This is a genomic window from Streptomyces sp. NPDC088194 (genome assembly GCF_040702025.1).
Lineage (GTDB): Bacteria > Actinomycetota > Actinomycetes > Streptomycetales > Streptomycetaceae > Actinacidiphila.
The window spans coordinates 1-57,260 of the sequence record NZ_JBFBIV010000051.1; the positions used below are offsets into that span (position 1 = coordinate 1).

At 73.1% G+C, this 57,260-nt stretch carries 47 protein-coding genes, 1 tRNA gene, 1 other RNA gene and 1 pseudogene; 33 read left to right on the forward strand and 17 right to left on the reverse strand.

The features are described 5' to 3' along the window. The 3 genes and pseudogenes from AB0399_RS25610 to AB0399_RS25620 form a co-directional block, all read left to right on the forward strand. Positions 1–1,209, forward strand: a pseudogene (locus AB0399_RS25610) (serine/threonine protein kinase); the annotation flags it as partial. A 54-nt stretch (positions 1,210–1,263) separates the two neighbouring features. After that, a complete protein-coding gene (gene prfB / locus AB0399_RS25615) occupies positions 1,264–2,382 on the forward strand; it encodes a peptide chain release factor 2 (protein ID WP_329369039.1) in 1,119 nt (372 codons plus the stop codon). A gap of 253 nt (positions 2,383–2,635) precedes the next feature. Then, positions 2,636–3,547: a hypothetical protein gene (locus AB0399_RS25620; RefSeq protein ID WP_366412938.1), complete on the forward strand. Its 912-nt coding sequence runs from the start codon at positions 2,636–2,638 to the stop codon at positions 3,545–3,547. A gap of 100 nt (positions 3,548–3,647) precedes the next feature. Here AB0399_RS25620 and AB0399_RS25625 read toward each other — a convergent pair whose 3' ends face one another. Then, positions 3,648–3,839 carry a hypothetical protein gene (locus AB0399_RS25625; protein ID WP_328464624.1) on the reverse strand — a complete coding sequence of 64 codons (192 nt, stop codon included), beginning with the start codon at positions 3,837–3,839 and terminating at the stop codon, positions 3,648–3,650. 389 nt (positions 3,840–4,228) lie between these two features. On the opposite strand from AB0399_RS25625, the gene ftsE reads away from it, so the two are divergent. The 10 genes from ftsE to AB0399_RS25675 all read left to right on the forward strand — a co-directional run bounded on the left by ftsE (position 4,229) and on the right by AB0399_RS25675 (position 15,603). Then, positions 4,229–4,918 carry a cell division ATP-binding protein FtsE gene (gene ftsE / locus AB0399_RS25630; RefSeq protein ID WP_037907191.1) on the forward strand — a complete coding sequence of 230 codons (690 nt, stop codon included), beginning with the start codon at positions 4,229–4,231 and terminating at the stop codon, positions 4,916–4,918. Positions 4,919–4,966: 48 nt separating this feature from the next. Then, positions 4,967–5,887 (forward strand): permease-like cell division protein FtsX, encoded by a 921-nt coding sequence (gene ftsX / locus AB0399_RS25635; RefSeq protein ID WP_328464620.1) that lies wholly within the window; start codon positions 4,967–4,969, stop codon positions 5,885–5,887. Positions 5,888–6,078: 191 nt separating this feature from the next. Further along, positions 6,079–7,389: a S41 family peptidase gene (locus AB0399_RS25640; protein WP_366412939.1), complete on the forward strand. Its 1,311-nt coding sequence runs from the start codon at positions 6,079–6,081 to the stop codon at positions 7,387–7,389. A gap of 18 nt (positions 7,390–7,407) precedes the next feature. Continuing rightward, positions 7,408–7,887 carry an SsrA-binding protein SmpB gene (gene smpB / locus AB0399_RS25645; protein WP_329369049.1) on the forward strand — a complete coding sequence of 160 codons (480 nt, stop codon included), beginning with the start codon at positions 7,408–7,410 and terminating at the stop codon, positions 7,885–7,887. A gap of 123 nt (positions 7,888–8,010) precedes the next feature. After that, positions 8,011–8,397, forward strand: a transfer-messenger RNA (tmRNA) gene (gene ssrA / locus AB0399_RS25650). 331 nt (positions 8,398–8,728) lie between these two features. Next, entirely contained in the window at positions 8,729–9,871 is a 1,143-nt protein-coding gene (locus tag AB0399_RS25655; RefSeq protein ID WP_366412940.1) for a uroporphyrinogen-III synthase, read from the forward strand. A gap of 250 nt (positions 9,872–10,121) precedes the next feature. Further along, entirely contained in the window at positions 10,122–10,787 is a 666-nt protein-coding gene (locus tag AB0399_RS25660) for a CGNR zinc finger domain-containing protein (RefSeq protein WP_366412941.1), read from the forward strand. Positions 10,788–10,940: 153 nt separating this feature from the next. Then, complete coding sequence (locus AB0399_RS25665; RefSeq protein WP_366412942.1) at positions 10,941–13,226, forward strand: UvrD-helicase domain-containing protein; 2,286 nt, start codon at positions 10,941–10,943, stop codon at positions 13,224–13,226. A gap of 461 nt (positions 13,227–13,687) precedes the next feature. Beyond that, a complete protein-coding gene (locus AB0399_RS25670) occupies positions 13,688–15,130 on the forward strand; it encodes an NAD-dependent malic enzyme (protein ID WP_328464608.1) in 1,443 nt (480 codons plus the stop codon). Between the two features lie 191 nt (positions 15,131–15,321). Next, a complete protein-coding gene (locus AB0399_RS25675; protein ID WP_103888102.1) occupies positions 15,322–15,603 on the forward strand; it encodes an HU family DNA-binding protein in 282 nt (93 codons plus the stop codon). Positions 15,604–15,848: 245 nt separating this feature from the next. Here the strand turns inward: AB0399_RS25675 and murA are convergent, their stop codons facing one another. Then, positions 15,849–17,207, reverse strand: coding sequence for a UDP-N-acetylglucosamine 1-carboxyvinyltransferase (gene murA / locus AB0399_RS25680; protein WP_328464601.1), 1,359 nt, complete (start codon positions 17,205–17,207; stop codon positions 15,849–15,851). Positions 17,208–17,361: 154 nt separating this feature from the next. On the opposite strand from murA, the gene AB0399_RS25685 reads away from it, so the two are divergent. The 7 genes from AB0399_RS25685 to AB0399_RS25715 all read left to right on the forward strand — a co-directional run bounded on the left by AB0399_RS25685 (position 17,362) and on the right by AB0399_RS25715 (position 26,800). After that, the gene (locus AB0399_RS25685; RefSeq protein ID WP_329369058.1) at positions 17,362–17,949 is read left to right on the forward strand and encodes a YqgE/AlgH family protein; all 588 of its coding nucleotides are present in this window, start codon (positions 17,362–17,364) and stop codon (positions 17,947–17,949) included. An 11-nt stretch (positions 17,950–17,960) separates the two neighbouring features. Continuing rightward, entirely contained in the window at positions 17,961–18,269 is a 309-nt protein-coding gene (locus tag AB0399_RS25690) for a DUF3039 domain-containing protein (protein WP_329369059.1), read from the forward strand. A 58-nt stretch (positions 18,270–18,327) separates the two neighbouring features. After that, positions 18,328–19,515 carry a tetratricopeptide repeat protein gene (locus tag AB0399_RS25695; protein ID WP_366412943.1) on the forward strand — a complete coding sequence of 396 codons (1,188 nt, stop codon included), beginning with the start codon at positions 18,328–18,330 and terminating at the stop codon, positions 19,513–19,515. Positions 19,516–19,602: 87 nt separating this feature from the next. Beyond that, positions 19,603–21,231: a beta-N-acetylhexosaminidase gene (locus AB0399_RS25700; protein WP_329369063.1), complete on the forward strand. Its 1,629-nt coding sequence runs from the start codon at positions 19,603–19,605 to the stop codon at positions 21,229–21,231. A 264-nt stretch (positions 21,232–21,495) separates the two neighbouring features. Next, a complete protein-coding gene (locus AB0399_RS25705; RefSeq protein ID WP_328464591.1) occupies positions 21,496–22,368 on the forward strand; it encodes an FAD binding domain-containing protein in 873 nt (290 codons plus the stop codon). Continuing rightward, positions 22,365–24,485, forward strand: a complete 2,121-nt coding sequence (locus tag AB0399_RS25710; protein WP_366412944.1) for a 2Fe-2S iron-sulfur cluster-binding protein — start codon at positions 22,365–22,367, stop codon at positions 24,483–24,485. Before AB0399_RS25705 ends, AB0399_RS25710 begins: the two co-directional genes overlap by 4 nt. A 29-nt stretch (positions 24,486–24,514) precedes the next feature. Next, entirely contained in the window at positions 24,515–26,800 is a 2,286-nt protein-coding gene (locus AB0399_RS25715) for a xanthine dehydrogenase family protein molybdopterin-binding subunit (RefSeq protein WP_329374259.1), read from the forward strand. Between the two features lie 272 nt (positions 26,801–27,072). On the opposite strand, the gene AB0399_RS25720 is transcribed toward AB0399_RS25715, so the two are convergent. Further along, positions 27,073–27,819: an isocitrate lyase/phosphoenolpyruvate mutase family protein gene (locus AB0399_RS25720; RefSeq protein WP_366412945.1), complete on the reverse strand. Its 747-nt coding sequence runs from the start codon at positions 27,817–27,819 to the stop codon at positions 27,073–27,075. Then, positions 27,816–28,262 (reverse strand): carboxymuconolactone decarboxylase family protein, encoded by a 447-nt coding sequence (locus AB0399_RS25725; protein WP_328464585.1) that lies wholly within the window; start codon positions 28,260–28,262, stop codon positions 27,816–27,818. The genes AB0399_RS25720 and AB0399_RS25725 overlap by 4 nt, the downstream gene beginning before the upstream one ends. Positions 28,263–28,509: 247 nt before the next feature. On the opposite strand from AB0399_RS25725, the gene AB0399_RS25730 reads away from it, so the two are divergent. Together AB0399_RS25730 and AB0399_RS25735 are read left to right on the forward strand one after the other, a co-directional pair. After that, positions 28,510–29,664 (forward strand): SPFH domain-containing protein, encoded by a 1,155-nt coding sequence (locus tag AB0399_RS25730; protein ID WP_366412946.1) that lies wholly within the window; start codon positions 28,510–28,512, stop codon positions 29,662–29,664. A gap of 150 nt (positions 29,665–29,814) precedes the next feature. Then, a complete protein-coding gene (locus AB0399_RS25735) occupies positions 29,815–30,993 on the forward strand; it encodes a hypothetical protein (protein ID WP_366412947.1) in 1,179 nt (392 codons plus the stop codon). A gap of 124 nt (positions 30,994–31,117) precedes the next feature. Here AB0399_RS25735 and AB0399_RS25740 read toward each other — a convergent pair. Next, a tRNA-Cys gene (locus AB0399_RS25740) sits at positions 31,118–31,191 on the reverse strand. A gap of 405 nt (positions 31,192–31,596) precedes the next feature. On the opposite strand from AB0399_RS25740, the gene AB0399_RS25745 reads away from it, so the two are divergent. Continuing rightward, positions 31,597–33,021 (forward strand): MFS transporter, encoded by a 1,425-nt coding sequence (locus AB0399_RS25745; protein ID WP_329374261.1) that lies wholly within the window; start codon positions 31,597–31,599, stop codon positions 33,019–33,021. A gap of 143 nt (positions 33,022–33,164) precedes the next feature. Here AB0399_RS25745 and AB0399_RS25750 read toward each other — a convergent pair whose 3' ends face one another. Further along, complete coding sequence (locus AB0399_RS25750; RefSeq protein ID WP_366412948.1) at positions 33,165–34,382, reverse strand: hypothetical protein; 1,218 nt, start codon at positions 34,380–34,382, stop codon at positions 33,165–33,167. Between the two features lie 251 nt (positions 34,383–34,633). Here AB0399_RS25750 and AB0399_RS25755 point away from each other — a divergent pair, with 251 nt between their 5' ends. From AB0399_RS25755 to AB0399_RS25765, 3 genes are all read left to right on the forward strand, one after another. After that, positions 34,634–36,427: a DEAD/DEAH box helicase gene (locus AB0399_RS25755; RefSeq protein ID WP_328464577.1), complete on the forward strand. Its 1,794-nt coding sequence runs from the start codon at positions 34,634–34,636 to the stop codon at positions 36,425–36,427. A 267-nt stretch (positions 36,428–36,694) separates the two neighbouring features. Beyond that, the gene (locus AB0399_RS25760) at positions 36,695–37,465 is read left to right on the forward strand and encodes a helix-turn-helix domain-containing protein (RefSeq protein WP_328464575.1); all 771 of its coding nucleotides are present in this window, start codon (positions 36,695–36,697) and stop codon (positions 37,463–37,465) included. Positions 37,466–37,720: 255 nt separating this feature from the next. After that, complete coding sequence (locus AB0399_RS25765; RefSeq protein ID WP_366412949.1) at positions 37,721–38,509, forward strand: hypothetical protein; 789 nt, start codon at positions 37,721–37,723, stop codon at positions 38,507–38,509. 90 nt (positions 38,510–38,599) lie between these two features. Here the strand turns inward: AB0399_RS25765 and AB0399_RS25770 are convergent, their stop codons facing one another. The 7 genes from AB0399_RS25770 to AB0399_RS25800 all read right to left on the reverse strand — a co-directional run bounded on the left by AB0399_RS25770 (position 38,600) and on the right by AB0399_RS25800 (position 45,338). Beyond that, the gene (locus AB0399_RS25770) at positions 38,600–39,970 is read right to left on the reverse strand and encodes an MFS transporter (RefSeq protein ID WP_366412950.1); all 1,371 of its coding nucleotides are present in this window, start codon (positions 39,968–39,970) and stop codon (positions 38,600–38,602) included. A gap of 104 nt (positions 39,971–40,074) precedes the next feature. Further along, on the reverse strand, positions 40,075–40,659 hold the full coding sequence (locus AB0399_RS25775; RefSeq protein WP_329374263.1) for a helix-turn-helix domain-containing protein: 585 nt from the start codon (positions 40,657–40,659) through the stop codon (positions 40,075–40,077). Positions 40,660–40,822: 163 nt separating this feature from the next. Then, entirely contained in the window at positions 40,823–41,794 is a 972-nt protein-coding gene (locus AB0399_RS25780) for a glycine betaine ABC transporter substrate-binding protein (RefSeq protein ID WP_329374265.1), read from the reverse strand. A gap of 125 nt (positions 41,795–41,919) precedes the next feature. Beyond that, positions 41,920–42,858 carry an ABC transporter permease gene (locus AB0399_RS25785; protein WP_366412951.1) on the reverse strand — a complete coding sequence of 313 codons (939 nt, stop codon included), beginning with the start codon at positions 42,856–42,858 and terminating at the stop codon, positions 41,920–41,922. Next, positions 42,855–44,132: a betaine/proline/choline family ABC transporter ATP-binding protein gene (locus AB0399_RS25790; protein ID WP_329374266.1), complete on the reverse strand. Its 1,278-nt coding sequence runs from the start codon at positions 44,130–44,132 to the stop codon at positions 42,855–42,857. Before AB0399_RS25790 ends, AB0399_RS25785 begins: the two co-directional genes overlap by 4 nt. A 40-nt stretch (positions 44,133–44,172) precedes the next feature. Beyond that, positions 44,173–44,820, reverse strand: coding sequence for an ABC transporter permease (locus AB0399_RS25795; RefSeq protein ID WP_329369081.1), 648 nt, complete (start codon positions 44,818–44,820; stop codon positions 44,173–44,175). A gap of 47 nt (positions 44,821–44,867) precedes the next feature. Then, positions 44,868–45,338 (reverse strand): Lrp/AsnC family transcriptional regulator, encoded by a 471-nt coding sequence (locus AB0399_RS25800; protein WP_328464563.1) that lies wholly within the window; start codon positions 45,336–45,338, stop codon positions 44,868–44,870. Positions 45,339–45,462: 124 nt separating this feature from the next. Between AB0399_RS25800 and hppD the strand changes: the two genes are divergently transcribed. Further along, complete coding sequence (gene hppD, locus AB0399_RS25805) at positions 45,463–46,587, forward strand: 4-hydroxyphenylpyruvate dioxygenase (protein ID WP_366412952.1); 1,125 nt, start codon at positions 45,463–45,465, stop codon at positions 46,585–46,587. Between the two features lie 152 nt (positions 46,588–46,739). Next, positions 46,740–48,110, forward strand: a complete 1,371-nt coding sequence (locus AB0399_RS25810; protein WP_366412953.1) for an FAD-linked oxidase C-terminal domain-containing protein — start codon at positions 46,740–46,742, stop codon at positions 48,108–48,110. Positions 48,111–48,128: 18 nt separating this feature from the next. Here AB0399_RS25810 and AB0399_RS25815 read toward each other — a convergent pair whose 3' ends face one another. Continuing rightward, positions 48,129–48,608 carry an SsgA family sporulation/cell division regulator gene (locus tag AB0399_RS25815; RefSeq protein WP_328464557.1) on the reverse strand — a complete coding sequence of 160 codons (480 nt, stop codon included), beginning with the start codon at positions 48,606–48,608 and terminating at the stop codon, positions 48,129–48,131. Between the two features lie 281 nt (positions 48,609–48,889). On the opposite strand from AB0399_RS25815, the gene AB0399_RS25820 reads away from it, so the two are divergent. The 3 genes from AB0399_RS25820 to AB0399_RS25830 all read left to right on the forward strand — a co-directional run bounded on the left by AB0399_RS25820 (position 48,890) and on the right by AB0399_RS25830 (position 51,610). Further along, positions 48,890–50,224: an RDD family protein gene (locus AB0399_RS25820; RefSeq protein WP_366412954.1), complete on the forward strand. Its 1,335-nt coding sequence runs from the start codon at positions 48,890–48,892 to the stop codon at positions 50,222–50,224. Between the two features lie 103 nt (positions 50,225–50,327). Beyond that, a complete protein-coding gene (locus tag AB0399_RS25825; RefSeq protein ID WP_329369090.1) occupies positions 50,328–51,002 on the forward strand; it encodes an RDD family protein in 675 nt (224 codons plus the stop codon). Between the two features lie 134 nt (positions 51,003–51,136). Continuing rightward, the gene (locus AB0399_RS25830) at positions 51,137–51,610 is read left to right on the forward strand and encodes an RDD family protein (protein ID WP_329369092.1); all 474 of its coding nucleotides are present in this window, start codon (positions 51,137–51,139) and stop codon (positions 51,608–51,610) included. 54 nt (positions 51,611–51,664) lie between these two features. Here AB0399_RS25830 and AB0399_RS25835 read toward each other — a convergent pair whose 3' ends face one another. Beyond that, positions 51,665–51,949, reverse strand: coding sequence for a hypothetical protein (locus AB0399_RS25835; RefSeq protein ID WP_328464549.1), 285 nt, complete (start codon positions 51,947–51,949; stop codon positions 51,665–51,667). 290 nt (positions 51,950–52,239) lie between these two features. Here AB0399_RS25835 and AB0399_RS25840 point away from each other — a divergent pair, with 290 nt between their 5' ends. Continuing rightward, positions 52,240–54,681, forward strand: coding sequence for an immune inhibitor A domain-containing protein (locus AB0399_RS25840; protein WP_329369096.1), 2,442 nt, complete (start codon positions 52,240–52,242; stop codon positions 54,679–54,681). Positions 54,682–54,773: 92 nt separating this feature from the next. Then, positions 54,774–55,088, forward strand: coding sequence for a hypothetical protein (locus tag AB0399_RS25845; RefSeq protein ID WP_328464545.1), 315 nt, complete (start codon positions 54,774–54,776; stop codon positions 55,086–55,088). On the opposite strand, the gene AB0399_RS25850 is transcribed toward AB0399_RS25845, so the two are convergent. Together AB0399_RS25850 and AB0399_RS25855 are read right to left on the reverse strand one after the other, a co-directional pair. Beyond that, positions 55,072–55,668 carry a nicotinamidase gene (locus AB0399_RS25850; protein ID WP_366412955.1) on the reverse strand — a complete coding sequence of 199 codons (597 nt, stop codon included), beginning with the start codon at positions 55,666–55,668 and terminating at the stop codon, positions 55,072–55,074. The genes AB0399_RS25845 and AB0399_RS25850 overlap by 17 nt on opposite strands. 182 nt (positions 55,669–55,850) lie before the next feature. Beyond that, on the reverse strand, positions 55,851–57,182 hold the full coding sequence (locus tag AB0399_RS25855) for a nicotinate phosphoribosyltransferase (protein WP_329369099.1): 1,332 nt from the start codon (positions 57,180–57,182) through the stop codon (positions 55,851–55,853). Positions 57,183–57,260: the final 78 nt, after the last annotated feature.

Below are 57,260 nucleotides of genomic sequence, written 5' to 3' on the forward strand. Positions count from 1 at the left end.
GCCGGCAGCGCGGGAGGCGGCGGCGGGAGCGGCGCGGGACGCGGTCGCGCCTCCGCGGCCGACCGCCCGGCCAGCCCCCGGCACCGCTCGGTCTCCGACGCCGTACGCCAGCGGCGGATCAAGCTCGCGGCAGCCGCCGCGGCCGCGCTCGCCGTCGCCGGGCTCGGCGGCTGGGGCATCGCCTCGGCCGGCTCCCCCGACCACGGCGGCCACCCGGGCCCAGGCGGCACCTCCCGCGACGACAAGGGCCCGTCGACCGACTCAGGCTCCGGCTCCGACACGGCCCACGGCGCCAACGCCGGCCACGGCACCCCGGCCGCCCCCACCGGGGGTGCCGACTCCCCGCAGGGCCGCACCGGCGCCCCGGTCGACCTGCCGAAGTGGTCCGCCTTCCGCGACGCGCCCGCCGCCGGGGTGCGGCTCACCGGCGGCCCGCGCACGCTCGTCGTCGGCGGCGACACGTACGTCTTCGCCCGCGGCACCGACAAGAACGTCTGGTACGTGGTCCGGGACGGCTCGGGCTACGGCGCCTGGCACAGGCTCACCGGTATAAGCGTCGACGCCGACCCGGCCGTGGTGTCCGCCGGGCCCGGGTCGATCGACCTGTTCGCCCTCGGCACCGACGGTCTGCTCTACCGCCGGACCCTGACCGGCGGCTACTGGAAGCCCTGGCTCCAGGTCGACGAGCGCACCCACTTCGACGCGGCGCCCGCGGCCGCCTCCTCCGCGCCCGGCCGGATCGACCTGGTCGGGCGGGTCGGCGGCGACCTCGTCACCGCCTCCCTGGTCGACGGCCGCTGGAACGCCTGGGCGCTGGTCCCGACGGCCGGCCGGATCACGTACGCGCCCGCGCTGGTCTCCTCCGCCCGCGGCACCCTGGACGCGTTCGTCGTACGCAAGGCGGACGGCGCGGTGCTCCGGCTGTCGTTCTCCGACGGCGCGTGGCGGCCCGCCAAGGTGCTCGCCCACCTCACGGGCGACGTGCGCCCGGACGCGCTGGCCACCGGCGGCCACCTCTACGTGTTCGCCGCCGCCGCCATGATCGACGCGGCGAACGCCGCGAGCGCGAGCGGCGCCGAGCCGGCCGGTGATCTGCTGCTGCCGCACGGCGCCTCCGGACCGATCGGCGCGAGCGCCTCCGCCCACACGCTCGACCTCTACGTGGTGACCGCCCAGGGCCGGCTGTCCCGCGCGACGGCCGCCGCATGACCGCCCCGCGACCGAAAACCGCCCATCACCCGACCAGCCGGTAGGCTGGACCCCGTGGCGATCGTCGACGTTTCCGAAGAACTGAAGTCTCTCTCCTCCACCATGGGGTCGATCGAGGCCGTGCTCGACCTCGACCGGATGCGGGGGGACATCGCCGCGCTCGAGGAGCAGGCCGCGGTGCCCTCGCTCTGGGACGACCCGGAGAACGCGCAGAAGGTCACCAGCCGGCTCTCGCACCTCCAGGCGGAGCTGCGCAAGGTCGAGACGTTGCGCGGCCGGATCGACGACCTCGCGGTCCTCTTCGAACTCGCCGAGGCCGAGGACGACGCCGACACCCGCACCGAGGCCGAGTCCGAGATGGAGCAGGTCCGCAAGGCGCTGGACGAGATGGAGGTCCGCACCCTGCTCTCCGGCGAGTACGACGCCCGTGAGGCGCTGGTCAACATCCGCGCCGAGGCCGGCGGTGTCGACGCGGCCGACTTCGCCGAGCAGCTCCAGCGGATGTACCTGCGCTGGGCCGAGCGGCACGGCTACCCCACCGAGGTCTACGAGACGTCGTACGCGGAGGAGGCCGGCATCAAGTCGACCACCTTCACCGTCAAGGTCCCCTACGCCTACGGCACCCTCTCCGTCGAGCAGGGCACCCACCGCATGGTCCGCATCTCGCCCTTCGACAACCAGGGCCGCCGGCAGACCTCCTTCGCCGGCGTCGAGGTGCTGCCCGTCGTCGAGCAGTCCGACCACGTCGAGATCGACGAGTCCGAACTGCGCGTCGACGTCTACCGCGCGTCCGGCCCCGGCGGCCAGGGCGTCAACACCACGGACTCCGCGGTCCGCATCACCCACCTGCCGACCGGCATCGTGGTCTCCTGCCAGAACGAGCGCTCGCAGATCCAGAACAAGGCGAGCGCGATGAACGTCCTCCAGGCCAAGCTGCTCGAACGGCGCCGCCAGGAGGAGCAGGCCCTGATGGACTCGCTCGGCAAGAGCGACGGCGGCAACTCCTGGGGCAACCAGATGCGTTCGTACGTCCTGCACCCGTACCAGATGGTGAAGGACCTGCGCACCGAGCACGAGGTCGGCAACCCGCAGGGCGTTCTCGACGGCGACATCGACGGGTTCATCGAGGCGGGCATCCGCTGGCGCAAGTCCCGCGAGAAGGCCGACGCGTAACGGCTTGCGGGCAACGGCAGTTGCGTCTCCCGTGTCACAGTGCTGTACGGAACTGACGGGCACAGGCGGGCAATTCGCCCAAGGTGTGCGTAACGACCTTGACGGTGCTGGGCAAAGTCGCAAGGGTGTTGCGCGGCATGCGCATGTTTATGAGGTGTGAGCGTTTGGGGGCGGGCGCATCCGGGCCCCAGTGGCACCGCACTCCGCATGGCTGCGCATCCCTAAGCAGACATCTGATGGGGGTACTTGAGACATGACCAAGCGCAACACACGGCTGCGCGTCACTCGCATAGCCGCAGCGGCCGTGATCGCGGCCGGCGCCTCCCTGACGGCCGTGGGCGCGGCCCAGGCGGCCTCCCAGCCCAGCAGCACCCCGAGCGTGAAGCCGGCCAGCTCGCTGGATCTCATCGGTGGCATCACCAGCGGTGTGACCAACGGTGGCATCACCAGTGGGGTGACCAACGGTGGCACCACCGGTGGTGACACGACCACTTCGGGTGGCGACACCACGTCCGGTGGCGACACCACCTCGGGCGGCGACACCACGTCCGGCGGCGACACCACGTCGGGTGGGGACACCACCTCGGGCGGCGACACGACCACGATCGGGGGTGACACCACCTCGGGCGGGGACACCACGTCCGGTGGCGACACCACCTCCGGTGGGGACACCACGTCGGGCGGTGACACGACCACGTCTGGTGGTGACACGACCACTTCGGGTGGCGACACCACGTCCGGTGGCGACACCACGTCGGGTGGGAACAGCACATCCGGCGGCGACACCACCACCTCGGGCGGCAACACCGGTGGCAACACCGGCGGTACCAGCTCGACCGGTGGCGGCAACTCCGGTGGCTCCTCCAGCACCGGGGGCAGCTCCAGCAGCGGCGGTTCGTCCACCTCCGGCGGTGGCTCGTCCACCTCGGGCGGCAACGACAACACCTGCACCCTGACCGGCGACAGCGTCGACTGCGGCAACAACGCCAGCACCGACAACCAGCAGGTCCAGCAGGGCAAGACCACCTCGCAGCTCGCCGAGACCGGCTCCAGCGGCACCACCTTCATGATCATCGGTGCCGCGACCCTGATCGCGGGCGGTGTCGGCTTCCGGCTGACCCCGCGCCTGATCAACCGCGGCGGCGGCGACGGCGCCGCGGCCTGACGGTCGCAGCAGCACGAACAGGCGGGCCCGGGGCGCTCAGCGCCCCGGGCCCGCCGGTGTCTGTCTGTCCGTATCGGTGTGCCCGCCGTGCGGGCGCGTGTCACGCGGTGGCGTGCTCCACGACGATCACCACTGCCAGAAGCGCCACCAGGAGTGCTATCAAGGTGGCGGGGGATATCGTCGACCAGCCGCCCTGCTGTTCCATGCGCGCGCGGTTCGCGCGGCAGACCGGACAGCGGCCCTCGCTCACGGGGCCGGCGCAGTTGGCACACACCAGTCGGTCGAACGTCATCGCGCTCTCCTTTTCCGTCCGGTGAACGCCCCCGGTCATGAAATCGTTCCCTGGGCTCGACGCGTCTACTCCGTGCCCGCCCCGTGGCTTCCATTTGTGCCGCGGTGTCCTGACAACGTGCACACTCTCTACTGTGCCAGGTTCCGCCCGGAAGGGCGCCCCGAGGGCGTCATCGCGGGCCCGGAAACGGCGGCCCGCGGAAGGGTCGCGCGGCGGCGGGATCGCGGTGCGGAAGGGGGCGATGACGGGTTTGTCCGAGTGTGCCCTGTGGTCCGGGCCACCAACCGCTCACCGCGACTGCGCGCGCCTCGCCGGGTCGCGTAGTGTCGCCCCCACATCCCCTATCCGGCCCTACCCCAAACCCCGATCCCGCAACCCCTGGTGCCAACGTGATCCGTTTCGACAGCGTCACCAAGACCTACCCCAAGCAGAACCGTCCCGCACTTCGGGATGTCTCGCTGGAGATCGAGAAAGGGGAGTTCGTCTTCCTGGTGGGCTCGTCGGGCTCAGGGAAGTCGACCTTCCTGCGACTCATCCTCCGCGAAGAGCGCACGGACACCGGCATGGTGCACGTCCTGGGCAAGGACCTCAACCGGCTGTCGAACTGGAAGGTCCCGCAGATGCGGCGCCAACTCGGCACCGTCTTCCAGGACTTCCGGCTGCTGCCGAACAAGACCGTGGCCGAGAACGTGGCGTTCGCGCTCGAAGTGATCGGCAAGCCGCGCGGCACCATCCGCAAGACCGTGCCCGAAGTGCTCGACCTGGTGGGTCTGGCCGGCAAGGACGACCGGATGCCCGGCGAGCTGTCCGGCGGTGAGCAGCAGCGGGTGGCGATCGCCCGCGCCTTCGTCAACCGCCCGATGCTGCTGATCGCCGACGAGCCGACCGGAAACCTCGACCCGCAGACGTCGGTGGGCATCATGCGCCTGCTGGACCGGATCAACCGGACCGGCACCACCGTGGTGATGGCCACCCACGACCAGAACATCGTCGACCAGATGCGCAAGCGCGTCATCGAACTCGAGAAGGGGCGACTGGTCCGCGACCAGTCGCGCGGTGTGTACGGCTACCAGCACTGACTGGGCCGGCCCGCTCGCACCAACCCTCCGGAAGGAACCCCGACCCCCATGCGTGTCCAGTTCGTTCTGTCGGAGATCGGCGTCGGTCTCCGCCGGAACCTCACGATGACCCTTGCCGTCGTCATCTCCGTGGCGCTCTCTCTCGCCCTCACCGGCGGTGCCCTGCTCGTGAACAAGCAGGTCGACGCGATGAAGGGCTACTGGTACGACAAGGTCGAGGTCAGCGTCTACCTCTGCAACAAGAACGACGCGGCCACCACGCCCAACTGCGCCGCCGGTCCGGTGACCGACGACCAGAAGGCCCAGATCCTCGCCGACCTGAAGAAGCTGCCGGTCGTCAAGAAGATCTACTACGAGACGGCCGAGGGCGCGTACAAGCACTACAAGGAGCAGTTCAAGTCCAACAAGCAGCTCGCCGACTCCATCACGCCGGACCAGATGGAACAGAGCTACCAGGTCAAGCTGAAGGACCCGACGAAGTTCGAGGTGGTGGCGAGCGCCTTCAACGGGCGCAAGGGCGTGCAGTCGGTGGAGGACCAGCGCAAGGTGCTGCAGAACCTCTTCGACCTGCTCAACGGCATGACCCGGGTCGCGTACGTGGTGCTGGCGTTCATGCTCACCGTGGCGATGCTGCTGATCATCAACACCGTACGGGTGTCCGCGTTCTCCCGGCGCCGGGAGACCGGGATCATGCGGCTGGTGGGCGCGTCGAGCTTCTACATCCAGATGCCGTTCATCATGGAGGCCGCCTTCGCGGGGCTGGTCGGCGCGGGACTCGCGTGCGTGATGCTGCTCGGCGGACGGTACTTCCTGATCGACGCCGGCCTCAGACTCCAGGACAAGATCCCCTTGGTGTCCTTCCTCGGCTGGGGGCCGGTGGTGCAGGTGCTCCCGCTGGTGCTGCTGATCGGCGTGGTGATGCCGGCGTTCGCGGCGTTCATCGCACTGCGTCGCTATCTGAAGGTCTGAGCAACTGAGGGGCTGACGCTCCGGGCGGCCGACGTCCGGAGGTTCGTACGGCGGGGCGGCGGCGCCCCGGGGCCGGGTCCGTTCGCGGGCCCGCGGTCCCGGGGCGCCGCCGTTCGCGGTTGCGGCGGCCCCCGGTCGGGTGTAGCCGCAACTTGCCGTGTGCGTACGGTTTCTGCCCTAGACTTCCGGCCATGTCCGGCCCGTCGTTGTTCGGGACGCCCCGCCGCTGGCGCCGCGGGGCCACCTTGACATTGGTGTGCGGCGCGATGCTGGCCACCGGCGCGGCGGCGAGCAGCCTCACCGGTGTGGACGCACAGGGCCGCAGGAACGGCCACGAGGTCGCCTCCGCCCCGGCCGGCGCCGCACGGACCGCCGGCGGCGCGCCCTCGGGCGGCGTCACGGGCAAGGGTTTCGGTTCCCCCGGCAGCGGCGTGACGGGCAGCGGAAGCACCGACGACGGGCGCGACGGCGGCGGCGCCCCGGCGGCCACGGCGGGCGCGGGCAAGGACCCGGCGGCGGATACCGGCCGCATCAGTCGGGAACCCGAATCCGGTGCCCCGGGCCCCGACGCCGCGCAGCAGCTCGTCAGCCGCAGCGGCGACCGCTGGTCGTCGTTCTACACCGCCCAGGAGTACGCGGGCTTCCAGCAGGCGCTGAACGGGCAGTACGTCGGGACCGGCGTCTCCGTGCGCCGGATCGACGGCGGCCGCATCCAGGTCGCCAAGGTCCAGGCCGGCAGCCCCGCCGACCGGGCCGGGCTGCGCGGCGGCGACGTGCTGGCCGCCATCGGCGACACCCGATGTACCGGCCTGCCCGTCACCGAGGTCGTCGCGGACCTGCGCGGCGACAACGTGCCGGGCAGCCCCGTCACCCTCGACGTGGAACGCGGCGCGCGCGACTGGACGGTCGCGGTGCACCGCGCGACCCTCGCCACCGAGGCGGTCACCGTCACCCGGCAGCAGGACGGCCCGACCGTGATCAAGGTCGACGCCTTCACCAAGGGGGTCGGCGAGCAGGTCGCGGCGGCGGTCAAGGACTCCGACCACGGCGTCCTGCTCGACCTGCGCGGCAACTCCGGCGGCCTGGTCACCGAGGCGGTCGCCACCGCGTCGGCCTTCCTCGACGGCGGCCTGGTCGCCACGTACGACGTGCACGGACAGCAGCAGGCGCTCTACGCGGCGGCCGGCGGTGACACCGCGGTGCCGCTGGTGGTGCTGGTCGACGGCGGCACCATGAGCGCGGCCGAGATGCTCTCCGGCGCGCTCCAGGACCGGGGCCGGGCGGTCGTGATCGGCTCGCGCACCTTCGGCAAGGGCTCGGTGCAGATGCCCACCACCCTCGCGGACGGCTCGGTCGCCGAGCTGACCGTCGGGCACTACCGGCTGCCGGACGGCCGTACCGTCGACGGCAAGGGCATCACCCCTGACGTGGTCGTCTCCGGCGGCCAGGACCCGGTCGCCGCGAGCCGCGAGGTATTCGCTGGCCTCGGTGCCCCCTCCTAGTGGGAGAATGGCCCGGCTATGGCTAAAGAGACGGGTCGCAAGATCATCGCGCAGAACAAGAAGGCGCGGCACGACTACCTCATCCTCGACACCTACGAGGCGGGGCTGGTCCTCACCGGCACCGAGGTGAAGTCGCTGCGGATGGGCCGCGCGTCACTGGTGGACGGCTTCGCCCAGCTGGAGGGCGGCGAGGCGTACCTCTACAACGTGCACATCCCCGAGTACACGCAGGGGACCTGGACGAACCACTCGGCACGCCGCAAGCGGAAGATGCTGCTGCACCGCGCGGAGATCGACAAGCTCGACCAGAAGTCCCAGGAGAGCGGGCACACCGTGATCCCGCTGGCGCTGTACTTCAAGGACGGCCGGGTGAAGGTCGAGATCGCCCTCGCCAAGGGCAAGAAGGAGTACGACAAGCGGCAGACGCTGCGGGAGAAGCAGGACCGGCGCGAGACGGACCGTGCGGTCTCCGCGGCACGGCGCAGGCAGCGCGCCTGATCCGTGGGAATGCGCTGGCCCCGTGGCGCGTTCTGCCACTACACTGGTGAACGCGGGGCCAGCGGAAGCTGGACCGGCACCGAACCGCCGGGTGACCGGCGGTGCACCTTGAAAACACCACATGGGGATGATCGGTTTCGACTGGGGATGTCGAAGCAGGGGAAGCGAGCCGAGGAAGCGGCAATGATCTCGTTAACCATATGCCGAAACCAATAATCGCCAATTCCAAGCGCGATTCCTCCGCCTTCGCTCTCGCTGCCTAATTAGCAGCTAGCGAAGACTCTGCGGAGTGTCAGCCCGGGGGTGTTCCCGACCCGGACCCTGGCATCATTAAGGGGACTCAACCGCCGAGCCCGGCCACGGGGCACGGCGGGAAATCTCACAGTGGCTGGGCCCGTCGGTAGCTTGTCCGCGTGACTGCCGGGGCCGAGAAAAGCACAGCGGACTGCGCTCGGAGAAGCCCTGGTTCCGCACCACAGGACGCGGGTTCGATTCCCGCCATCTCCACGAAGGCGGCAGGTGAGGTATGTCCGCGGAGTGCGTGGGCCGCCTCGCCTTCGTCGTTTTCCGTGCGGCTTCGCCGCGCCCGCGGGGGCTGTGCCACCCGCACCCCCCCAGTACTGCGCGACGAAGCGACGTCGCCCGCGAAGCGGGCCGCGTCGCTTTTTCGTTTTCGGGCCGCCCGGGTCGTATACCGGTGGCGGCCGGACGTGGTGGGCGGGGGAGCGGGTGCGGGGTGGGCGGCGACGGGCGTAACACCCGGGAAATCCGGGCGAACCGCATGCGTCACCCTGGGTGGGGAGGATGGTCCTCCCGGGGACAGCAGCGAGGTGGGACAGCGATGGACGCGGACTCCGAACTGAACGGGGCGGCCGGCGGGGTGCCGCCGCTCGCCGGGTTCACCGTCGGGGTGACCGCCGCCCGTCGTGCGGACGAGCTGGCCACGCTGCTGGAGCGGCGGGGCGCGGTGGTGCTGCGGGCGCCGAGCCTGCGGATCATGCCGCTCGCCGACGACACGGAACTGCTGGCGACCACCAAGCGACTGCTGGACGACGCGCCGGACGTGGTGGTCGCCACCACCGCGATCGGCTTCCGCGGCTGGCTGGAGGCGGCCGACGGGTGGGGGCTCGGCGAGGCGCTGCTGCGGCGGCTCGCCGAGGCCCGGGTGTTCACCCGCGGGCCGAAGGTGCGCGGCGCGGTCCGCGCGGCCGGGCTCGCCGAGGCGTGGTCCCCGGCATCCGAGTCGATGGCCGAGGTGCTGGAGCAGTTGCTGGCCGAGGGCGTCGAAGGGCGGTGCGTCGCCGTCCAGTTGCACGGCGAACCGACGGCCGGGTTCGACGAGGCGCTGCGCTCGGCCGGGGCGCGGGTGGTGGCGGTGCCGGTCTACCGGTGGATGCCGCCGGAGGACCTGGGGCCGGTCGACCGGCTGCTCGACGCGGTGTTCGCGGGCGGGGTCGACGCGGTGAGCTTCACCTCCGCGCCCGCGGTCGCCTCGCTGCTGAAGCGGGCGGAGCAGCGCGGGCGGCTCGACGATCTGCTGCGGGCGTTCCGGGGGGAGGTACTGGCCGCGTGCGTGGGGCCGGTGACGGCCCTTCCGCTCCACGAGCGGGAGGTTCCGACTCTGCGGCCCGAGCGGTTCCGGCTCCTGCCGCTCGTGCAGGTGCTCGCGCGTGAACTGCCCGCGCGGGTCCACCCGTTGCCGGTGGCCGGGCACCGCGTCGAGATGCGCGGGCACGCGGTCCTCGTCGACGGCCTGCTTCGGCCGGTGCCCCCGGCCGGGATGGCGCTGCTGCGGGCGCTGGCCCGCCGGCCGGGGTGGGTGGTCGGCCGCGCTGAGCTGCTGCGGGTGCTGCCCGGGGCCGGGCGCGACGAACACGCCGTCGAGACGGCGGTGGCGCGGCTCCGTACCGCCCTCGGGGAGCCGCGGTTGGTGCAGACCGTGGTGAAGCGGGGGTATCGGTTGGCGCTGGACCCCCCGGGCTGACCCCTCCCGCCGCTCCCGGGACCACCCCCCGGTGGTGGGTACGGCGTCCCGCCGTCCCGCCCGACCGCAGCCCAGCGCCCCTTGGGGGTGAGCCTCCTTCCGCGGAGCGGGCCGCACAAACCCAGGGGCGCGGGGAACCGCGCGACCGGCCCACCACCCGGGGAAGGCCGGTACGAGACGGAACCGTGGCGGCGGGACGGGTAGCGGCTCCACCCCCGGAGGGGCACCCTGGGGTGGGAGGTGCGGGTGGATGCGGTTTGACGGGGGCCGGGTGTGTCTGGATCTGGCGGCCACGAAGGAGCACGGGCAGGCGGAGACCGCGGACGAACTGCGGGACACCGCGCAGCTGAGCCGGTGGCTGTACGGCGCGGGCCTGGTCCCCGCGGCCACCGCGATACCGGTGGAGAGCGGGTGGCTGCCCCACTTCCACGAGTTGCGCGCGCTGCTGCGGCGGCTGGTGGCGTGCGAGGTGGACGGCGACGCGCCGACCCCGGACGACATCGCCGCGCTCAACCAGTTCGCGCGCCCCGCGCCCCCCGCACCCGCGGCCGTACCGGAGCCGCGTACCGAGCCCCGTACGGCGACGAACACGGCGACGAACGCGGCGACGAACGCGGCGACGCGGAAGCCGCCGCAGCAGGAGACGGAGCCGGCCGTCGCGCTGTCGAGGCGGCTCGCCGCACCTCCCACCTGGGAATCCCTCGCCTCCGTCGTGGCCCGGGACGCCGTGGACCTGCTCACCGACCCGGCCGCACGGGACCGGCTGCGCCGCTGCGAGGGCGAGCGCTGCCACCGCGTCTACCTCGACACCTCGCGCGGTCGGCGCCGCCGATGGTGCAGCAGTGAGGTGTGCGGGAACCGGGAGCGGGTCGCCCGGCACCGCCGCCGCACCACCCTCGCCGGCACCCAGGGCTGACCCCGCCGTCGGGTCCGGCCGGCGGGCCCGGCGCACGTCGGGTCCGCCGCGGGCGCGCGCCCGGGTGGGCACGGGCGCGCAGGTCGCGTACGGTTGCAGGCTGCCCCACGCACGGACGCGCACGGGGCGTCGCACAGCAGAAGGGGGTCCTGCGTGGCCGCGCAGACCGCAGCACCGGGGGTCCGGGACCAGGAGATCGCCGCGGAGCAGGCGCACCTGGACCGGGTGTACAGCCGCTTGGAGGAGAAGATCCACGAGGCGGAGTTCCTGATGAGCGACGCCGCCAAGCGCGGGCAGGTCGGCACGCCCGGCGCGCTGGCCGAACGCGACGCGCAGGTCTTCCGCGCGGGCGTCCACCTCAACCGCCTCAACAGCGAGTTCGAGGACTTCCTCTTCGGCCGGATCGACCTGCTGCGCGGCAAGGACGGCAAGAAGGGCGCGGACGGGGCGTACACCTCGATCGAGCCCGCCGACGACGCGATCCGCGCCGACGGTGCCGCGGACATCGCCGAGACCCTGCACATCGGCCGGATCGGCGTGCTCGACGCGGAGTACGCCCCGCTGGTGATCGACTGGCGGGCGCCGGCCGCCGCGCCCTTCTACCGCTCCACGCCGGTCGCGCCCGGCCGGGTGGTGCGCCGCCGGGTGATCCGCTCCAAGGGCCGCCGGGTGCTCGGCGTCGAGGACGACCTGCTGCGCCCGGAGCTGACCACCGGGCTGCCGGTGGTCGGCGACGGCGCGCTGATGGCGGCGCTCGGCCAGGCGCGTACGCACAGCATGCGGGACATCGTCTCCAGCATCCAGGCCGAGCAGGACCTGGTGATCCGGGCCCCCGCCGCGTCCGTGACCGAGGTGTCCGGCGGCCCCGGCACCGGCAAGACCGCGGTGGCCCTGCACCGGGCCGCGTACCTGCTCTACCAGGACCGCCGCCGCTACTCCGGCGGCATCCTGTGCGTGAGCCCCACCCCGCTGCTGGTCGCGTACACCGAGGGCGTCCTGCCGTCGCTCGGCGAGGAGGGCCAGGTCGCGATCCGCGCGGTCGGCTCGCTGGTCGACGGCGTGACGGCGGAGCTGTACGACGACCCGGCGGTGGCCCGGATCAAGGGTTCGCTGCGGATGCTGAAGGTGCTGCGCAACGCGGCCCGCGGCTGCCTGGAGCTGCCGCCGGACCCCGCTGCGGGCGGTGGCGCGAGCCCGCAGGGCGGGCGGCTGCGGGTGGTCGCCTTCGGCCGCCGGGTGGAGCTGGAGGCGAACGAGCTGAACGCGGTGCGCCAGCAGGTGCTGGGCGGCACCACCCCGGTCAACCTGCTGCGCCCGCGCGCCAGGCGGCTGCTGCTGGACGCGCTGTGGCGCAAGACCGGCCGCCGGTTCGACGACCCGGACCTCGCCGCGCAGGAGCGCGCGGGCTTCGACGAGGACATCAGCACCGAGCCGGACTTCACGGAGTTCCTGGACGCCTGGTGGCCGGTGCTGGAACCGGTCCGGGTGCTGGCCGCGCTCGCCGACGACAAGCGGCTGTCCCGCTGGGCCCGCCGGGTGCTCAGCCCGCCGGAGGTGCGCCGGGTGGCCAGGTCGCTGCGGCGGGCCGGCACCTCGGTGCACGACGTGGCGCTGCTGGACGAGCTGGACACGCTGCTGGGCTCGCCGCCCCGGGAGAAGCGCCGCGAGGTCGATCCGCTCGACCAGCTCACCGGGCTGGAGGAGTTGATGCCGCAGGCGAGCGCCGAGACCCGCAGGGAGCGGGCGGAGCGGCTGGCGCGGGAGCGTACCGAGTACGCGCACGTGATCGTGGACGAGGCGCAGGACCTCACGCCGATGCAGTGGCGGATGGTCGGCCGGCGCGGCCGCACCGCCACCTGGACGATCGTCGGTGACCCGGCGCAGAGTTCGTGGACGGACGTCGACGAGGCGGCCCGGGCGCGTGACGAGGCGCTGGGCACCCGTCCGCGCCGCCGGTTCACCCTCACCGTCAACTACCGCAACCCCGCGGAGATCGCCGAAGTCGCCTCCACCGTGCTGGCGTTGGCGATGCCCGGCAGCCCGTCGCCGCGCGCGGTCCGCTCCACCGGGATCGCGCCGCGCTACGACGTGGCCGGCGAGGATCTGGGCGCCGACGTGCGGGCCGCCGCACAGCGGCTGCTCGGCGAGGTGGACGGCACCATCGGGGTCGTGGTGGCGATGAACCGCCGCGCGCAGGCCCGGCGTTGGCTGGAAGGGCTCGGCGACCGGGTGGTCGCGCTGGGCAGCCTGGAGGCCAAGGGGCTGGAGTACGACGCGACGGTCGTGGTCGGGCCGGCGGAGATCGCGGAGGAGTCCCCGGCGGGGCTGCGCACCTTGTACGTCGCCCTGACGCGGGCCACGCAGCGGCTCACGGTGCTGGCGGTGCCCGCGGACCTGCCCGACGCGGCAGGCGTGCCGGACCTGTTGCGGGCGGACTGAGCCCGGCCGCGGCGCGCCTCGGGCGGACCGGAACCCGGCCGGGCGGCGCGCGGACCGGAACCCGGCCGGGCGGCGCGCGGACCGGGCGGCGCCGGCCCGGACGCACATCGGGCGCCCCCTTCGCCGAAGGGGGCGCCCGAATGACGCTTGCGACACCGACCCGCCATGCTCGCCTCGCGGCAAGTGGGCGCTCGAAGCGCCTAAGGTTGGGCCCGGGGGCTTGGATCGAGCCGGTGCCGTACCCAGGCTAACAAACCCTCCTGCGAACCTCTTCCCGCAGGCCGGAATTGGTCGTCCGTCACCCGCCCGCCACGTGTTCTTCCGCCGCTGTGCACCCCGCACGTGGCCCGCTCCCGTATCGCGGAAGTACGATTCCACTGCTGTGGGCGGGTTTACGCGTACCCGCCGGTAGGTGCGACCATCACGAGAATCCCTCAGGCAGGAACCGGAAGAAGGCAGTCATGGCAACGGCGCCAAGCGTCTCGTACTCGATCACGGTACGGCTGGAGGTCCCCGCCAGCGGGGGCGCGGTCGGCCGGCTCACCACCGCGGTCGAGTCCTCCGGCGGGTCGGTCACCGGCCTGGACGTGACCGCGTCGGGCCACGAGAAGCTGCGCATCGACGTCACCATCGCGGCCAGTTCCACCGACCACGCCGCCGAGATCGTCAGCAAGCTGCGCTCGATCGACGGCGTGACCATCGGCAAGGTCTCCGACCGTACGTTCCTGATGCACCTCGGCGGCAAGATCGAGATGCAGTCCAAGCACCCCATCCGCAACCGTGACGACCTGTCGATGGTCTACACGCCCGGCGTGGCGCGGGTCTGCATGGCCATCGCCGAGAACCCCGAGGACGCCCGCCGGCTGACCATCAAGCGCAACTCGGTCGCCGTGGTCACCGACGGCTCCGCGGTGCTGGGGCTGGGCAACATCGGGCCGAAGGCGGCCTTGCCGGTGATGGAGGGCAAGGCGGCGCTGTTCAAGCGGTTCGCCGGGATCGACGCGTGGCCGCTGTGCCTGGACACCCAGGACACCGACGAGATCGTCGCGATCGTCAAGGCCATCGCGCCGGGCTTCGCGGGCATCAACCTGGAGGACATCTCCGCGCCGCGCTGCTTCGAGATCGAGGCGCGGCTGCGCGAGGCGCTGGACATCCCGGTCTTCCACGACGACCAGCACGGCACCGCGATCGTGGTGCTCGCCGCGCTGACCAACGCGCTGCGCTGCGTCGGCAAGCAGATCGGCGACCTGCGGGTGGTCATGTCGGGCGCGGGCGCGGCCGGCACCGCGATCCTCAAGCTGCTGCTGGCGGCCGGGGTGAAGCACGCGGTGGTCGCCGACATCCACGGCGTGGTGCACGCCGAGCGGGACGACCTGAAGGACGCCGGCCCCGAGACCGCGCTGCGCTGGATCGCCGAGAACACCAACCCCGAGGGCGCCACCGGCACCCTCAAGGACGCCGTGGTGGGCGCCGACGTGTTCATCGGGGTCTCCGCGCCGAACCTGCTGCAAGGCGCGGACATCGCCCGGATGGCCGAGGGCGCCATCGTTTTCGCGCTGGCCAACCCCGACCCCGAGGTGGACCCGGCCGAGGCGCGCGAGACGGCCGCCGTGGTGGCCACCGGCCGCAGCGACTTCCCGAACCAGATCAACAACGTGCTGGTCTTCCCGGGCGTCTTCCGTGGCCTGCTGGACGCGCAGTCCCGCACCGTCAACACCGAGATGATGCTGGCCGCCGCACGTGCGCTGGCCTCGGTCGTCGGCGACGACGAGCTGAACCCGAACTACATCGTGCCCAGCGTCTTCAACGACAAGGTGGCCGGCGCGGTCGCGGACGCGGTCAGGAACGCGGCCAAGGCGGTCACCCCGGAGCGCGGAAACGGATTCCCAGCGTCGACCCTCTGACGACAGCGCGTGATGCTCTCGCCCCAGGGTGCCGCCGCCTGGCCTCTCCCAGCGCTTTTTCCGCGACTCGCGCGGGCAGGCGATTGGCTTTCCCCCCATATATGGGGGCAGGATGCACACCTGGGCGGTGAGGCACACAGCAAAAGCTTCGGCTCGCGCCCCCATGGCAGCAAGAACACGGGAGTACAGATATGAACCGCAGTGAGCTGGTGGCCGCGCTGGCCGACCGCGCCGAGGTGACCCGCAAGGACGCCGACGCCGTGCTGGCCGCGTTCGCCGAGACCGTCGGTGAGATCGTGGCCAAGGGTGACGAGAAGGTCACCATCCCCGGCTTCCTGACCTTCGAGCGCACCCACCGCAGTGCCCGCACCGCCCGCAACCCGCAGACCGGTGAGCCGATCGAGATCCCGGCGGGCTACAGCGTGAAGGTGTCCGCGGGTTCCAAGCTGAAGGAAGCCGCCAAGGGCAAGTGAGCCCGGTGGTGCAGTAGCACCGAAACGCCGAGGGCGGCCGCCTCCCGAGGGAGACGGCCGCCCTCGGCGTCTGCCGGGCCGGCAGGGGCCCGCAGGCGCCGTACCGGCCGGGCCGGGCTCCGTACCGGCGGCATACGGCTCGTACGGCCCGTACGGGGGCGCTGCGGGCCGTACGAAGGCTCGGGTCGGGGCTCCAGCGGCGGGACCGGGGCCCACGGCTCCGGCCACGGCTCGGGTCGTGGCTCTCAGGCCACCTCGGCGGCCCCGCTGTCCGGCAGCGGCGGAAGCTCGATGTCGGCGCCCAGCCCCTGGAGCTTCGCCAGGAAGTTCTCGTAGCCGCGGTTGATCAGGCTGATCCCGTGCACCCGCGAGGTGCCCTGCGCGGCCAGCGCCGCGATCAGGTACGAGAAGCCGCCGCGCAGGTCGGGGATGACCAGGTCGGCGCCCTGGAGCTTGGTCGGCCCCGACACCACCGCGGAGTGCAGGAAGTTGCGCTGCCCGAACCGGCAGGCGCTGCCGCCCAGGCACTCGCGGTAGAGCTGGATGTGCCCGCCCATCTGGTTGAGCGCCTCGGTGAAGCCCAGCCGGGACTCGTAGACCGTCTCGTGCACGATCGACAGCCCCGACGCCTGGGTGAGGGCCACCACCAGCGGCTGCTGCCAGTCGGTCTGGAAGCCCGGGTGCACGTCGGTCTCCAGCGCGATGGCCTTCAGCGGGCCGCCCGGGTGCCAGAAGCGGATGCCCTCGTCGTCGATCTCGAAGGCGCCGCCGACCCGGCGGAAGGTGTTCAGGAAGGTCATCATCGAGCGCTGCTGCGCGCCGCGCACGTAGATGTCGCCCTCGGTGGCCAGCGCCGCGCTCGCCCAGGAGGCGGCCTCCAGCCGGTCCGGGATGGCCCGGTGGACGTAGCCGCCCAGGGAGTCCACGCCGGTGATCCGGATGGTGCGGTCGGTGTCCACCGAGATGATCGCGCCCATCTTCTGCAGCACGCAGATCAGGTCCTCGATCTCCGGCTCCACGGCGGCGTTGGTGAGTTCGGTCACCCCCTCGGCGAGCACCGCGGTCAGCAGCACCTGCTCGGTGGAGCCCACCGACGGGTACGGCAGCCTGATCCGGCAGCCGCGCAGCCGCTGCGGCGCCTCCAGGTACTGGCCGTCGGCGCGCTTCTCGATCGTGGCGCCGAACTTGCGCAGCACGTCGAAGTGGAAGTCGATCGGCCGGCCGCCGATGTCGCAGCCGCCCAGGCCCGGGATGAACGCGTGCCCGAGCCGGTGCAGCAGCGGGCCGCAGAACAGGATCGGGATGCGCGAGGAGCCGGCGTGCGCGTCGATGTCGGCCACGTTGGCGCTCTCCACCCGGCGCGGGTCCAGCACCAGCTCACCGGGCGCGTCGCCGCTCTCCACGGTGACGCCGTGCAGCTGGAGCAGGCCGCGCACCACCCGCACGTCGCGGATCTCGGGCACGCCCAGCAGCCGGCTCGGTTCGCTGCCCAGCAGGGCGGCCACCATGGCCTTCGGCACGAGGTTCTTCGCACCTCTGACCTTGATCTCGCCCTCCAGGGGGGTCCCACCATGGACAAGCAGCACATCGGCGATGTCGGTCATGGATCTCGCGATCTTCTTCAGAAGTCGTACGGGCTTCGGCGTGCACGGCCGCGGGTCTTTCGCCGCCGCGCGGGAACCAGAAGAGATGGTAATGCGCTTGACGGGTCCGCCTACCCCGCCGTTGACCCTCCGAACGGGCATCGGTTGGGGGATCATGTGCACCATGACCGAGGTGTCCTCGCTCACCGGACGACTGCTGGTGGCCACGCCGAAGCTCGCGGACCCCAACTTCGACCGGGCGGTGGTGCTCCTCCTCGACCATGACGCGGAGGGGTCGCTCGGCGTCGTCCTGAACCGGCCGACGCCGGTCGGCGTGGGCGACGTCCTGGAGTCGTGGGCGGCGCTCACCGTCGCCCCGCCGGTGATCTTCCAGGGCGGCCCGGTCTCGCTGGATTCCGCGCTCGGCCTGGCCGTCGTCCCCGGCGAGCCCGGCGCGGACGGCGACGAGGCGATCCTGGGCTGGCGCCGGGTGCACGGCGCGATCGGCCTGATCGACCTGGAGGCGCCGCCCGAGCTGCTCGCCGCGGAGCTGGGCTCGCTGCGGATCTTCGCCGGGTACGCGGGCTGGGGACCGGGCCAGCTGGAGAAGGAACTGGCCGACGGCGCCTGGTACGTCGTCGAGTCCGAGCCGGGTGACGTGTCCGCGCCGGACCCGGAGAGGATGTGGCGGGCGGTACTGCGCCGGCAGCGCGGCAAGCTCGCGATGGTGGCCACGTATCCCGACGATCCCTCTCTCAATTAGGCTTGACGGTTATGAGCACTCTTGAGCCCGAGCGCGGGGCGGGCACCGGCACACTGGTCGAGCCGACTCCGCAGCTCTCCCACGGTGACGGCGACCACGAGCGCTACGCGCACTACGTCCAGAAGGACAAGATCATGGCGAGCGCGCTGGAAGGCACGCCCGTCGTCGCGCTCTGCGGCAAGGTCTGGGTCCCCGGCCGGGACCCGAAGAAGTACCCGGTCTGCCCGATGTGCAAGGAGATCTACGAGGGCATGCCGGCCGGTGGCGGCGGCAACGACAAGTCCGGCTCCGGCAAGTCCGGAAGGGGCGGCAACGGCTGACAGCGGCGCGTTCGGTGCGGCGGACGCGCCGGACGACGACGCGAGCAGCGGTGAGCGCGTGCACTCCCTGGTGGGCCAGGGCCGGTTCGCCGAGGCGCACGCGCTGATCAGTGACGCCTTCGTGGAGCGCAACGGCAGCGCGGGGTACCTGCTGCGCGCCTGGGTGCTCGCGCAGGAGCAGCGGCCCGCGGAGGCCCGCGACGCCGTCGACTGGGCGCTGGCGATCGCCTCGCCCGCCGAGGCCGGCGACGTCTTCGTGCTCGCCGGGGTGGTGCTGCTGTCGCTGGACGAGGCGCACGCCGCGCTCACCGTGGCGCTGCGGGCGACCGGGGCGGACCCCGACGGCTGGGAGCCGTCGGTGCTGCTCTCCGACGTCTACCGGCGGCTCGGCCGTATCCCCGACGCGATCGCGGCCGCCCGCCGCGCGGTCACGCTCGCCCCGCGCGAGGCGGAGGCGCAGATCGCGCTGGCCCGCTCGCTGTCCGCGGGGCGCGGCGTGTTCGGGCGGATACCGCGCCGCAACCGCGCGGAGCACCGTGCGGCGGCCGAGCGGGCACTCACGCTCGGCGCGGCACCCGGGCAGCTCGTGGTGCCGCGCGGAGGCGCCGTGCTCGGCGGCGTGGGGCTGGCGGTCTTCCTCGGGGTGCAGCTCTACCGGATCGAGACCGGCGGGACCTGGGAGCTGGTGGCCGCCGGGATCGTCTTCGGGGTCACCTTCGGGTTGATCGGGGTGCTGGCCGCCATGGGGTCCAGGCGGTCCGGGGTGAGCGCGCGCACCCGGTTGCGCGGGGTCCGCGCCACCACCCGCACCGAGATGGTCGGCGACGAATGGCTGTGGCGGATCGCCGCGGTGCACGTCGCGACGGTCCTGCCGCTGCCCGCGCTGCTCACGACCGGGCTCGTCGCCGACCGGGCGTGGCGCGGCGCGCCCTGGCCGCTGTGGTCCGTGGCCCTGCTCTCCGTGGCCGGGCTCGCCGCGGTCTGCGCGGTCCTGCTGAGCGTGCCCTGGTGGTACGGCGAGATGTTCGCCCGCCGCATCCTTCGCTACGCCGGACTGGTCCGGCTCCAACTCACGGCCACGGGGCTCCTGATCGGAGGCACCCTCGCGCTCGCGGTGCGCGGGCGGACCTCCACGGAGGCGTGGGCGCCGGTCGCCCTCGGGCACCTGTTCTGGACGGTCGGAGGGTGGCTGGCCGCGAGCGTCTTCTCCGCCCGCCTGCACGTGTTGCGGCGCCGCGCGCTCTAGCCGTCCCCGGAGAAGTCGCACGTACGAAGGGCGCGGGGCGGCGTATTGGTCTATGCCAATCGGCGGGGCGTATTGCAGGATGGGCCCATGGATCTCATCCCCATGCCGAGCGACGCCACGACATACTCCGCCGACGACGAAGTCTTCACGCTGCGGCCGGAGACGGTGATCGCGGCCGGGCCGGGTACGGAGGCGGCCGCGCGGTGGCTGCGGGGCACCGTGGGCGCGGCGACGGGGTTGCCGCTTTCCGCGGGGGAGGCGTCGGGCGGGGGAGCCGTGCGGCTGGCGGTGGACGAGACGGTGCCGGGCGGGCCGGAGGGGTACCGCCTGACCGTCGACCCGGTGGGCGGCGTGCGGATCACCGGCGCGGGCCCGGCCGGCGTCTTCTGGGGCGCCCAGACGTTCCGCCAACTCCTCGGCCCCGACGCCTTCCGCCGTGCCCCGCTGGCCGAACGCACCTGGACCGTACCGGCCTGCCACCTCGCCGACGCCCCCCGCTTCGGCTGGCGCGGCTTCATGCTGGACGTGGCCCGCCACTTCATGCCGAAGGACGTGGTCTTCCGCTACCTCGACCTGATGGCCGCGCACAAGCTCAACGTGCTGCACCTGCACCTCACCGACGACCAGGGCTGGCGGGTGGAGATCCGCCGCCACCCCCGCCTCACCGAGGTCGGCGCCTGGCGCGAGCGCACCAAGGTCGGCCTGCGCGAGTCCCCGCTGTGGGAGGAGCGCCCGCACGGCGGCTACTACACGCAGGACGACATCCGCGAGATCGTCGGATACGCCGCCGCCCGGCACATCACCGTCGTCCCCGAGGTGGACATCCCCGGCCACTCCCAGGCCGCCATCTCCGCCTACCCCGAACTCGGCAACACCGACGTGCTCGACACCAGCGCCCTGCCGGTGCTCACCAGTTGGGGCGTGAACCCCAACGTGCTCGCCCCGACCGAGGCCGTCCTGCGCTTCTACGAGGAGGTGTTCACCGAACTGCTGGAGCTGTTCCCCGGCACGTTCTTCCACATCGGCGGCGACGAGTGCCCCAAGGAGCAGTGGACCGCCTCGCTCACCGCGAAGGACCGCATCGTCGAACTCGGCCTGCGCGACGAGGACGAACTCCAGAGCCGGCTGATCAGCCACTTCGACCGCTGGCTCGCCGAGCGCGGCCGGCGGCTGATCGGGTGGGACGAGATCATGGAGGGTGGCCTGCCGGAGGGCGCCACGGTCTCCTCCTGGCGCGGGTACCGCGGCGGAATCACCGCCGCCCGGGCCGGCCACGACGTCGTGATGTGCCCGGAGAGCCATGTCTATCTCGACTGGCGACAGTCCGACTCGCCCGACGAGCCGGTGCCCATCGGGTACGTCCGCACCCTGGAGGACGTCTACCGGTTCGAGCCGGTCCCGCCGGAGTTGACGCCGCAGGAGGCCGCCCACGTCATCGGCACCCAGGCCAACGTCTGGACCGAGGTGCTCGATTCGGTCCGCGCGGTCGACTACATGGTCTTCCCCCGGCTGGCCGCCTTCGCCGAGGTCGCCTGGTCCGCTCTCGGCGCCCCCGCCGACCGGGACTGGCCGGACTTCCAGGCCCGGATGCGCACCCACTACGCCCGGCTCGACGCTCTCGGCGTCGAATACCGCCCGCCCGGCGGCCCGAAGCCCTGGCAGCGCCGCCCCGGCGTCCTCGGCCGCCCGAAGCCCGGTTCGCCCCCGATCGTGTGACCGAACCGGGAACCCGCCGCCGCGCCGCGCGCCGCGGCGGCACCCTGGACCCGTACCGTCCCAACTGCCTTGAAGGGTGGCAATGCAGACACAGCGCCCGATCCGTGTCCAGTCGTACGATCAACCCTGTGAGGGGCGGATCGGTACTTCGTGGACCCTCGCGTCGGGCGCCCCGGAACATGTGCCAGAGTTGCCACGTCCGGGCTGTCAGCACGTACGGTACGGCTACCGCGTGACGTAGGTAGGCCGGGAAGGGGCAGCGTCGTGAGCACGTATGCACGGCAGGAGGCGGCGAACGTCACGCTGCCCTCCTCGCTCGACGAGGCGGTGGCGGCACTGGCCGACATGCCCAGTGCCGTGCCCGTCGCCGGGGGCACCGACCTGATGGCGTCGGTCAACTCCGGCCTGCTGCGCCCGGCCGCGCTCGTCGGCCTCGGCCGGATCAGCGAGATCCGCGGCTGGCAGTACGCCGACGGGGCCGCCCTGCTCGGCGCGGGCCTGACCCACGCCCGCATGGGGCGCCCCGACTTCGCCGCGCTGATCCCCGCGCTGGCCGCCGCCGCCCGCTCCGCGGGCCCCCCGCAGATCCGCAACGCCGGCACCCTCGGCGGCAACATCGCCAGCGCCGCGCCCACCGGCGACGCCCTGCCGGTGCTGGCCGCCCTGGAGGCGAGCGTGATCCTCGCCGGGCCGGACGGCGACCGCGAACTGCCGGTCAGCCACCTGCTCACCGGCATGGACCCGCTGCGCCCCGGCGAGTTGCTCGCCTTCGTCCGTATCCCGCTGCTGCACGCCCCGCAGACGTTCCTCAAGGCCACCGGGCGCACCGGCCCCGGCCGGGCGGTCGCCTCGGTCGCCCTCGTGGTCGACCCCGCCCGGCGCCAGGTGCGCTGCTCGGTCGGCGCCGTCGCGCCCGTGCCGCTGCGGCCGCTGGAGGCCGAGCAGTGGGTGGCGGGCCTGATCGACTGGGACGGCGAGCGCAGCCTCGCCCCGGAGGCGTGCACCGCCTTCGGGGAGTACGTGGCCGCCGCCTGCATCCCCGACCAGCCAGGTGTCGAACTGCCACCCGCCGCCGTCCAGTTGCGCCGTACCGTGGCCGCACTGTCCCGCCGAGCGCTCGGGAGGGCCCTGGCATGACCGACCAGCAGCCGAACGAGCGGGACCAGCGGGACCAGCAGGGCCGGCACGGTCCCGGCACCGCCGGCGCCTGGCAGCCGGTGCCCGGTGGCGGGGACTACGACCCCGACCAGACCATGCACGTCTCCTTCGCCGCCCAACTCCCGCCCGAGCCGCGCCCCGGCGAGGACCCGCTCGGCGCGCACGGCCCGGCCGGCCCCGGCTGGTCCGGCCACCCCGACGAGGAAGCCGGCTACCTGGAGAACGGCGGCTACCAGGTCGGTCAGCCGCTGTACGGGCCCGGCCCGGACGGCGGCTCGGCGTACGACTACCGGCCGCAGGAGCAGCCCGGCCCGCCCGGCGGGCACTCCGGCCGGCTGCCCGGCAACCCCGAGCGGCCCTACGAGCACGGGGGGCACGGGGGATACGGCGGCGGGCAGGACGTCCCGGCCGGTGCTCCCGGTGGTGCTTCCGGTGGTGCTTCCGGCGGCGGGCACGGCGACGGCGGTCCGGCCGACGGCGGTTCGGGCACCGGTGGCTTCGGCGCGGGCGGAACCGGTGGCGCGGGTGGCGTCGGTGGCGCGGGTGGCGACCACGACCCGGTCACCGCCTGGTCGATCCCGGTCATAAGGGAGGAGTCCGAGGCCGAGTCCGGCGAGTACTCCCTCGGTGCCTTCTCACCCTCCTGGGACCAGACGCCCTCACCGGCGCCCACCCAGTCCTTCCCCGCGGGCATGTTCGGCCAGGGTGCCGCTGCCGCCGCCCAGGCGGCGCGGGAGCGGGCCGCGGCCGAGCGGGAGCGCGGCGGCGGCACCGAGGCGCCGTCCGACCCCGGCAGCGGCCACTGGGAGATGCCGTTCACCGGCCCCGAGGGCGGCGACGCGGTGCCGTGGCTGCCCGCGCACGCCCCGGCGGCGGACGCGGCCTGGTCGGGCATCGTGGACGACCCCGAGGGTCCGCCTCCCGCGCCCCACGCGCCTCACGTCCCTTCCACGGCCGACGGCATCGACACCGGGCAGGACCGGCCCGCGGGCCACGACGTCGCCGCGGGCGGCGAGATCCCCTACGCCGTACCGTCCTTCGACCAGCCCGCCGCCGTCGACCAGCCCGCCGCCGTCGACGAGCCGGCCGGGTACGGCGAGGACGTCGGATCGGCCCGGCATGACGGCCCCGACGGCCATGGCGACCTCGCGGACCTCGCCGACCTCGCGGGCCCGGACGACGTGCGGGAGCCCGCGGCAGCACCCGGCGCGGCCGGCCCGGATGACGCCGAGGCCACCGAAGTCGCCGAGGCCGTCTCCGAAGCGTCCGGCACCGACGACGCGTCCCCGCACGACGTCCCCGAACTCGGCCCCGAACTCGGCTCCGACGTCGACCCCGACTTCGGCGCCGGACCCGGCCAGGACGGCCAGGACGGCGCGGACGGCACCCCGCACGGCGGCGCCGCGTCCGACGGCGACATCGGCGCCGCCCCGGACGCCGCCCCGGACTTCGGTACCGCGGACGCCGGTTCGGCCGATCCGGACCCGGCGGAGCCCTTCGAATCCCCCGAGCCGACCCGCAGCGAGCACCCGCTCGCCTCCTACATGCTCCGGGTCAACGGCACCGACCGGCCCGTCACCGACGCCTGGCTCGGCGAGTCCCTGCTGTACGTCCTGCGCGAGCGGCTGGGCCTGGCCGGCGCCAAGGACGGCTGCGAGCAGGGCGAGTGCGGCGCCTGCTCCGTCCAGGTCGACGGGCGGCTGGTGGCGTCCTGCCTGGTGCCCGCGGCGACCGCGGCCGGCAGCGAGGTGCGCACCGTCGAGGGCCTGACCGTCGACGGCCGGCCCTCCGACGTCCAGTGCGCGCTGGCCGACAGCGGCGCGGTGCAGTGCGGCTTCTGCATCCCCGGCATGGCGATGACCGTCCACGACCTGCTCGAAGGCAACCACAAGCCCACCGACCTGGACGTCCGCCAGGCGCTCAGCGGCAACCTCTGCCGCTGCTCGGGCTACCGCGGCGTCCTCGACGCCGTCCGCTCGGTCGTCGCCGCGCGCGACACCGGCCGCGACCCCGACGACCCCGCGGCCGCGGGACCCGACGACCCCGCCCGCGTCCCCCACCAGGGCGGCTCCGCGGGCTCGGGAGGTGCCCAGTGAGCAGCAGCATCGTCGAGGGCCCCGGAGCGGTGGCCGAGACGCTGGCCGGCCAGGGCGGCGAACCGCACGGCATCGGCGCGCCGGTGCCCTCCGCCGAGGCGCTGCCGAAGGCGCAGGGCACCTACCCGTACGCCGCCGACCTGTGGGCCGAGGGGCTGCTGTGGGCGGCGGTGCTGCGCTCGCCGTACCCGCACGCGCGGATCACCCGGATCGACACCTCCGACGCGGTCGCGATGCCCGGCGTACGCGCCGTCGTCACCCACGAGGACGTGCCCGGCGACGCCATGCACGGCCGCAAGGTCGCCGACCGGCCGGTCTTCGCCCACGACGTCGTACGCCACCACGGCGAGCCCATCGCCGCGGTCGCCGCCGACCACCCCGACACCGCCCGACTCGCCGCCGCCGCGATCCTCGTCGAGTACGACGTGCTGGAGCCGGTCACCGACCCGGAGAAGGCGTTCGCGGCGGAACCGCTGCACCCCGACGGCAACCTGATCCGGCACATCCCGCTGCGCTTCGGCGACCCGGAGGCGGTCGGCGAGGTCGTGGTGGAGGGCCTGTACCGGGTCGGCCGCCAGGACCCCGCGCCGATCGGCGCCGAGGCCGGCCTGGCCGTCCCGCGCCCCGACGGCGGCGTGGAGCTCTACGTCGCCTCCACCGACCCGCACGCCGACCGGGACATCGCCGCCGCCTGCTTCGGGCTCGAAGCCGACCGGGTCAAGGTCGTCGTCACCGGGGTGCCCGGCGCGATGGGCGACCGCGAGGACTCCGGCATCCAGCTCCCGCTGGGCCTGCTGGCGCTGCGCACCGGCTGCCCGGTGAAGTTCGTGGCCACCCGCGAGGAGTCCTTCCTCGGCCACGCCCACCGCCACCCGACCCTGCTGCGCTACCGCCACCACGCCGACGCCGAGGGCCGCCTGGTCAAGGTCGAGGCGCAGGTGCTGCTCGACGCGGGCGCCTACGCCGACGCGTCCTCCGACGCGCTCGCCGCCGCGGTCGCCTTCGCGGCCGGCCCCTACGTGGTGCCGCACGTCTTCGTCGAGGGCTGGGTGGTGCGCACCAACAACCCGCCGTCCGGGCACGTACGCGGCGAGGGCGCCCTCCAGGTCTGCGCGGCCTACGAGGGCCAGATGGACAAGCTCGCCGCCAAACTCGGCCTGGACCCGGCCGAGATCCGGATGCGGAACGTCCTGGCCACCGGCGACCTGCTGCCCACCGGCCAGACCGTCACCTGCCCGGCGCCGGTCGGCGAACTCCTCAAGGCCGTGCGCGACGCCGACCTGCCGCCGCTGCCCGACGGCGACGACGAGTCCCAGTGGCTGCTGCCCGGCGGCGTCTCCGGCGCCGGCGAGCCCGGGGCGGTGCGCCGCGGGGTCGGCTACGCGCTCGGCATGGTGCACCTGCTGGGCGCCGAGGGCACCGACGAGGTGTCCACCGCGACCGTACGCATCCACGACGGCCGCGCCACCGTCATCTGCGCCGCCGTCGAGACCGGGCAGGGGTTCACCACGCTGGCCCGGCAGATCGTGCAGGAGGTGCTGGGCGTCGACGACGTGCGGGTGCTGCCGTCCGACACCGACCAGCCGCCCGCCGGGCCCGCCGCCCGCGGGCGGCACACCTGGGTGTCGGGCGGGGCGGTGGAGCGCGCCGCGAAGATGGTCCGCACCCAGCTGCTCCAGCCGCTCGCCGCGAAGTTCGGCATGTCCGTGGAGCTGCTGTCCATCGCCGACGGCAAGATCACGTCCTACGACGGGGTGCTGTCCACGACGGTCGCCGAGACGCTCGACGGCAAGGAGCTGTGGGCGACCGCGCAGTGCCGCCCGCACCCCACCGACCGGCTCGACGACAACGGCCAGGGCGACGCCTTCGTCGGGCTCACCTTCTGCGCGATCCGCGCGGTGGTCGACGTCGACATCGAGCTGGGCGCGGTGCGGGTGGTCGAGCTCGCCGTCGCCCAGGATGTCGGGCGCGTGCTCAACCCGCGCCAGCTCGCCGCCCGGATCGAGGCCGGCGTCACCCAGGGGCTGGGGCTCGCCCTCATGGAGGACCTGCGGGCGCCGCGCGGCATCGTCAAGCGGCCCAACCTCACCGGGTACCCGCTGCCGACCGCCCTCGACGCGCCCGACGTCCGTATCGTCAAGCTCGTCGAGGAACGTGACGTCGTCGCGCCCTTCGGGGCCAAGGCCGTCTCCGCGGTGCCCGTCGTCACCTCACCGGCCGCCGTCGCCGCGGCGGTTCGCGCGGCCACCGGCCGCCCCGTCAACCGCCTCCCCATCCGCCCCCAAGCAGCCGTCGTCAAACCCCCCACCCCGTAGGAACCCGCGGGCGCCGCGCCGCCACGGTTCCGCCCTTGCCCCCGGGCTCCCGCCGGTGGCGGGTTGCGCGCGCCGTCCCCGCGCCCCTGTCGGTGCACGTCTTCCGCACGGTCGAACCACGTCCGTGGCGTGGGCGCCCGCGGGCAGAAGCGGCGATCACCCACGTACGAGGGGCGCGGGGAACTCCCCCCGAGGGAGTACCCGCGGCGACGAGCCACCCCGGGCCGTCAGGTCCGGGTACTCCCGGGACAGGGCAGCCCGGGCGGACCGGCTCAGCCCCGCAACGCCTCCGCGGTGACGCGGAGATCGTCCATCGCCTGGTGCTGCATGCCTCCCCCGAAGGTCACCCGGGTGGCGCCGAACACCCCGAGTTCACGGGGCGCCGGCCCGCCCGGCTTGCACAGCGCGTTGACGGGGAGCCCGACCCCCTCGGCGATCAGGCCGAGCGCCTGCGGAGCGGCGAGGATCGGGTAGATCACGTCCGCCCCGGCCTCGGCGTACCGCCGCCCGCGGGCGATCGCGGCCGCGGGCGTACGGTCGGCCCCCGCCAGATACGTGTCGACGCGCGCGTTGAGGACGAGCGCGTCGCCCGCCGCGGCCCGCACCTGCGCGAGGAACTCGGCCTGGGCGTCCGGGTCCCGCAGCGCGCCCGTCGCCGGGTCGGAGTCCTCCAGGTTGCACCCGACGGCCCCCGCTTCGAGCAGCCGCTCCACCAACTCCGCGGCGGGCAGCCCGTATCCGGCCTCGACGTCCGCGCTGACCGGCACGTCCACGGCCCGGGTGATCCGGCGGATCGCGGCGAACATCTCGGCCGGGGGAGTGCCCTGCCCGTCGGGGTAGCCGAGCGACGCCGAGACCCCGGCGCTCGGCGTGGCCAGCGCGGGGAAGCCGGCGTCCGCGAACACCTTCGCGCTCGCGGCGTCCCACGGTCCGGGCAGCACCAGCGGATCGTCGGCCGCCCGGTCGTGGTGCAGGGCGCGCAGGACGGCGGCCTTGCCGCCGACGGCCGTGCCGCTCATGCCTGGCTCCCGGGGGCCGTGCGGAACGTCACGTTGAAGCGGTTCCACGCGTTGATCGCCACGATCGCGCTGACCAGCCGGGTCAGTTCGGCCTCGTCGAAGTGCGCCGCGGCCCGCGCGTACACCTCGTCCGGCACGAACCCCTCGGTGAGCACCGTGACCGCCTCGGTCAGCGCCAGCGCCGCCCGCTCCTTGTCGGTGTAGAGCCCGTCGACCTCCTCCCACGCCGCCAGCAGGTCGATCCGCTCGTCGCTCTCGCCCGCCTTCCGCGCGTCCTTCACGTGCATGTCCAGGCAGAACGCGCACCGGTTGATCTGCGAGGCCCTGATCTTCACCAGTTCCCCGATCACCGGGTCGAGCCCCTTCACGGCCGCCTGACTGAACGCCAGCATCGTCCTGAACACGTCCGGCGCCTGCTGTGCGTAACTCCCTCGTCGCGTCATACCCCTGACGCTACGTCCCCCCGCACCTGCACCCCTGGGCCACTACGGCCCCCGATCTCCGGGCCAATCCCGGCGGCGGCCGGACGCCTCCCCACTGCGGGGGCGGTGGAACCGGGGATTCGGGAGCGGACGTCATGAGGGGTGGCGGTGGGCGTGGTTGCTAGAGTGCCCGGGTTCGGGCGTGCTCGGACGCTTGGTCGGTCAATGGGGCGGGCAGTGCGCGCGAAGCGCGGGATGGGGGACGGGCGTGGGTCTGTTCGACGCGATCCGGGGCGAGTTCATCGACATCGTGGAGTGGACCGACGACAGTCGGGACACCATCGTGTGGCGCTTCCCCCGGCACGACAACGAGATCAAGATGGGCGCCAAGCTCGTCGTGCGCGAGTCCCAGACCGCGGTGTTCGTCAACGAGGGCCAGATCGCCGACGTCTACACGCCTGGCACCTACACCCTCCAGACCCAGAACATGCCGATCCTGTCCACGCTGAAGGGCTGGAAGTACGGCTTCGACTCGCCGTTCAAGGCCGAGGTGTACTTCGTCACGACCCGCCAGTTCACCGACATGAAGTGGGGGACGGCGAACCCGGTGATCGTGCGGGACGCCGAGTTCGGGATGGTACGGCTGCGGGCGTTCGGCTCGTTCGCCGCGAAGGTGGTGGACCCGCCCGCGCTGCTGCGCGAACTGGCCGGCACCGACCCGCAGTTCCGCACCGAGGAGGTGCAGGAGTACCTGCGGCAGCTCATCGTCGGGCGGCTGTCCAACGCACTGGCCACCTCGGGCGTGCCGATGCTGGACCTGGCCACGCAGCAGGACGCGATCGGTGCCCGGCTGGCCGTGGTGCTCAGCCAGGAGCTGGCGTCGGTCGGCATCTCGGTGCCGAAGTTCGTGATCGAGAACATCTCGCTGCCGCCGGAGGTCGAGCAGGCCATCGACACCCGCTCGCGGATGGGCATCGCGGGCAACCTCGACCAGTTCACGCAGTTCCAGGCGGCGAACGCGATCGGGGAGGCGGCCCGCAACCCGGGCGGCGCGGGCGAGGGCGTCGGCCTGGGCATCGGCATGGCGATGGGCCAGCGGATCGCCGCGGGGCTCACCCCGCAGGCCCCGGCGGCTCCCGCGACCGCGGGCCCGGCCGCCGCCCCGGCCGCACCCGCACCAGCTCCCGCCGCGGCCACCCCGCCGCCGCTGCCCCAGCCCGCCCAGTGGTTCGTCGGGATCGGCGGCGCCCAGCAGGGCCCGTACGACGCCGCCGCGCTGTCCGGCCTGGTCGGCGCGGGCACCCTCACCCGCGAGACGCTGGTCTGGAAGGACGGCATGGCCGGATGGCTGCCGGCCGCCCAGGTCCCCGAGGTCGGCGGGCTGTTCGGGGCCGTACCGCCGCCGCTGCCGCCGCAGGCGTGAGGACGCCCGGCGCCCGGGCGGCGGGGCACGGCGCACCCGTGTAGCCGGCCGGACCCGTCGCGACGTACACAGGTACGCAGGTACGGACGCACGCACGCAGGCACGTCGAGACACGGACGGACGACCCAAGGAGTGGGGGAGAGCACTGCCATGAGCACGGAAGAGCGCGGGCCGGAGGGCGTGGTGGCCGGCACCGGTCCCACCCAGGCGGGGCCGGGACCGGAGGCAGCTACGGCGGCGGCCGGGGCGGGCGGCGTGCAGTCGACCCCCTGCGAGGCGTGCGGCGCCACCGTCGAGTTCTCGCCGGGCGCGGGCGCGCTCAAGTGCCCGTACTGCGGCCACGAGCGGGCGTTGGCGGAGCTGCCGCGCCAGGTCCGCGAGCACCCCATCGCGGAGCTCGCGACGCTGCGGGACAAGCCGCGCGCCGCGGTGCTGGGCGAGGCGCGGGCGTTCGTCTGCCCGGGGTGCGGCGCCCGTACCGAGACCGACGACCTGTCGGCGCGCTGCCAGTTCTGCGCGACCCCCCTGGTCGCCGACGCCGAACTGACCGAGCGGGTGGTACCCGAGGCGGTCGTCCCGTTCGGCCTGGACCGCAGGGCCGCCCGGGACCGGCTGAGCACCTGGACGTCCTCGCGCTGGTTCGCGCCGAGCAGCCTGAAGAAGGTCACCGAGGCGGAGACGTTCAAGGGCAGCTACCTGCCGCACTGGACGTACGACGCGGCGACCACCTCGCACTACCAGGGCCAGCGCGGCGAGCACTACTACACCACCGAGACCTACACCACGACGGAGAACGGGGAGCAGGTCACCCGCACCCGCCAGGTCCAGCACACCCGCTGGCACCACGCCTCCGGCACCGTGGCCCGCGCCTTCGACGACATCCTGGTGGCCGGCACCAGCCATGTGAAGTCCAAGCAGCTGGACAAGCTCACCCCGTGGCCGCTGGAGGAGGCGCGCCCCTACCAGCCGGAGTACCTGGCCGGCTTCCAGACGGTGCGCTACGACGTCGAGCCCGAACAGGGCCTGGAGACGGCGAAGCAGCGGATGGCGGGCGTGATCGAGGGGGACTGCCGCGCCGACATCGGCGGCGACGAGCAGCGGGTCACCTCGGTGAACACCCGGTACGACGACGTGACGTTCAAGCTGATGCTGCTGCCGGTGTGGTTCCTGACGTACCTGCACGCGGGCAAGAGCTGGCAGGTCATGGTGAACGCCCGCACCGGCGAGGTGATCGGCGAACGCCCGTACAGCGCTGCGAAGATCACGGCAGCGATCGCGGCACTGGCGGTGGTGATCGCGGTGATCGTGGCGGTGGTGATGGCCAAGTGAGGCCGCCGGGACGGGGGTTGCGGGGTTGCGGGGGTTGACCCGCCCGGGGCCCGGCATCCCGCCGCGTACGGACGCGTGAACGCAGGACCGGCCCGGGCCCGCGGGACGGGCGCCGGGCCGGACGTGGAGGCCGCGACCGGATTCGAACCGGTGTAGCTCGCTTTGCAGACGAGTCCCTGACCACTCGGGCACGCGGCCGCGTGCTCTCGCTGCTATGACCATGCCGGTCCGCGGTATGCGCGGTCAACGGTCCGGCCCACCCCGCAACACGACTGCCACACGGCGTTCACGGCCGGCCGCGCGCCCCACCCGCCGCGCGCCCGGCGCCCGCCGCACGTTCCGGCGCGCGGCCTAGGTCCATCGGCTGATCCGATTAACGCCTACGGGTAGGGGCGCGCACTGCCCGGCGACCCTTACCCTGGCCGGATGGCACCGACACGACCGACCACGCGCACCCGCCACGGACGGCGCGGTGCCACCGCGGGGAAAGCCGCTGCGGGCACGACCGTTCAGGCCGGCGCCGCGCCGGACGGCACCGCTCCGGGCAGCGCGCACGGCGCGGGGACCCTTCCGGAACAGGCCGCCGCACGGGACCTGGCGCAGATGCCGGCGACCGACGGCGGCGTGCTGTCCCGCCCGTACCGCGCGCTCACCTTCGGCATCGTCTCCGTGGTGCTGATGATCGCCTTCGAGGCGACCGCCGTGAGCACCGCGATGCCGGTCGCCGCCCGGGAACTGCACGGCGTCGGGCTGTACGCGTTCGCGTTCTCCGGCTACTTCACCACCTCGCTGCTCGCCATGGTGGTGAGCGGCCAGTGGTGCGACCGCGGCGGCCCGCTGGCGCCGCTGGCCACTGGCATCGCCGGGTTCGGCGCCGGCCTGGTGGTCAGCGGCACCGCCCAGTCGATGGGCGTGTTCGTGCTGGGCCGGGCGGTGCAGGGACTCGGCGGCGGCCTGGTGATCGTGGCCCTGTACGTGGTGGTGGGCCGGGCCTATCCGGAACGGCTGCGGCCCGCGGTGATGGCCGCGTTCTCCGCGTCCTGGGTGGTGCCCTCGATCGTCGGGCCGCTGGTGTCCGGCACCGTCACCCAGCACCTCGGCTGGCGCTGGGTGTTCCTGGCGATCCCGGTGCTGGTGGTGCTGCCGCTGGCCGTGATGCTGCCGGCGCTGCGCCGGGCCACCCGGGAGGCCGCGGCGGCGCAGCGCGGGCAGAGTTCCGCCGCGCGGCCGGCGGGCCGGCGGATCTGGTGGGCGGGCGCGCTCGCGTGCGGCGCCGCGCTGCTCCAGTACGCCGGGCAGGACCTGCGGCCGCTGTCCGTGCTGCCGGCGGTGGCCGGCGCGGGGCTGCTGGTGCCGGCCGCGCTGCGGCTGCTGCCGCGGGGCACGTTCCGGGCCGTACGGGGGCTGCCGACGGTGGTGCTGATGCGCGGCATCGCGGCGGGTTCGTTCTTCGCGGCGGAGAGCTTCGTGCCGCTGATGCTGGTCACCCAGCGCGGCCTGTCCCCGACGCTGGCCGGCCTGTCACTGTCGGGCGGCGGGCTGACCTGGGCGCTCGGCTCCTACCTTCAGTCCAGGCCGCGGCTGGAGCCGTTCCGGGAGCGGCTGGCGCAGGCCGGCATGGCGCTGACCGCGGCCGCCATCGGCACGCTGCCGTTCGTGCTGATCCACTCGGTGCCGCCGTGGATCGTGGCGGTGGCCTGGTGCGCGGGCGGCCTCGGCATGGGGCTGACCATCTCCGTGCTGAGCGTGCTGATGCTGCGGCTGTCCCCGCCGGCCGAGGCGGGCACCAACTCCGCGGCCCTCCAGGTCGCCGACTCGCTCTCCAACGTGCTGATCGTGGGCGGCGCCGGCACCGTCTTCACCGCGCTCGGCGGCGGCTCGGTCGGCGCGGCCACCGGTGCCGCGGTCGCGGGCGCCACCACCGGGCACCCGGCCGCGTTCGCCGCGGTGTTCGTGCCGACGGCGGCGATCGCGCTGGCCGGCACGCTGGTCGCGGCGCGGCTGCGCACCAGGCCGGCCCGCGACTGAACCCCGGGAGGGCCGCGGGCGCGCGAGCGGGGTCCCGGGCTGGAACTCCCGGGTCCGCACAACGGGGCCCGAACTTCCGGGTTCCGGGTTCCGGGCCTCGGGTTCCGGGCCTCGGGCTCCGGGTTCCGGGCCTCGGGTTCCGGCTAGGAGACGGCCACTTCGAGCGTGTAGTGCACCATCCCGTCCAGCGCGAGCCGTCCATCGCGGTAGGCCATGCCGGCCGGCAGGGAGCAGGGCAGTTCGAGGGCGCTCACCGCGTGCGGCAGCGTGCAGTCGAGCACGTGCGCGGCGGTGTGGCTGTGCCCGACGACCCGGGCCGTGCCGTCGTGGAGGTGGACGATGTAGTCGTTCAGGCCACCGGTGGACCCGCTCCCGCCGCTCCCGCCGACCGCGTCGACGTAGACCCCGTCGGCGCCGTCCCCGGCCAGTGACTGCACGGTGAGCCGGTCGGGGTCGCCGGGCAGGCCGGCAATCCTCTTCGGGATCGGGACCGGCGCGGACGCGCCGGACGGGGTGACCCGGGTGATGCGGTGGGAGAGGCCGGCGACGTGGTCGGCCGCGGCCACGAAGTACACGTCACCCGCGGCGTCGGCGGTGGGCCGTACGGCGTCGGTGTCGGTGTCGGTGTTGAGGTAGGCACTGGCGACGGGGGTGTCCAGCACCTTGGTCGCGGTGCCGTCCTTGACGGCGTAGACGGCGGTGAAGTCCTGGACGAGCAGGGCGCCGTCCGGCCGCGTGCCCAGCGGCCGGGCCACGCCGACGAACGCGGTGGAGCCGGCGGGGAGGGTCGAGCCCGTCGCGTCGGTCGACCCGGCGGGGCCCGCGGCGCCCGTCGCGCCGGAGTCCCCGCCGGTGCCGCCGGTGCCGCTCGTACCGCCCGTGCCGGCGCCGTCGTCGCCCTTCCCGCCCTTCCCCTTCTTCTTCCCGGGCGCCGGGTCCGGGCTGCCCGCCAGCGTCGACGCCTTGCCGTGCGTGTCGATCCGCAGCACCCCGCCCCGCACGCCGACCGCGACGGTGCCGTCGCGGAGCACCGCGAGCCCGCCGGTGGCGTACGCGCCGGCCCGCCACACCCGGGACACCTTGCGGTCGGGCGAGACCCTGAACAGGTCGGTGCGCAGCACGTAGAGGGAGCCGTCGGGAGCGAAGGCCATGCCGTCGTCGGCGCGGATCGTGTTGAGGTCGAGACCGGAGCCGGCCTGGTCGGCGGTGAGCAGGATCGACGCCTGGCCGGCGCGCGGCGGCACGTACGGGGTGCCCTTGTCGCGCCGCTCGTACTTGACCAGCGCCACCACCCCCGCCAGCACCAGCAGCACCGCCAGCGCCACCACGCCGGCCCGCGCCCGCCCGCCGCGTCCGGTCATGCCGATTCCCATCCCGCCCCCCGGGTTCGCCGCCGTCCCCTCGCGGCCCCACACCGCGCTGTCAGGCAGTCTGCCGCACCGGAGACGCAACCCGCGCCGTCCTTTCGCCGCACTGTGAGGTGGGTCGCACCGGGGCGGCGCGCTCGCGCCGCCGCGGGATGGCCGCCGTGCCGCCCGGTAGGCTGAGGCGGTTTTCGTACCGAACCGACCCGCGCGCGGCCGCCCGCGCCGACAACCCCCTTACGGAGACCGTGACTACCGCCGCCTCGCACCCCCATTCCCACCACCTGTCGCCCGCCTTCCCCGGGAGGGCCCCCTGGGGCACGGCGAACAAGCTGCGGGCCTGGCAGCAGGGCGCCATCGACGCCTACGTGGCGGCGCAGCCGCGGGACTTCCTCGCGGTGGCGACGCCCGGCGCCGGGAAGACCACCTTCGCGCTCAGCCTGGCGTCGTACCTGCTCCACAACCACATGGTGCAGCAGATCACCGTGGTCGCCCCGACCGAGCACCTCAAGACGCAGTGGGCGGACGCCGCGGCGCGGATAGGGATCAAGCTCGACCCCGACTACAGCGCGGGCCCGGTCGGACGCGAGTTCCACGGCGTCGCGGTGACGTACGCGGGCGTCGGGGTGCGGCCGATGCTGCACCGCAACCGCTGCGAGCAGCGCAAGACCCTGGTGATCCTCGACGAGATCCACCACGCCGGCGACAGCAAGTCCTGGGGCGAGGCGTGCCTGGAGGCGTTCGAGCCGGCCACCCGCCGCCTCGCGCTGACCGGCACCCCGTTCCGCTCCGACACCAACCCGATCCCGTTCGTGGTCTACGAGGAGGGCAACGACGGCATCCGCCGCTCCTCCGCCGACTACACCTACGGGTACGGCAACGCGCTCGCCGACGGCGTGGTCCGCCCGGTGATCTTCCTCAGCTACTCCGGCACGATGCGCTGGCGCACCCGGGCCGGCGACGAGCTGTCCGCGCGGCTGGGCGAGCCGATGACCAAGGACGCCACCGGCCAGGCGTGGCGTACCGCGCTCGCGCCCACCGGCGAGTGGATTCCCAACGTGCTCAAGAGCGCCGACCAGCGCCTGACCGAGGTCCGCAAGGGCATCCCGGACGCGGGCGGCCTGGTGATCGCCACCGACCAGGACTCGGCCCGTGCCTACGCCAAGCTGCTCAAGGAGCTGACCGGGCACAAGCCGACCGTGGTGCTCTCCGACGACACCGGCGCCTCCAAGCGGATCGAGGAGTTCGCCGCGTCCGAGGACCGCTGGATGGTCGCGGTGCGGATGGTCTCCGAGGGCGTCGACGTGCCCCGCCTGGCGGTCGGCGTCTACGCCACCACCATCTCCACCCCGCTGTTCTTCGCGCAGGCGGTGGGCCGCTTCGTACGGTCCCGGCGGCGCGGCGAGACGGCGTCGGTGTTCGTGCCGACCATCCCGATGCTGCTGGAGTTCGCCAACGAGATGGAGGTCGAGCGCGACCACGTGCTCGACAAGCCGAAGAAGGGCGGCGAGGAGGACCCGTTCGCCGAGGAGGACCAGCTGCTCGCCGACGCCGAGAAGGCCGACGACGAGGCGACCGACGACGACCTGCTGCCGTTCGAGGCGCTGGAGTCCGACGCGGTCTTCGACCGGGTGCTCTACGACGGCGCCGAGTTCGGCATGCAGGCGCACCCGGGCAGCGAGGAGGAGCAGGACTACCTCGGCATCCCCGGGCTGCTGGAGCCGGACCAGGTGCAGATACTGCTCCAACGGCGGCAGGCCCGGCAGATCTCGCACAGCCGGAAGAAACCGGACGAAGAGGCCGATCTGCTCGAACTGCCCGCCGAGCGGCGGCCGATCGTCACCCATCGCCAGCTTCTCGAACTGCGCAAACAGCTCAACACCCTGGTGGGTGCGTATCACCACCAGAGCGGCAAACCGCACGGCGTCGTGCACAACGAGTTGCGCCGGGTTTGCGGTGGTCCGCCCAGTGCCGAGGCGAGCGCCGGGCAGCTCGCCGAGCGCATCAAAAAGGTGCAGGAGTGGGCGACCCGAATGCGGTGATCTCCGCCGGATTGTAGGTGATCGGCACCGGGATGAACCCCAAAGTCCGGTCAAGGGAGCGCCCGGATTGTGGACGACCCCTTCCGCTGAGCGGTACTCGCTCGCTACGGTGCCGGTCACGCACGCGCCGTGGCAGTGCAGCCGCGGAGCGCAGCCGGGTAACGAACCGACCGGCGGCCTCTCCGCGCACTGCCGCGGGACCGGCAGTGCGCACCCCGATGGCGGGGGTGGTGAGATGCGCCGCCGATTTCACGAGGAGGGGGCGTCGTGACCGCGGAGACGTCTCAAACGCTCGACCGGGGCCTACGGGTTCTCAAACTGCTCGCCGACACCGACCACGGTCTGACCGTGACGGAACTGGCCGCCAAACTCGGCGTGAACCGCACGGTGGTGTACCGCCTGCTGGCCACGCTGGAGCAGCACTCGCTGGTCCGCAGGGACCTCGGTGGGCGGGCCAGAGTGGGGCTCGGGGTGCTGGGTCTCGCCCATCAGGTGCATCCGCTGCTGCGGGAGGCCGCGCTGCCCGCGCTGCGGGCGCTGGCGGAGGACATCGGGGCGACCGCTCATCTGACCCTCGTCGACGGCACGGAGGCGCTCGCCGTCGCCGTGGTCGAGCCCACCTGGACCGACTACCACGTGGCCTATCGGACCGGCTTCCGGCACCCGTTGGACCGCGGCGCCGCCGGGCGGGCGATCCTCGCCGGCCGCGGGATGCAGCCCACCGCGGACGGGGGTGGCTGGGAGCGGGCCGAGAGCGAGGAGTTCGCGGGGTTCGCGGCGAGGTCGGTCGGCGCGGTGGATCACCCGGTCGACGGGACCGATCGCGTCATCGGGGTCGGCGGGGCGTTCGGGCAGGCCCGCTACGTCATCACCTCCGGCGAGTTGGAGGCCGGTGCCGCCGGCGCCGCCGCCCCCCTTCTCGGGGTGCCCGGTATCGAGGGCAGCGTCGGTGTTGTCATGCTCGCGGAATCCGTCCCGGAACGGGTGGGTATGCGCGTGGTCGAGGCCGCGACGGAAGTGTCCGAGGCTTTGCGCTGACCCTGCGGGGTGCCTGGCCCGGCTGGGGAGACCCCCGCGCCCTTGGGGGTTGCGGTCCTTCCGCGGAAGGAGCCGCACATACGCAGGGGCGCGGGGAACCGCGCGAGCAACCACCGCGCACCGCAAGGTGAAGGCGCCACCGCAAGGGGCACCCACCAAGGGGCGCGGGGAACTGCGCGACCAGCCACCCGCGCACCGCAAGGTCCGGGCACATCCGCAGGCGGGCGGCCCGGGCGGACCCGTTAAGCTCGGCGCATGCCTGCCGTATCCCGCCGCACCCTGACCCTCGCCGTGTGCGGCGCGATCGTGGTCGCGCTGCTGGCCGTCGCCGCCCTCGCCCCCCTCCCCATGTCCATCGTGCTGCCCGGGCTGACGGCGAACGTGCTGGGCGCCGACAAGGGCACCCCGGTGATCACGGTGAGCGGAGCGAAAACGCGGCCGACCAGCGGCCAGCTCCGCCTGGTGACCGTGGCGGCCACGGCCCCGAACGCCTCGGTGCACTTCTCGGACGTCGCGAAGGCGTGGTTCAGCTCGGACAAGGCCGCGATGCCGCGCGACTCGGTCTACCCCAGCGGCAACTCGGTCGCGGAGATCCAGAAGGCCAACGAGAAGGAGATGACCGACTCCCAGCAGGACGCCACCACCGCCGCCCTGAAGCACCTGGGCCTGTCACCGTCGAAGGTGAAGGTCACGCTGCGCCTGGCCGACGTGGGCGGCCCGAGCGCCGGTCTGCTCTTCACCCTCGGCATCATCGACAAGGTCGACGGCGACGGCCACGGCGGCGACCTGACCGGCGGCCGGGTGATCGCCGGCACCGGCACCATCGACGGCTCCGGCAAGGTCGGCGCGGTCGGCGGCGTGCCGTTGAAGGAGAAGGCCGCCGTCCGGGACGGCGCCACCGTCTTCATCGTGCCGCGCGGCGAGTGCTCCGACGCCAAGGCCGCGCTGCCCGGCGGCCTCAAGCTGATCCCCGTCACCACCCTGGACAACACGCTGTCCGCGCTGTCCGCCCTGCGCGCCGGCCAGAAGACCCCCACCTGCTGACAGCGGGCCCGCCCGGGCCGGTACGGCTCCGGACGGGCCCGCGGCCCCGGACGAGCGGGACGAGCGCCCCTACGCCTTCCTGACGTCTCCCTACGCCCCCGCGCCGACCGGCTGCCGCGCTTCCTCGGTGGCCAGGTCCCCGGCCGTGTCCCAGGCCCGGAAGGCGGGCAGGACGAACGGGCTCAGCGTGGTCACCAGGTAGATCGCGCTGACCGTCACCATCCCGGTGCGCAGCCCGGCGTACTGCACGATGTACCCGCCGAGCAGGCCGCCCAGCGGCACCGCGACCAGCACGCCCGAGGTCACCGCGCCGAAGACCCGGCTGCGCAGCCGCTCGGGGATCAGCCGCACCATCTCGGTGCCGATGATCGGGTTGAGCACCCCGGCGCCCAGCCCGCACACCGCGGAGACGATCAGCAGCGGCGTCAGTCCGGGGAGGAACGCGGCCACCGCCGTGCGCGGGAAGCCGCAGACCAGGAAGCCGCCGATGAACAGGGCGCGTTGCGAGAACCGGTGCCCGATCGCCCCGAACAGCAGCGACCCGGTGAGCGCGGTCGCGGCGAAGACGCCGGAGACCATCCCGATGCCGACCGATCCGCCCAGGTGCTCGCGCGCCTCCACCGGCAGCAGCACCGACGACCACGCCTGGTCCAGCGCGTTGGTCACCATCACCATCGCCACCACCGAGAACAGCAGCCGGGCACGGACCAGGTAGCGGTACCCCTCGGCAAGTTCGGCCCGGTACGCGGCGAGCGCCGACCCCTTGCCGCCCTTGCCGCCCTTGTCGGCCTTGGCGGGCTTCGGCGCCGCGGTCCGCTCCGACCGCCGGGTCCGCTCGTGCACGCCCAGGCCGATCAGCAGCGCGGACACCGCGAAGGTGCCGGCGTCCAGCACCAGGACGTTCGCCGCGCCTATTCCCGCGATCAGCACACCCGCCAGCGGCGCGCCCAGCATCCGCGCCCCGCGCGAGGCGCCCTCGTATCCGCTCGACGCCCGCGCCACCGTGGTGCCCGCGCGTTCGGCCAGCCGCGGCATCAGCACCTCGCGGGCGGTCTCGCCGGGGGAGTGGAACAGGCCGCTGACGGCGACCAGGACCAGCAGCAGGCCGTACGTCAGGTGCCCGGTCGCGTGCAGCACGGGTACCGCGACCACCGCCAGCGCGCACACCCCGTCGGAGACGACGCTGGTCACGGTGTAGCCGAGCCGGTCGATCAGCGGGCCGCCCAGCAGCGCCGCCAGGATCACCGGCACCGTCGAGGCGAAGGCGACCAGTCCGGCGCGGGCCGGGCTGCCGGTGGTGGAGAGCACGAACCACGGGATGGCGACCAGCGTGAGCATGTTGCCCGCGACGGAGACGACGTTGGCGGTGAGCAGCAGCAGGAGCGGGCGGCGGTCCCTGGGACGAACCGGCGTCCCGGGAGCGGTCGGCGAGCCGGAAGCGGGCATGGCTGATGAACTCATGGCGGGTCCCCCCGTGAGTGCGATGAGCGGTATGGGCGTTGCGGTGCGGGTGGCGCCGGTTCTACGGTGCCCGGTCGGTCAGGAGATCGGGTGGTGCGGCCTGCTCAGTCGACGCGGCGCGGGAAAGCATGAAAGTGGATGCGGACGCTCGCCGAGCCGTCGGCCGCGGGGCTGCGCGGGTGCTCGTCCTCGGGCGGCTCCGGCACCCGGTCGCGGTAGGACCCGATCAGCTCCTCCACCCGCTGGCTCAGCTCCGTGGCGAGTTCATGGGTCAGCCGCAGGGTGAAGCTGCTCAGGTTCCCCGACTCCCGCCAGGGCTCGGGCCATTCGTCCGAGGTGCCGAGCCAGCCGGTGAGCTGCTCCGCGTGCTCCACGGCGATCTGGTGCATGAACGAGCGCATCGCGCCGCGCACTTCGGGGTCCGGGTGGGCGAGGAAGTCCTCGGTGCTGTCGAACCGGGTGCCCCGGTGCACCGCCTTCCACCACCGCTCGCGGCCGGTGCCGCGCTTCGGGTCGTCCTCCACGAAGCCGTGCGCGGCGAGTTGCCGCAGGTGGTAGCTGGTGGCCCCGCTGGACTCGCCGAGCCGGTCGCCGAGCCCGGAGGCGGTGGCGGGACCGTACTCGCGCAGCGCGGCCATGATCCGCATCCGCAGCGGGTGGGCGAGGGCGCGCAGGGCGCGCGGGTCCATGACGCGGACCTCGTCGGCGGGGGCTTGGTGGCGGATCTCGTCCGCGGGCTTCTTGGGCACGTCCCTACCGTAGGGGAGTGCAAAGAACCTTTGCAAGACTCTTTTGCAAAAATTCTTTGCACCCTCCCCCGGGCCCGACCGGCCCGTGCCGTCCCGCCCCGGTTCACCCCTCCTTGATGAAGCCCTCCTTGACCAGCCAGTCCTTCGCCACGTCGTGCGGGTCCTGGCCGTCCACGTCCACCTTCGCGTTGAGCTGCTGCGCGACCGCGGTGTCGAGCTTGGCACTGACCGGGTCGAGCAGCTTCGCGATCACCGGGTGCTTGCGGAACGCCTTGGAGTAGATCACCGGCGCCGCGTTGTAGTTGGGGAAGAAGTTCCGGTCGTCCTTCATCACCGTCAGGTTCATGGACTTGATCCGGCCGTCGGTGGTGTACACCTCGCCCAGCAGGCAGGAGTTGCTCTTGTTGATCTGGGTGTAGATGATCCCGGCGTCCATCTTCTGGATGTTCCCTGACGGCAGGTTCATGCCGTACGCCTTCTCCATGCCCACCAGCCCGTCCTGCCGGGAGGCGAACTCGTTCTCCACGCAGAGTGTGACGGCCTTGGGGTCCTTGCGGGCCAGTGCGGCCACCTCGGAGAGCGTCCTGAGGTGGTACTTCGCCTCGTTCTTCGCGCTGATCGCCAGCGAGTAGGTGTTGTCGAGGGTGGACGGCGGCAGCCAGGTCAGGCCGTTCTTCAGGTCCTCGTCGTGCACCGCCTGCCACTGCGCGTGCGGGTTCTTGATCGGGGTGGTGTGCCCGAGGTACGTGATCCAGGCGGTGCCGGTGTACTCGTACATCGCGTCGGCCTGGCCGGACTTGACCGCCTCGCGGGCGCCGATCGACCCGGTGATGTTGGTGCGGTCCAGCACGGAGGCGCCGGCCGCCTTGAAGACCAGGCCGATCATCTCGCCGAGGATGATGTTCTCGCTGAAGTTCTTCGACGTGACGGTGAGCGAGGCGCCCTTGAGCGGTTTGCCGCGGCCGAGCGTGCCCGGCTGCACGTTGTCCACCAGCGGGCTGCCACTGGTCAGGCCGCACGAGGAGAGCACGGCGAGCGCGGCCAGCGCGGTGAGGGCCGCGGTCCCGGCGAGCAGCGTCCGCCGGCCCGGCGCCGTCCGCCGGCTCGCCGTACGTCCGCCGCGCCGCCCGGCGGTCGCGGTCCGGCCCGTGCCCCCGGCCCCTCGCCCGCCCCCGGCCCCTCGCCCGCCTCCGGCCCGCCTCACGTCTCCGCCCCCAGCCCGCGCGGCCGCAGCAGCGCCTCCGCGATCGCGGCGAGCCAGTCCACGAACAGCGCCAGCGCCACCGTCAGGATCGAGCCGAGGATCAGCACCGGCATGCGCTGGTTGACGATCCCCGACGTGATCAGGTCGCCGAGCCCGCCGCCGCCCCCGAAGGTGGCCAGCGTCGCGGTGCCGACGTTGAGCACCAGCGCGGTGCGCACCCCGGCCAGGATCAGCGGTACCGCCAGCGGCAGTTCGACCCGGGCCAGCACCCCCGGCGCCGACATCCCGATGCCGCGGGCGGCCTCCACCATCGTCGGGTCGATCGCCCGCAGCCCGGCGACCGTGTTCGACAGCACCGGCAGCACCGCGTAGGCGACGATGCCGATGATCGCGGTCCGCGCGCCGATGCCCAGCCAGATCACCAGCAGCGCCAGCAGCCCGATCGCCGGGGTGGCCTGGCCGATGTTGGCCAGCGCGGTGAACACCGGTGCGACCGGCCGCAGTCGGCGCCGGGTCAGCGCGATGCCCAGCGGGATCGCGATCAGCAGCACCCAGAAGGTGGAGATCGCGGTGAGCCGGATGTGCTGCCACAGCCGCAGCTGCACGTTGCCGTTGTCGAGCGAGTTGTGCTCGATCGCGTCCAGGTGGATGTTGGTGATCCACAGGTAGGTGGCGACCAGCGCGATCACCAGGACGGCCGGGCGGAACACCAGCATCCGCCAGGTCACCTTGCGGGTGGGCCGGCGCGACCGCCCGCCCCCGCCGCCGTCCGCGCCCTCCCCGCCGTCGCCCCCGGCTCCGTCGATACCGGCGTCCGCGTCCGTGCCGTGCGGCCCGGGCCCGGCGGCCCCGCGCGCCTCGTCCCAACGGCTCGACCCGCCGCGCCCGCCGCGCCCGACGCCCCCGCTCTGCTCGCCGGGGCGGACCCCGGTCATGACGGCGGCTCCGCGTCCGGGCCCGGCGACTGGCCGCCCTGCTCCTGCCGCGCCCTGACCTCCTCCAGGTCGTGACGGTGCTCCATCGCGGTCAGCCGGTCCGCCTCCAGCATCTCGTGCACCGAGTTCATCAGGGTCTCCATGTCCACCACCCCGATGTACTCGCCGCGCCGGCCCGTCACCGCGACCCGCCCGCCGCTGTCGGTGAGCACCGCCTCCAGCGCGTCCCGCAGCGTCGCGTCCCGGGTCACCGTGTGCGTCACCAGGGTGCCGGAGCGGGCCAGCGAGCCCCGGGCGCGCATCAGGTCGCCGCGCCGCAGCCACTTGTACGGCCGCCGGCGGTGGTCCAGCAGCAGCAGTTCGTTGTGCTGGCTGGTGCGCAGCCGGTCGAAGATGGACTGCAACGGCTCGTCCACGGTCACCGCGGCGAAGTCGGCGATCTCCACGTCCCGCACCCGGGTCAGGTTCAGCCGCTTCAGCGCCGCGCCCGCGCCCACGAAGCCGGAGACGAACTCGTCGGCCGGGTTGGTGAGGATCGCCTCCGGGGTGTCGAACTGCGCGATGTGCGAGCGCTCGCGCAGCACCGCGATCCGGTCGCCCAGCTTGATCGCCTCGTCGAAGTCGTGCGTGACGAAGACGATGGTCTTGTGCAGCTCGTGCTGGAGCCGGATCAGCTCGTCCTGGAGGTGGTCGCGGGTGATCGGGTCCACCGCGCCGAACGGCTCGTCCATCAGCAGCACCGGCGGGTCGGCGGCCAGCGCCCGCGCCACGCCGACCCGTTGCTGCTGGCCGCCGGACAGCTGCCGCGGGTAGCGGCCGTGGAACTCCCGCGGGTCCAGGCCGACCAGGTCGAGCATCTCCTCCACCCGGTCCCGCACCCGGCTCTTGCCCCACCCGACCATCTTCGGCACCAGCGCGATGTTCTCGGCGACCGTCATGTGCGGGAAGAGCCCGGAGGACTGGATCGCGTAGCCGACCTTGCGGCGTAGCTTCACCGGGTCGATCCCGGTGACGTCCTCGTCGCCGATCCTGATCCGCCCGGACGACGGCTCGATCAGCCGGTTGATCATCTTCAGCGTGGTGGACTTGCCGCAGCCGGACGGCCCGACCAGGATCACCGTCTCGCCGGCCTTGATCTCCATGCTCACGCTCTCCACGGCGGGCCGCGGGTTGCCCGGATAGCGCTTGGTCAGGTTCTCCAGCACGATCGGGGCGCCCGACGCCAGTCCGCCGCCGGGCGCCTGTCCGCCGCCGAGCGCCCCGGCGCCCTCCAGGGCCCCGCCGCCGTCCTTCGCCCGTGCCGGCTCCGCTGCCTCAGCCACGAATCCCCCTCGGGATGGTCAGCCGGCCGATCAGGACGTAGACCGCGTCGAAGGCCAGCGCCAGCACGATGATGCCGAGGGTGCCCGCCAGCACCTCGTTGAGCGCGTTGGCGCTGCCCAGCGACGCGATGCCGGTGAAGATCTCGTTGCCCAGGCCCGGCCCCGAGGCGTACGCGGCGATCGCGGCGATGCCCATCAGCATCTGCGTGGAGACCCGGATACCGGTGAGGATCGGCGGCCAGGCCAGCGGCAGTTCCACCCGCACCAGCCGCGCCAGCCGGGACATGCCGATGCCGCGGGCAGCCTCCACCAGCGAGGCGTCCACCCCGCGCAGGCCCACGATCGAGTTGCGCACGATCGGCAGCAGCCCGTACAGCACCAGGGACGTCACCGTCGGCGGGACGCCCAGGCCGAGGATCGGGATCAGCAGACCGATCAGCGCCAGGGAGGGGACGGTGAGGATCGCCGCGGTCGTGGTGATCGCGAGGTTGCCGGCCCACTCGGTGCGGTAGGTGAGCACCCCGATCAGCACGCCGATCACGGTGGCGATCACCATGCACTGGAAGACCGCGCTGGCGTGCTGGTAGGCGTCGACGAGGAGCTGCTGGTGCCGGCTGGACAGGAACTGCCAGAAGCTCACCGCCGGCCTCCTCCCGTCGCCTCGCGTCCCGCGCCTCGCGCGGCTCGTCAGGTGTCCCGCGCGGCCTGCTCCACCAGCGGGATGATCCGCAGCGGCACCGGGTTCTCCATGACGATCGCCGTGGCGGCCCGGACGATGCCATCAAAGCCGACAACCCGATCGATCACCCGCTGGAGATCGGCGTTCGACCGGGCCACCAGCCGGCAGAGCATGTCGCCCTCGCCGGTCGTGGTGTGCAGCTCCAGCACTTCCGGCACCCCGGCCAAATGCGCGCGCACGTCCGCGCCTTGGCCCTGCCGGATCTCCAACGTGGCGAACGCCGTCACCGGGTAGCCGAGCGCCGCCGGGTCCACCTGAGGTCCGAAGCCGCGGATCACTCCGTTGGCCCGCAGCCGGTCGAGCCTCGCCTGCACGGTGCCGCGCGCCACCCCCAGCCGCCGCGACGCCTCCAGCACGCCGATCCGCGGCTCCCGGTCCAGCAGTGTGATCAGCCGCCCGTCCAGCGCGTCGATCCCCATCCCCGCCCGCCTTCCATGGTCATCCTGTACAGATTGACGATACGAGCCTGGCCACTGCTGAACACTCTGTCCAGCGAAAACCGGAACTATTGCGCACTCTGAAGGGCGGCGGGACGCTTTTCCCATGACTGCACTCACTGGGACCCCGGATGCTTTCCCCGTCAAGGGCATGGACGCCGTCGTCTTCGCGGTGGGCAACGCGAAGCAGGCCGCGCACTACTACTCCACCGCGTTCGGCATGCGCAAGGTGGCCTACGCCGGCCCCGAGAACGGCAGCCGCGAGACCGCCTCGTACGTCCTGGAGTCGGGTGGCGCCCGCTTCGTCCTCACCTCGGTGATCAAGCCGGTCAGCGAGCACGGCCGCTTCCTCGCCGACCACGTGGCCGCGCACGGCGACGGCGTGTTCGACCTCGCCATCGAGGTGCCCGACGCCCGCGCCGCGTACGCCTACGCGGTCGCGCACGGCGCCACCGGCGTCACCGAGCCGTACGAGCTGAAGGACGACCACGGCACCGTCGTGCTCGCCACCATCGCCACCTACGGCGAGACCCGGCACACCCTGGTCGACCGCACCGGCTACGACGGCCCCTACCTGCCCGGGTACCAGGCCACCGAGCCCATCGTCGAGCCGCCCACCCGCCGCTTCTTCCAGGCCGTCGACCACTGCGTCGGCAACGTCGAACTCGGCCGGATGAACGAGTGGGTCGCCTTCTACAACAACGTCATGGGCTTCACCAACATGAAGGAGTTCGTCGGCGACGACATCGCCACCGAGTACTCCGCCCTGATGTCCAAGGTGGTCGCCGACGGCTCCCGCAAGGTCAAGTTCCCGCTCAACGAGCCGGCCGCGGGCAAGAAGAAGTCCCAGATCGACGAGTACCTGGAGTTCTACGGCGGGCCGGGCGTCCAGCACATCGCGCTGGCCACCAACGACATCGTCGCGTCCGTCCGGGCCATGCGCGCCGCGGGCGTCGAGTTCCTCGACACCCCCGACTCCTACTACGACACCCTCGGCGAGTGGGTCGGCGAGACCCGCGTCCCGCTCGACGAGCTGCGCGAACTGAAGCTGCTCGCCGACCGCGACGAGGACGGCTACCTGCTGCAGATCTTCACGAAGCCGGTGCAGGACCGGCCGACCGTCTTCTTCGAGATGATCGAGCGGCACGGCTCCATGGGGTTCGGCAAGGGCAACTTCAAGGCGCTCTTCGAAGCGATCGAGCGCGAGCAGGAACGACGCGGCAACCTGTAGCGGACCCTCCAGGGCGGGTGGTTCCGTCGGTTCCGGAACCACCCGCCGGTGGGCGGTTGCTCGCGAGGTACCCCGCGCCCCTTGGGGGTGACCCCGCTTTCGGGGAGCGGACCGCACTCCACAACGGCGGAGCCGTATGACACGCTGACGGCATGCGCGACGACGTGAAAGCCGAGCTGGCGGCGGGGCTGCCCGCGGAAGCGATACTCACAGATCCGGACGTGGTGGCGTCGTACGCCCACGACATGGCGAGCTTCTCGGACGTGGGTACCCCGGACTTCGTGGTGCGCCCCAGGTCCGTGGAAGAGGTCCAGCACGTGATGCGGACGGCCACGAGGTTCGGCGTCCCGGTGGTACCGCAAGGCGCCCGCACGGGCCTGTCCGGCGGCGCCAACGCCGTGGACGGCTGCATCGTGCTGTCGCTGACCGCGATGGACCGCATCCTGGAGATCGACCCGGTCGAGCGGATCGCCGTCGTGGAACCCGGCGTCGTCAACGCGGTGCTGTCCCGCGCGGTCGCGGAGCAGGGCCTGTCCTACCCGCCGGACCCCTCGAGTTGGGAACAGTGCACGATCGGCGGCAACATCGGCACCGGCGCCGGCGGCCTGTGCTGCGTGAAGTACGGCGTGACCGCGGAGTACGTCCTCGGCCTCGACGTCGTGCTCGCCGACGGGCGGCTGCTGAGCACCGGCCGGCGCACCGCGAAGGGCGTCGCCGGCTACGACCTGACCCGGCTCTTCGTCGGCTCCGAGGGCACCCTCGGCGTGGTGGTCAAGGCGGTGCTCGCGCTGAAGCCCGCCCCGCGCCCGCAGCTCACCCTGGTCGCGGAGTTCCCGTCGGCCGCGGCGGCCGGCGCCGCGGTGTGCGCGGTCATGGAGAGCGGCCACGCCCCCTCGCTGCTGGAACTGATGGACGCCACCACCATCCGCGCGGTCAACGACATGGCGCGGATGGGCCTGCCGGAGAGCACCGAGGCGCTCCTGCTCGCCGGGTACGACTCCGCCGACCCGGCCGCGGACCTCGCCGCGCTCGCCGAACTGTGCACGGCGGCGGGCGCCACCGAGGTGGTGCCGGCCGACGACCCCGCCGAGTCGGAGATGCTGCTGGAGGCCCGCCGGCTGGCGCTGCCCGCGCTGGAGCGGATCTCCACCGCCTCGATGATCGACGACGTGTGCGTGCCGCGCGCGAAGCTCGCCGACATGCTCGACGGAGTGGCCGCGATCGCCGCGAAGTTCGAGCTGACCATCGGGGTGTGCGCGCACGCCGGCGACGGCAACACCCACCCCATCGTCTGCTTCGACGCGCAGGACCCCGACCAGACCCGCCGGGCGCACGAGTCCTTCGAGGCGATCATGGCCCTCGGCCTCTCGCTGGGCGGCACCATCACCGGCGAGCACGGCGTGGGCCTGCTGAAGAAGGACTGGCTCGCCCGCGAACTGGGCCCGGTGGGGACGGAGTTGCAGCGCGGCGTCAAGGCGGTCTTCGACCCGCTCGGGCTGCTCAACCCCGGCAAGGTGCTCTGACCGCGCCCGGCCACGGCACTAGGCACTGGCGTCCGGGGTGTCGTCGGAGTCCGACCACGGGTCGCGCAGCCACAGCTCGTCCCCGGCCGCGGGGGCGAGCAGCCGGCTCAACCCGTCGTCCATGCCGAGCTGTTCGTGCTCGCTGCCCGGCGGGACCACCCGCAGGGTGCGCTCCAGCCAGGCGGCCACCGGCGACGACGGCGCCTCCAGCAGCGCGTCGCCGTCGGGCGAGCTGAGCGCCATGCACAGCACGCTGCGCCCGTTGACCTTGGTCGGCCAGATCCGCACATCGCCGTGCCCGCACGGCCGGAACACCCCCTCCACGATCAGCTCGCGCGCGAACGTCCAGTTGACGGGCGCGTCGGAGCCGACGTGGAAGGTGATGTGCACCGCGTACGGGTCGTCCGTACGGTAGGCGAGCCGGGCCGGCACCGGAATGCTTCGTTCCGGTGAGAGTACGAGCTGCATCTCGAGTTCGCGTTCCACCACGTTCTGCATGAGTCCGACGTCCTTTCCTTGGCGCGGTGGCCCCGGGGGCGGGTGTCGCAACGGGGCCCGCACCTGGAAGAGAGCGCGTGCCTCCTCAACCATTACGCGGGTTTCCCCGATTCGGTTCAGATTTCCTGAACCCGGAGCGCACGACGGCGCATCGGGGTAATGACGTGTCCACGAGACGTCAGCGAGCGGAGTGCGCGGCACGGTGGACACGCCGGGTCGGCCATTCTGGTAGATGTGGACGTCACACCACCCCGCGGCCGAGCAGATACGGAACTGTGACCATGAGCGCACCCACTTCTGGCTCCTCAGGTTCGTCGGCGTCCTCCCAGCCGTCCGCTTCCGCGGGTGGGTCCGGCGCCCCGGTGCCGGGGTACTACCCGGACCCCTCGATCCCGCACTACATCCGCTACTGGAACGGCTCCGCGTGGGTGCCGGGCACCAGCCGTCCCGCGCCGGTGGACGAGGCCCCTCCCGGCCGCGTCGAGCCGGTGGACGAGGCCCCTCCCGGCCGCGCCGCGGCGAGCGGTGCGCCCGCGCTCGACGAGTCCGGCCCGATGTTCCTCGACGAGGACCCCGCCGCGCCCACCGCCGACCACTGGCCCACCGCCAGCCAGGAGCAGGTGCCGGCACCGCCGCCCGAGCAGTGGCGGCCGGCGCCCGACCCGCGGGCGCACCTCGCCCAGGACCCGGCGCCGTCCTGGCCCGTGCCGCAGGCCCGGCCGGAACCGCAACTGCCCCCGATCTCCTGGGGCGCCCCGGCCCAGCCCCAGACCCCGGCCCAGCCCCAGCCGCAGTCCCCGGCGCCGTCTCCGGCTCCCGCGCCCGGCCCCGCCCCGGCCGCCGACCGCGCGCCGCAGCCCGCGCTGCCGCGGCCGCAGGAGCGCCAGTCGCTGCCCGCCGCCGGTTCCGCCCCGGCCGGTCAGCAGCCGCCGCTCCAGGCTCAGCCCCCGCTGCACCCTCGGCCCGCGCCGCAGCCGTCGCCCCTGGTGCCGGCGCCCGCGCCCGCGCCCGAGGCCGCCGCGCAGGCGTCCCCGCCGTGGGCCGCGCAGGTGCAGGACCTGGCCCGCGGTGAGGGCGGGGTCGTGCCGTGGCGACCGCCGGCCAGCGACCCGTTCGGCGTCTCGCAGGGCCAGGACCGGCCCGGCGGTCTGGTCCGCCGGTTCCTGGCGCGGCTGGTGGACGCGGTGGTGCTGGCCGCGGTGACCGGGGTCGCCGCGGTGCCGCTGGGCACCGCGGCCTATCACCACGCCAAGGACAAGGTGGACCAGGCCCGGCTGACCGGGGAGACGGTCAAGGTCTGGCTGATCGACGGCACCACCGGGGTCCAACTCGGCGTCGTACTGGCCACGTTCCTCGTCGCCGGGGTGCTGCTCGAAGTGCTGCCCACCGCCAGGTGGGGACGGACCCTCGGCAAGCGGCTGGTCGGCCTGAGGGTGCTGGACATCGAGGCGCAACTCCCGCCCGGCTTCGGCGCGAGCGTGCGCCGCTGGCTGCTGCGGACCGTGCTGAACCTGCTGGTGGTCGGCGTGGTCGGGGTGGCCTGGTGCCTGTTCGACCGGCCGTGGAAGCAGTGCTGGCACGACAAGGCGGCCCGCACGTTCGTGGCCCGCGGGTAACCGTCCCGGGCCGCCCGCCCGGGGCCGTGCGCCCGCCCGGCGCCGTACTCCGATCGGCTGCCGCCCACGGGCGGTGACGCACCGTGCGGGTTTGACTCGGGACATGAGTAGCGATCAGCCCGGCGGCGGCTCACCCTACGACAAACCGTCAGGCGGCCAGCCCCCGCCGAACCAGCCCCCGCCCGGCAGCCCGTACGGCGGCGGTCCGTACGGTGCCCCGCCGCCCGGCGGCCCGGGAGGTCAGGGCGGTCAGGGCGGCTTCGGCCAGAACCCGTACGAGCAGAACCCCTACGGCCAGAACCCGTACTCGGGCGGTCCGGGTGGCCCCGACCCGCTCGCCGGGATGCCGCCGCTCGCCGAGGCCGGCAAGCGGGTGCTGGCGCGGATCATCGACATCATCATCGTGCTCATCCCCGCGTTCCTGCTGGACTGGGCGGCCGTCGGGGTCCAGGACAGCCACTTCAGCACGGGCCGCTCCGCGGTCGGCGGGATCTTCACCGCCGGATTCGGTTTCGTCTACGAGTTCCTGATGACCCGAGCGAGCGGGCAGACCGTCGGCAAGAAGATGATGCGGCTGCGGACCGCCATGCTCGAGAACGGCAGCGTGCCCACCTCCAACGCCGCCGCGGTCCGCGCGGCCATCCTGTGGGTGCCCGCGTTCTGCTGCTCCTGCGTGTGGTTCCTCGTCATCGGCGCGACCGTCCTCGTCGACCGCCCCTACAAGCAGGGCATCCACGACAAGGCGGCGAAGACGGTGGTCGTCCAGACGGCACCCTGACGCTCCGTCCCGCGGAAGGAGCCGCACCTCCTCAGGGGCGAGCAACCACCCACCGGTCAGGTGGTTCCCGAAGGGGCGGAACCCGTCAACCCGGGGGGTGTGCCGTCACCCGAACGGCTGGTTTACTCAGGGTCATGACGGCAGAACACCCCGAGGGCATGGCACCGCTGGCCACCTTGGGTCAGCGCTTCCTCGCACGGTTGATCGACACGGTGATCCTCCTCGCCGTGGTGGTCCTGGTCTCCTTGGCCGCGATGGGCGACGACATCCGGCACGGCACCGACGGGGCGCTCGGCAAGCGCGCGCTGGTCGCGGTCGTCGCCTACCTGCTGTACTTCGTGATCGAGGGCGCCATGACCGCCGCCCGCGGCCAGACCGTCGGCAAGATGGCGCTGCGCATCCGCGCGGCCCGGCTGGTCGACGGCGGGGTGCCCGGCCCGGCCGGCTGGCTGCGCGCCGCGGTCTACGTCCTGCCCGCGGTGCTGAGCGTGATCCTGATCGGCCCGTTCTTCTGGTTCGTCAACTCGCTGTGGTGCACCTGGGACCGGCCCTTCCGGCAGTGCCTGCACGACAAGGCGGCCAAGACCGTGGTCGTGGCCGCCTTGTGACGTGACGTGCGTCCCGGGCGTGCCTGGTGCCCCGGGACGTCGGAGCGACAGCGCCTACTGGAGTGAGTGCTCGCCCACCCGCGCCTCGGCGCTCTGCACCGAACCGCTCACCCGGGCCCGCGGCACCGCCGCCGGCACCGCGGGCGCGGCCATGGCGGCGGACCTGCGTCCGCCCGGGCTCAGCGCGGCGCCGACCAGCAGGCCGAGCAGCAGCCCGAGCGCGGCGACGGCGACCACCGCGCCGGCGGAGCGCACGTCCGCCAGCAGGAGGACCGCGAGGGTGAACAGGACGACGGTCGTGGAACCGTAGGCGACTTGCGCGTTCGTAGGACGTGGCATGAGGGGAACCGTCCTCGGAGTACGTCGATGCGGGGGCATGCTGACGGGGGGTGACTCTACGGTTCGGAATGCCCAGGCCCGCCCCCGGGTAAGCATTACCTTACCGACGGTGCGGAGCACAGGGGGGCGCACGGGGTCGCACGTGTGACCGATGCCTCAACGCATGTGCACCGGGGGGCCGTTGGTGCGGTGACGTCCGGTCAGCGGATGGTGGACACCGGGAATCGGCCAACCTAACCGGCCGTCATGCTCAAGTCAAGATCTGTCTTTTCCTCCGCCGCTCCGGTGCAATGGCCTTTCCCAAGGGGAGGTCAAGGATCTTGAAAAGACAGCACTGGATCAGCCAAAGCGCCGCCCTGGCAGTCGCGATAGCCGTGCTCGGTGTCCCCGCGGTCGCCACCGGGGCGGCCGCGGCGACCCCGGGCCACAGCAGCAGCCCCGCGACTCCGGCGGCCGGCCACGACCCCGCGCAGAGCGAACCACACGACCTGCCGGGCCCGTTCAGCAAGCAGCAGGCGGCCGAGCACTCCGCCGCCCTCCAGCAGGTCGTCTCCGGCGACGCCACCGTCCAGCAGCGCGACGGCTCGCAGGTGGTCCAACTCGGCCACGGCAAGGGTAAGCAGAGCAAGTACGTCGAGCTGGGCCGGGAGAAGACCGACAAGATCTTCACCATCCTGGTGGACTTCGGCGACCAGGTGGACGACACCACCACCTACGACCCGGACGGCCCGGACGGACCCGAGCCGCCCACCACCAAGTACGGCGGCGACCCCGGGCCGGCGCACAACACCATCGCCCAGCCGGACCGTTCGCAGGACAACAGCACCGCCTGGCAGGCGGACTACAACCAGCAGCACTTCCAGGACCTGTACTTCTCGCACGACAAGGACAAGGAGTCGCTGGCGAAGTACTACGAGAAGCAGTCCTCCGGCCGCTACTCGGTCGACGGCGAGGTCACCGACTGGGTCAAGGTCCCCTACAACGAGGCCCGTTACGGCTCCGACTGGTGCGGCTCCACGATCTGCTCCAACGCCTGGGACCTGATCCGCGACGCCACCACCGCCTACGTCGCCGACCAGAAGGCGCAGGGCCGTACCGACGCGCAGATCAAGGCCGACCTGGCGGCGTACGACCAGTGGGACCGCTACGACTACGACGGCGACGGGAACTTCAACGAGCCGGACGGCTACATCGACCACTTCCAGATCGTGCACGCCGGCGAGGACCAGTCGGCCGGCGGCGGCGTGCAGGGCACCGACGCGCTGTGGGCGCACCGCTGGTACGCCTACGGCAGCGACGCCGGGAAGTCCGGGCCCACCGGGAACAAGGCCGGCGGCACCGAGATCGGCGACACCGGCATCTGGGTCGGCGACTACACCCTCCAGCCGGAGAACGGCGGGCTGGGCGTCTTCGCCCACGAGTACGGCCACGACCTCGGCCTGCCCGACGAGTACGACACCTCGTACGTCGGCGAGAACAACACCGCGTTCTGGACGCTGATGTCCTCCGGGTCCTGGATGGGCACCGGGAAGGACGCGATCGGGGACCTGCCCGACGACATGAGCGCCTGGGACAAGCTCCAGCTCGGCTGGCTGAACTACGGCACCGCCAAGGCCGCCACCCGCTCCACCACCAAGCTGGGCGTCGCCGAGTACAACACCAAGGACAAGCAGGCGCTGGTGGTCCAGCTCCCCGACAAGTCCGTCACCACCACCATCACCACGCCCGCGGAGGGCGACAAGCAGTGGTGGAGCGGCATGGGCGACGACCTGTCCAACACCCTGACCCGCACCGTCGACCTCACCGGCGCGTCCAGCGCCTCGCTCGGCCTCAAGGGCTGGTGGGACATCGAGCAGAACTACGACTTCCTCTACACCGAGGTCTCCACCGACGGCGGCGCGAACTGGACCGCGCTCGACGGCACCGCGAACGGCAAGGCCGTCCCGCGCGACGGCAGCGACCGGCCGGCCCTGACCGGCACCTCCGGCGCGTACGAGGACCTGTCCTTCCCGCTCGACGCCTACGCGGGCAAGCAGATCCAGCTCCGGTTCCGCTACGCCACCGACGGCGGCGTCGCCCAGCAGGGCTTCGCGGCCGACGCGATCACCGTCACCGCCGACGGCAAGACGCTGCTCACCGACGGCGCCGAGACCGACGACAACGGCTGGAGCGCCGACGGGTTCTCCCGGATCGGCGCGTCCTTCAGCAAGGACTACCCGGAGTACTACGTCGCCGAGAACCGGCAGTACACCTCGTACGACACCACGCTGAAGACCGGCCCGTACAACTTCGGCTGGACCAGCACCCGGCCCGACTGGGTCGAGCACTACCCGTACCAGACCGGCCTGCTGGTGTGGCTGTGGGACACCTCGCAGCCCGACAACAACGTGGGCGCGCACCCCGGCAGCGGTGAGATCCTGCCGGTCGACGCGCACGCCAAGCCGGAGACGTTCACCGACGGCACGGTCATCCGCAACCGGGTCCAGGCCTACGACTCGGCGTTCAGCTGGTACCCGTCCGCCGGGTTCACCCTGCACAACGACGGCGTCGCCAAGCGCATCCCGGCGAAGCTCGGCAGCCCGGCCTTCGACGACCACTACGGAACGTACTGGTACGCGAACAACCCGTACGGCAGCGTCAAGGTCCCCGACACCAACACCCGGCTGACCATCCTCAGCCAGGCGCTCGACGGGAGCACCATGACGGTCCAGGTCAGCCCGTCACACCGGTAACATGCGTCACATTCGCCGGTCTGACCTGCACTGATGCGACGTTCGGCCGCCGTCCCCTGGTGGGCGGCGGCCGATGCGCACAAGATGTGCACATGGCGGTCGGAGGTTTCATCAAGCTCCCGGGCGGCACGGTCGTGGTGGCGCTCGGCCTGCCGCACCCGGCGTGTCCCGAGCTGACCGTGCGGGTGGTCGTGCACGCCCTGAACCGCCAGCGCGCCCTGACCCGCCTCAGCAACCTGGGCTTTCGCGGTGCGCGGCTGTCCGGCAACGCCGAGCCGCCCACCCCCGACGAGGTCTCCGCGGTGCTCCACCACCCGGACGGCCTGGTCTGGCGCGAGTACCGGGCCCGGGGCGGCGACCCCTGGCACCCCATCTCCGCGCTGAACCGGGTCACGCCCCGCCCGTAGCCGCCGGCTCGCCGCGCAGCTCCACGCCGGCCTCCCGCAGCCGGACGAGCGCCTGCCGGGTGGTGTCCGCGGCCACCCCCGCGGTCAGGTCCAGCAGCACCCGCGTCCTGAAGCCCTCGCGGGCCGAGTCCAGCGCGGTGGCCCGTACGCAGTGGTCGGTGGCGATCCCCACCACGTCCACCTCGGTGACCTCCCGCTCGCGCAGCCACTCGGCCAGGGCGGTGCCGTTCTCGTTCTCGCCCTCGAAGCCGCTGTACGCCGCCGCGTAGGAGCCCTTGTCGAACACGGCGTCCACCGCGCCCGACGCCACCGCCGGCGCGAAGTTCGGGTGGAACCCGACGCCCTCGGTGCCCGCGACGCAGTGCGGCGGCCACGACGTCACGAAGTCCGGGTGGTCCGAGAAGTGGCCGCCCGGGTCCACATGGTGGTCCCTGGTCGCCACGATGTGCCGGTACGTCCCGGCGGACTGGCCGATCAGGTCCGTGACCGCCGCGGCCACGTCCGCGCCTCCCTCCACCGCGAGGCTGCCGCCCTCGCAGAAGTCGTTCTGCACGTCGACGACGATCAGTGCGCGGTGCATGGTCTCTCCGAGGGTTCACCGTTCCGGACTACCGAGCGTATTGCGGAAGCCCCGCGCCAACCAGGCCCGGGGCGCCTGTCCGGGAGTCGTTCACCCCCGCCGCGCCCCTGATCGGTGAACGTCTTCCGCGACGGCGCCCCTGCCCCGGCTCCGGGAGGGCCGGGGCGGGGACGGGCGGGGCCCTACAGGGTCTCCGTGGGGAGCACCGGCTCGCCACGGGAAAGCTGGGTCGCGGAGAGCGGCAGCCCGGCCCGCGCGGCGATGTGCCGGGTGCGGGCCGCGTCGAGCGGCTCGCGCCCCACCACCTTGCCGTTGCGCACCAGCGGGACCAGCAACTGCCGGTCCGCCAGCTCCGCGGGGACCGGCCCGCTGCCGATCACCTCGGCCTCGGCGACCCCGTCGGCGTCCAGCCGCCGGGCGGCCCACTTCCGGCCGCCGACGCTGGTCTTCCCGCCGAGCGCCTTCTTGGCGACGGGCGTGAGCGGCGCGTCGGCCCGGTCCGGCACCGACGCGCGGGCGACCAGCTTGTAGACCATGGCGCAGGTGGGCTGCCCGCTGCCGGTCACCAGCGACGTGCCGACCCCGTACGCGTCCACGGGGGCCGCGGCCAGCGACGCGATGGCGTACTCGTCGAGGTCGGAGGTGACCACGATCCGGGTGTCCTTCGCGCCGAGGTCGTCCAGTTGCTGCCGCACCCGGTGGGCGAGCAGCAGCAGGTCCCCGGAGTCGATCCGCACCGCGCCCAGCTCGGGCCCGGCCACCTCCACGGCGGTGCGCACCGCCTCGGTCAGGTCGTAGGTGTCGACCAGCAGCGTGGTGGAGCGGCCGAGGGATTCGACCTGGGCGGTGAAGGCGTCCCGCTCGGTGTCGTGCAGCAGCGTGAAGGCGTGCGCGCTGGTGCCGATGGTGGGCAGGCCGTAGCGGAAGCCCGCGGCGAGGTTGGAGGAGGAGCGGAACCCGCCGACGTAGGCGGCCCGCGAGGCGGCCACCGCGGCCAGCTCGTGGGTGCGCCGGGCGCCCATCTCCATCAGCGGCCGCCCGCCGGCCGCCACCGCCATCCGGGAGGCGGCCGCGGCGATCGCCGAGTCGTGGTTGAGGATCGACAGGATCACCGTCTCCAGCAGCACCGCCTCGGCGAAGCTGCCCTCCACCCGCAGGATCGGCGAGCCGGGGAAGTACACCTCGCCCTCGGGGTAGCCCCAGATGTCGCCGGTGAAGCGGTAGTCGGCCAGCCACTTCAGGGTCGCCGCGTCCACCACCTTCTCCCGTTCGAGGAACTCCAGCACGGGTGCGTCGAAGCGGAAGTTCTCCACCGCGTCCAGCACCCGGCCGGTGCCGGCCACGACGCCGTACCGCCGCCCCTCCGGCAGTCGCCGGGTGAACGCCTCGAAGACCGACCGGCGGTGCGCGGCGCCGCTGCTGAGGGCCGCCTGGAGCATGGTGAACTCGTACCGGTCGGTGAACAGCGCGGTGGACGGCACGTCCACCGGCAGTGCCAGGTCTGCTGTGCTCATGGCGACGATGCTACCCCGCATTTCGTCAAACTGACGAGATGTCGCGGGGTGTGTGCCCCCTCACACGCCCATTTGTGC

Bases quoted from the DNA above. Each gene is read 5' to 3' on its own strand.
- AB0399_RS25620 (WP_366412938.1), top strand. From the start codon at position 2,636: ATGACCAAGCGCAACACACGGCTGCGCGTCACTCGCATAGCCGCAGCG.
- AB0399_RS25625 (WP_328464624.1), bottom strand. From the start codon at position 3,839: ATGACGTTCGACCGACTGGTGTGTGCCAACTGCGCCGGCCCCGTGAGC.
- ftsX (WP_328464620.1), top strand. From the start codon at position 4,967: ATGCGTGTCCAGTTCGTTCTGTCGGAGATCGGCGTCGGTCTCCGCCGG.
- AB0399_RS25640 (WP_366412939.1), top strand. From the start codon at position 6,079: ATGTCCGGCCCGTCGTTGTTCGGGACGCCCCGCCGCTGGCGCCGCGGG.
- smpB (WP_329369049.1), top strand. From the start codon at position 7,408: ATGGCTAAAGAGACGGGTCGCAAGATCATCGCGCAGAACAAGAAGGCG.
- AB0399_RS25655 (WP_366412940.1), top strand. From the start codon at position 8,729: ATGGACGCGGACTCCGAACTGAACGGGGCGGCCGGCGGGGTGCCGCCG.
- AB0399_RS25660 (WP_366412941.1), top strand. From the start codon at position 10,122: ATGCGGTTTGACGGGGGCCGGGTGTGTCTGGATCTGGCGGCCACGAAG.
- AB0399_RS25670 (WP_328464608.1), top strand. From the start codon at position 13,688: ATGGCAACGGCGCCAAGCGTCTCGTACTCGATCACGGTACGGCTGGAG.
- AB0399_RS25675 (WP_103888102.1), top strand. From the start codon at position 15,322: ATGAACCGCAGTGAGCTGGTGGCCGCGCTGGCCGACCGCGCCGAGGTG.
- murA (WP_328464601.1), bottom strand. From the start codon at position 17,207: ATGACCGACATCGCCGATGTGCTGCTTGTCCATGGTGGGACCCCCCTG.
- AB0399_RS25685 (WP_329369058.1), top strand. From the start codon at position 17,362: ATGTGCACCATGACCGAGGTGTCCTCGCTCACCGGACGACTGCTGGTG.
- AB0399_RS25690 (WP_329369059.1), top strand. From the start codon at position 17,961: ATGAGCACTCTTGAGCCCGAGCGCGGGGCGGGCACCGGCACACTGGTC.
- AB0399_RS25700 (WP_329369063.1), top strand. From the start codon at position 19,603: ATGGATCTCATCCCCATGCCGAGCGACGCCACGACATACTCCGCCGAC.
- AB0399_RS25710 (WP_366412944.1), top strand. From the start codon at position 22,365: ATGACCGACCAGCAGCCGAACGAGCGGGACCAGCGGGACCAGCAGGGC.
- AB0399_RS25720 (WP_366412945.1), bottom strand. From the start codon at position 27,819: ATGAGCGGCACGGCCGTCGGCGGCAAGGCCGCCGTCCTGCGCGCCCTG.
- AB0399_RS25725 (WP_328464585.1), bottom strand. From the start codon at position 28,262: ATGACGCGACGAGGGAGTTACGCACAGCAGGCGCCGGACGTGTTCAGG.
- AB0399_RS25735 (WP_366412947.1), top strand. From the start codon at position 29,815: ATGAGCACGGAAGAGCGCGGGCCGGAGGGCGTGGTGGCCGGCACCGGT.
- AB0399_RS25745 (WP_329374261.1), top strand. From the start codon at position 31,597: ATGCCGGCGACCGACGGCGGCGTGCTGTCCCGCCCGTACCGCGCGCTC.
- AB0399_RS25750 (WP_366412948.1), bottom strand. From the start codon at position 34,382: ATGACCGGACGCGGCGGGCGGGCGCGGGCCGGCGTGGTGGCGCTGGCG.
- AB0399_RS25765 (WP_366412949.1), top strand. From the start codon at position 37,721: ATGCCTGCCGTATCCCGCCGCACCCTGACCCTCGCCGTGTGCGGCGCG.
- AB0399_RS25770 (WP_366412950.1), bottom strand. From the start codon at position 39,970: ATGAGTTCATCAGCCATGCCCGCTTCCGGCTCGCCGACCGCTCCCGGG.
- AB0399_RS25775 (WP_329374263.1), bottom strand. From the start codon at position 40,659: ATGGACCCGCGCGCCCTGCGCGCCCTCGCCCACCCGCTGCGGATGCGG.
- AB0399_RS25785 (WP_366412951.1), bottom strand. From the start codon at position 42,858: ATGACCGGGGTCCGCCCCGGCGAGCAGAGCGGGGGCGTCGGGCGCGGC.
- AB0399_RS25800 (WP_328464563.1), bottom strand. From the start codon at position 45,338: ATGGGGATCGACGCGCTGGACGGGCGGCTGATCACACTGCTGGACCGG.
- hppD (WP_366412952.1), top strand. From the start codon at position 45,463: ATGACTGCACTCACTGGGACCCCGGATGCTTTCCCCGTCAAGGGCATG.
- AB0399_RS25810 (WP_366412953.1), top strand. From the start codon at position 46,740: ATGCGCGACGACGTGAAAGCCGAGCTGGCGGCGGGGCTGCCCGCGGAA.
- AB0399_RS25815 (WP_328464557.1), bottom strand. From the start codon at position 48,608: ATGCAGAACGTGGTGGAACGCGAACTCGAGATGCAGCTCGTACTCTCA.
- AB0399_RS25820 (WP_366412954.1), top strand. From the start codon at position 48,890: ATGAGCGCACCCACTTCTGGCTCCTCAGGTTCGTCGGCGTCCTCCCAG.
- AB0399_RS25825 (WP_329369090.1), top strand. From the start codon at position 50,328: ATGAGTAGCGATCAGCCCGGCGGCGGCTCACCCTACGACAAACCGTCA.
- AB0399_RS25830 (WP_329369092.1), top strand. From the start codon at position 51,137: ATGACGGCAGAACACCCCGAGGGCATGGCACCGCTGGCCACCTTGGGT.
- AB0399_RS25835 (WP_328464549.1), bottom strand. From the start codon at position 51,949: ATGCCACGTCCTACGAACGCGCAAGTCGCCTACGGTTCCACGACCGTC.
- AB0399_RS25840 (WP_329369096.1), top strand. From the start codon at position 52,240: ATGGCCTTTCCCAAGGGGAGGTCAAGGATCTTGAAAAGACAGCACTGG.
- AB0399_RS25845 (WP_328464545.1), top strand. From the start codon at position 54,774: ATGGCGGTCGGAGGTTTCATCAAGCTCCCGGGCGGCACGGTCGTGGTG.
- AB0399_RS25850 (WP_366412955.1), bottom strand. From the start codon at position 55,668: ATGCACCGCGCACTGATCGTCGTCGACGTGCAGAACGACTTCTGCGAG.
- AB0399_RS25855 (WP_329369099.1), bottom strand. From the start codon at position 57,182: ATGAGCACAGCAGACCTGGCACTGCCGGTGGACGTGCCGTCCACCGCG.